A 48982-nucleotide genomic window follows, 5' to 3' on the forward strand; every position below is an offset into this window, starting at 1 on the left:
ACTGTCGCGGCCATCGGGGTCACCGCGTTCACCGTGGCCGTCGTCGCGGGCCAACTGCTCAGCAGCCTGATCGTCGACCGTCTCGGTCTCGGCCCGAGTGGACGCACGCCGGTCACCGCGGTGCGTCTGGCCGGTGCGGTACTCGGCATGGTCGCGGTGCTGGTCGCGGGATTCGGTCACGGCCGCACCGCAACCGGTGGTCTCTCCGTGCCCGAAGCACTGCGAGATGCGCCGACCGCGCTGCTGATCGCGCTCCCCGCGCTGGCCGGGATCGGCCTGGCCTGGCAGCAGGCGGTGAACGGCAAGGTCGGCGCCGTCGGTGGCCCCATCTCGGCGGCCCTGGTCAATTTCTGCGTCGGCCTGTTCGCGCTGCTTGTCCTCGCGGCTACCGTGATCGCGACCTCCGGTGGTCCGGCCGAGTTCCCTGCCGAGCCATGGCTCTATCTCGGCGGGTTCATCGGCGTGGCGTTCATTGCTCTGGCGGCCCTGACCGTCCGCTGGATCGGTGTGCTGCTGCTCGGCCTCACCTCGGTGGCAGGGCAACTGCTCTTCGCGCTGGTCCTCGACCTGTTCACCCCGACAACAGCGGGCCTGTCGGCGACCGCGATCGTCGGTTGCGTGCTCACCCTCGTCGCGGTCGGCGTCGCCACTCGATCTCGGTCCTGAAAAGCCCGGTCGAGCCATTCATGTTCGAAGCGCATAAGTGTGGCATGGTGCGCTCATGCTGATCGAATACGCGGTGTGGGTTTCGCGGCTCGCTCTGTGTGCCGTGTTCGGGTTGTCGGCGTGGGGCAAGCTGGCGGATCGGAGTGCGACACGGCAAGCTGTGGCGGACTTCGGGGTGCCGCTGCGCTGGGTGCCCGCCGTGGCATGGGGATTGCCGATCGGCGAGGTGGTGATCACTGTCGCTGCGCTGTTTCCGTGGGTCTCCGGTGTCGCCGCGGTGGCGGCACTGCTGTTGCTGGGCGTGTTCACGGTGGTGATCGCGCGCCTACTGCGGCGCGGTGAGCGGCCTTCGTGCTCGTGCTTCGGAACCGCGAGCGCGGCGCCGATCGGGCCGAAGACACTGGCACGCAACGGCGTTCTCCTGGTGCTCGCCGCTGCGGTCGGTGTGGGTGCGCTGACGCACCCGCGCGTGCCGATGGGCTTGCCCGCCGACGACGCGACCGGTTGTGCGGTGGTTGCCGCGTTGTCCGCGGTTCTGGTGTGGATGGCGGGGCAACTGGGTGTGCTGCGTCGCAGGGTCGATGAGCAGGCACTGTCCACGTTGGGCGCGGAGGGCCTGCCAGCGGGCTCGATCGCGCCGGAGTTCGAACTGCTCGACGCCAGAGGCGGGAAGACCACGTTGGAAGGACTGTTGGTCGGCCAGCGGTCGGTTCTGCTGGTATTCGTGCATCCGGGCTGTGAGCTGTGTGCCGCGCTGGCCAGGGAGCTGCCACGCTGGCATGCGCGCACCAGCGACGCTCTGGCTATCGTGGCGGTCGGAAATGGTGACGCGGCGGAGCAAGCCGCGTGGGGCGTCGAAAACGGGCTGGGCGATATTCCATCGCTTGTACAGCACAGCAACGAAGCGGCCTTGCGCTACCGGGTGCGTGGTACCCCGTCCGCCGTGCTGATCGACCCGGATGGCCGGGTCGCCGCGCCGGTGGCCAGGGGTGCGATCGCTATCCGGGAGCTGATCAGCAGCGTGAAAACCGTGCGCCGCAGTCCAACCCCGGCGCACAATGGGATCCCCGCGGGGGTCTCCCGCTGAGTTTCGGGCCTAGCCCTCTTTTCGCCGCACAGACTGCCCTCTGATCTCCCGCTGCGCTCTTGGCAAATTCATAGCAAATATCCGGACGTGGGCCGATAGGATCGAGTCGCACCGGTGCCGAGTTCGCCATCCATCGACAACACGACCCATCGACAAGAGGGGAAAGTCATGGCGCTCTTCGCATTCACCGACTACTCAGGCAAAGAATTCGTCATCGAGCTGACCAATGAGCAGCGGATCGCCGAGGCCCGTCGCATCCTGTCGGGCGAGGAAGCGATGTCCATCCACGTCATGGGGCGGATCCGGAAGCAGCCTGCGCCCTACAACCCGGGCTGGAGCTTCTTCCTGGACCCGGACACCATCACCTTCTTCACGGTGGCGATCGAGGTCTGCGACGCCAGCATCTCCTACGTCCAGGACCACCTGGACGAGGCATGCGGCGCGTTCCTGCCGGGCTGTATGTGGTGCCCGTGGTCGTCGAGGCTCACCCGCGAGATCAGCTAGTAGCTTCGGTCGCCAAACACCTCCGGCCGACGTGGAAAACGTCGGCTGGAGGTCCGGGGCTCAGCTCAGCTTGCGGGTACGCAGTTCGTGTCCCTTGGACGTCTTGCAGCGCCCGGACTCCAGATCCCACTGCCAGCCGTGCAGGTTGCAGGTGAGCGTGTTGCCGTCCACCACGCCGAACTTCGACAGGTCCGCCTTCAGGTGCGGACAGCGCCGCTGCACTTCCCAGCCGCCGAGTTCGGTGGAGGCGGAATCGTCGTGCGCCTCGGCGAACCAGCCGTCGGCGTAGGCGATCCGCTCGTCGGTGAGGCATTTGAAGAAGGTGTAAAGAAACTCGTTGTACCCGCCGATACGCCAGGCTTGGAAGCGGGTGGACAGGAAGATGGTGTTCACCCAGTCCGGCTCCTGATCGCGCAGCACCGTGCGCACCAGTTCCGGCGCGATGCGGAATCCGTAGCGGTAGCGGCCCTCGCCCTCGATGGGTTCGCGCACCGTGCGCTTGGGGAAGTCCAGCACCACGGTTTCCTCGCCGACCACCAGACCGACCGGGTACCCGATGCCGTCGCAGATCAGGTCGCTCTGCGCCATGATCGGCTCGAACAGCTTCTGCAGCGGTTCCAGCAGCGGGCCATCGCCGGTGGCCCAGGTCGCCTTCTCGGCTTCCAGCACGGGCGCGAGGCGCTGCGCCATCCGCTCGATGTACTCGGCCTTGTTGTCGTAGATCTCGGCGGGGTCGCTCGGATGGGTCAGGGTCAGCTCGGCGCCGCGTACGTCGGCGACCGAGCCAGGAATCATGAGGATCCCGCCCGCGTTGCCGTGGATCTCCATCTGCTCCAGGAACACCTTCTGGTCCGGGAAGATGTTGCCTTCGTCGCCGCGGTCGTCGTTGAGGTAGCGCAGCTCGTCGTCCAGGAACACCGGCGGACCCGCCGAAGGCACCACCCAGGTCGCGCCGACCTGTTCGATGTAGCTGCGGGCCCGGTCCATGCCGCGCTGACGCTTCTGCTTGCCGAAGTTCGACTTGGTGCGGGCCGGGATGTCGTAGACCATCGGGTACCAGATCGCGCCCGAGTATTGCAGCAGGTGGATGTCGACGTGGCCGAACGCGTCGTGCAGCACGTCCATGTCGACCGGGCGGGCGTCGTTCATGTTGAAGCAGGTGGTCTCGCCGTCGGAGACGACCAGCCCGGAGTCGCCGATCGGGCCGTCGGCCGGCGCGCGCAGCGCGATGATCATGATGTCCAGGTCGCCACCCGCGCCGGTCACCGTGTGCTTGACCGAGTCTTCCGTCTCGAAGAACTTGTGGAAGCCCAGGTGCTCCAGTTCTCGCTTCAGGTCCGGCACCGGGTAGTCCGGCAGCAGCACGGTCGCGTCCTTGTTGACGTGCTCGGCCAGCGTCTTCGCGTCGAAATGGTCGCGGTGCAGATGCGAGACATACAGGAAGTCGCATGCCCCCAGCTCATCCCAATCCAGCTGGGTGTTGTCGGGGAACGGGAACCACGAACCGAAGTACGCAGGGTTCACCCAGGGGTCGCAAAGGATCGACCCGGCCGCGGTGCGGATGTGGAATCCGGCGTGTCCGACGCTGGTGATCTGCACTAGCTGCTCCTCCTGCTGTTACCAGCCAACCAGGGTAGTAGTTACGGCGAGACGTTGCCGATGCAGTAGCCGTCCGGACCGGATCGCAGGGTGAAAGTGCGGGTCTGCGTCACACCCGCGGAGTTGGTCACCGGGACGAGCACCGCGACGTAGTCGGTGTTCACCTGCTCCGAGCGGATCTGCTGGTCGGCGAATTCGATGGTCCCGGTCAGCATGCCCTGGTTGCCGGCCAGCGGGGCGGGGATCGGGCGTCCGGTGGCCGTGGGGTCCCAGGTGGCTGGGGACGCCTTGCAGACCAGCGGGTGGGTCCCCTCCTTGTCGGCCGGGTCGAGCGGAGATCCGACGAAGCGGGACAGGTAGCGGCGAACGGTGTGCCTGGCGTCGGCGTCGTTGTAGGTGATGTCCGCGTCCGCCGCGGCGACGCGCGGACAGGCGTAGCCGGTGGCGACCTCGGCGCGGTCGACGGCGACCGTCGTGGTCCTGCTCTGCCAGACGACGGCGTCCGTGGTCGCCGTGCCCGGCTGGGCCAAGGCGGCCAGGATGGACTGCTGGTCGTCGTACATGTCGGCCACGTTCTTCGGCGCGATGGTCCAGCACTTCTCCTGCATCTCGGCGATGCTGTGCGTTGTCAGATCGGCGGCCCAGCGCTGCACCGCGGTCGCCGCGGCGGGCAGTTCCGCGACCGCGCCGACCGGGGGAGCGTCGGCGGACACCGGCGGCAGCGACGGGGTGCTCGGCGCCGCTGTCGCCGGGACGGCGGCGGGCGGCGTCGTGCGCGGGGCCGCCTGTGGTTCGCTCTCGTCCGGGATGCCGGCGACGGAATCGCAGCCGGTCAGCAGAACCGCCGCGAGTAGAGCGAAGCCGACTACGCCGGCCCGACGCTGGGGCGAGGAGGTCGAGCGGCCCCTGTTCGCTAATGCCCGAATCCGATCGCGTGCTGAGCTGTGGTCGTATTCCCGCGGTACCGGTCGGGCGCGTTCCACTTCGACGATCCTCTTCTCTAAGGGCGTGCGGTTGGGGCTGCTCAGGCGTCCTCGATCCGGTGCCGCATGCGACGGCGAGCACTGCCGGAGGGGACGATCAGCGACTACGCTAGCGGACTTGTGGAACCCGTCTATCGGACGATCATCGGGCTGGCCCGTACCGTCTTCTTTCTCGAAGGTCTGAAGTTCACCGTCAAGGGCGATGAACATATCCCCGCGCGGGGTGGCGCCGTGTTGGCGGTAAACCACACCGGCTACATGGACTTCACCTACGCGGGCCTGCCGGTGCGCACCCCGAAGCGGTACATCCGGTTCATGGCCAAGAAGGAGGTCTTCGACGATAAGATCTCCGGCCCGATCATGCGGGCGCTCGAGCACATTCCGGTGGACCGTTCAGCAGGCGCCGAGTCCTACCAGGCCGCGGTGGAATATCTGCGCCGCGGCGAGCTCGTCGGCGTGTATCCGGAGGCGACCATCAGCCGCAGCTTCGAGATCAAGGAATTCAAATCGGGCGCGGCACGCATGGCCATCGAAGCGGAGGTGCCGATCATCCCGATCGTCATCTGGGGTGCGCAGCGGGTGTGGACCAAGGGTTTCCCGAAGCGGCTCGGCCGCACCAACATGCCCATCTCGATCGCGGTCGGTGCACCGATCCAGCCGTTCGAGCCCGCCGCCGAACTCACCGCCGAGCTGCGCTCGACCATGCAGGAGATGCTGCTCGACCTGCAGCAGGACTACGTACACGAGCCCGGCGCGTATTGGGTGCCCGCCCGGCTCGGCGGCAGCGCTCCTACCCTGGAAGAGGCGGACGCGATGGACGCCGCCGAGGCGGAGGAGAAGGCCGCTCGCAAGAACGCGGCGGAGCAGTAGCGGGAGTTGCGATGGCGCGGGAACCGGTTTACGACATTCTCACCGGCCTGGCCCGCATCATTTTCCTGGCGCAGGGCCTGCGCATCGATATCGAAGGCCAAGAGCACATTCCCCGTTCCGGCGGCGGGGTGCTCGCCGTCAACCACACGGCCTATCTGGACTTCATGGAAGTCGGGCTGGTCGGGCGCAAGTCCGGCCGCAACGTCCGATTCATGATGAAGGCCGAACTCGAACACGGCATCATCGGTTTCCTCATGAAGCACTGCAAGGCGATCGGCGTCGATCGCACCGCGGGCGCGGAGTCGTACGCCCGCGCGGTGACAGCACTGCGGGACGGCGAACTGGTCGTGGTCTATCCCGAGGCAACGATCAGCCGCAGTTTCGAGCTGAAGGAATTCAAGTCCGGCGCGGCCCGCATGTCCATCGAAGCCGACGTCCCGATCATTCCGCTGATCATCTGGGGCGCGCACCGCATCTGGACCAAGGACATCCCGAAACAACTGGGCCGCCACAACTTCCCGATCCACATCCGCATCGGCGTCCCGATCCCGCCCGCCGAACCAGCGGACGCACTCACCGCCACCATGCGCACCCGCATGAACGAACTGCTGGAAGACGCCCAGCGTAACTACCCGATGCCCGAGGGCGCCCGCTGGGTCCCCGTGCGGCTCGGCGGCACCGCACCTACTCTCGAGCAGGCGCTTGTCCTGGAAAAGGAGGAAATGGCCAGGCGCCGAGCCAAGGCCGCCGGTCGTACTCCACCCCAGGCCTAGCTGTCCTCGTCGGTTCGACTGCCAGGCTTCTAGACGGAAGCAAGTCTCGGTCGCAGCAACCTTTCAGGTACGACTTTTCAGCAGATCATGAGTGCGCGCGAACGGTACATGAGCCATCATGAGGATGGTCGAATCATCGGCGCGTGGGACGGAGCAGTGAAGTGGAGCAAGCCACGGTATATCGCTGGAACATCCGCAACGGCACCGGTGTGCTGACTCGCCCGGCCGGTCCACCTGCGTGGTTCCATCTGTCCAGCGTCGTGGAGGGGGATGCGCTTGCCTTGCAAGAGGGGGACCGGGTCGACGCTGAAATCGAAGATGTACCACAGGGGGAATACGAATGCAGGGCAGTATCCGTGCGCAGGCACATCGAGTAGCCACTGTCTTTGCCGTACTCACGGCGATCGTCGTGGCCATGCTCGCTTCGGTGCCCAACGCCACAGCAGAACCCGCCGGTGTCTATCACTACTATCCGAATGACACTCGCTAACCGCTACGACGGAATACACGGCAGCTTCACCGGTGACGTGATCTACGCCAGCCAAAACCCTAACGGCGGAAACAGGCTGCTCTGGTCGCTGAAAGTCTCGACGTCAGTGCAGGCACTCGTGCAAGGCCCAATGACGTGCGGCGCCATCGTTGATGGCAAGCGCGGCTACAGCGACTTCCATCCCAGCGTCCCCGCAGACTACTGGTGGCACTCTGCTGTCACAGACCTTCAACTCGACGCCACCTATCGGCTTCGCGCGCGGTGCGAATTCACCGCCACAAACGGGCATACCACCGCGCCCGGCAACGTCCAATACAGCGTCGAGTTCATCCTGCATTCGACATAGGGCAGCGCGATGGCATCCGCCGCTCTATCTGATTACGGGATATCTTCCCGAACGCCAATCATTTACGCGGCGCCGGATGCTGTCGACCATCGCCAGCGACTCGACCTCGGTGAGGGTGAACCATGCAACTTCGTGGGACTCGTCCGAGACGCTGAGATTTCCGCCGACCGGCTTTCCGAGGAGGCAGATCGAGAATTCTTGCCTGACCTCCCCGCCATCGTATGCGAAGACATGGCGGGGGTTCGTGTATGTGCCGATGATACCGGTAATGTGGATATCTATACCGGTCTCTTCTTTGGTTTCACGGATGCCACACTCGGCGAGTGATTCCCCCATTCCATCTTGCCGCCCGGCAATGCCCACATGCCGTTATCGGTTCTGCGTTGTAGCAGGATTTGTCCGGCCTCATTCACGACCACCACGGATGCCGCTGGTACCAGGCTATTGGGCTGCGGTGCGTTCGGGTCGTTCTCGTAGTCACGTCGTCCCATGCTGCCCATACTCCCAGATGCTGACTCCCCGCGCAGGTTGACATGGCCTGTATCGAATCTTGCTTCTATATTGTCGATCCCTCGCAGGTTCTGTAGTTCGCATCCGTTCGCGGCTTTACGTCTAAGGGTATTTCCAAAATTCGCGTGTTCCAGCCAGAGGAAGTAATTGGTGTACCCGGAGAAAGTGAGTTCATGTCTGGCATTGGAAATCAGCATACGCCATAATGACGCCGGAGCTGCCGAGCGATAAGGGAATACTTGAACGATTTCACGGTCAGGTCCGGTTTTGAGTGTCAATCGTACTGCTGAAGGCCACAACCCAGCATCCTCTGCTCCTGGGGATTTGCATACCATCCATCGGTGACGTGCATGAGGTGTGCGCGTGGGGTTCGACACCCACCGATGAACTGTCTTGATATCGACTTCACATTTTTCGGCGAGTTTCTGTTCTGTCACACCGGCTTTCGCCATCGCTTGCCGCAGCGCTTCGTTCACCGTACTACCTGCCGATGGCAGGGAACAGACACGAACCTTAACGCGTGCAAACGTCCCAAACGTCCTGGAAACGTAGTTGGAATGGCCCCGCGCCTGGTCGACGCTGGGATCGCGCCCGGTAGGGGAGCTCAAAACCCTGCCCGTCCACTCCCGTCTTGGTGACGCTCTCTCCATCGGGGCCGGGTGCACTTCAACCGACTTGCGATGTGAGCGTGGGGGTTACGGATGGAAGCTTGTGGGGATACACCGGTGTCGCAGTGCCTGTTCTATCGGCAGGAGTGCGATCTGCCCGCGGTGGTCGACCCGCCCGAGAGCGGCCGGATCGTAGTGCGTGCCGGGTATGTGTGGGCGATGCCGATGCCTACTCGGCTGGGGCAGGCGGTGAAAGCGCACCTACAGAGTCGAGGAGGTCCGCTGGGACCTATTGTCGGACATCCGCGTTCGGGGCGGTGGACCTTCCTGATCAGGCCTGATCTGCCGGATGATGTGCGGCTGTTCGCCGAGTTATTCCGGCTGGACGTGTCGATCGCGCGGGCCGGAGCGACTATCGCGCTGCCGTCTCCCACCGCGTCGGTCGGCGCGATCCGCTGTTGGATAGTTCCGCCTCGCAATAGCTTTCGCCCATCGGGGCAAGTCGTGGTCGATGCGATTCGGGCGTGGGCAGACCAGATTCCACCCAATCGCCGGGCTCGAGGGTGATGCCGTATGCCGGATGACGAAATCTCCACGGTGGGATCGGGTGTGATGAGCGGCGATTCGTCCCCGAATCCGTCGGAGCCGGATGTGCGCCTGAGTGTGTTCTGGCATGGGCTTCGGCTGGAGTTCGCGGCGTGCTGCACAGCGGCGATGATGTTCGCGCAGGAGTGGCGGCGTGCTCATTACCCCGATGCGGTGGAGATCCTGCCCGATGGGGCTGAGGGTCTGCCTCGGCTGCCTTGTGAACGGTTGTATATGGAGCCTGTCGATCTTCCGGCCGTTACTGGGGCGGAGCGTCTCCGGAACGAACAGGGCCGCCGCAGGGGGTAGCGGCCGGTACTTCTCCCCGGAGGTAGAAGGTGGGTGGAACGCCCATCAGACTGCGGAAGTCGGCCGTCATGTGGGATTGGTCGTAGTAGCCGGTGGTGACCGCGATGTCGGCCCAGGGGGTGTCACTGGCCTGGGCCAGGACTTTGCGAACTCGGTTTATGCGTGCGAAATGCTTGGGCGAGACGCCGATTCCGCTGGTGAACAGGTTACGGAGTTGGCGTTCGCTCACTGCGAGTCGCGCGGCGAGCTCGGGGACGGGAACGGGGTCGTCGTCGGCGATGGCGGCTACCGCTGTGGCGAGCAGGCGGCGGTGGGCACGGTGGGCCGGATCGTCGGCGGCACGGCGTGGCAGCTGATCCTCGAGATAGGGAACAACTTCGTCGGGCGAGAGTTCGACCAGCTCGGTGGCGAGGTGGGCGGCGGGGCCGGGCAGGTCCTCCAAACGCACGATTCGATCGGTGAGGTCTACAGCCGGGACGCCGAGCAACGAGCGGATGGCCCCGGGTGCCAGGCGCAGGCGCACGCAGCCCGCCGGCTTGTTCGCCCGCGAGTAGATCGCTTTGGTCTGCGGCCCGACCACGAGCGCGTCGCGCGGACCGTTGTGCTCGGCGCGCAGCACGATCGTGGTCGAGGTCTGCGGAACGTGCGCGAACGGTTCGGACAGGTCGACGACGGTCGGGATCCGACCGAGTTCGGCCAGCCACGGTCGCAGCGACTCCGGCGCGGGCTCGGACGATTCGACCAGGTCGGCCGTCACGACGGGCGGCGGGCGCAGCATAGTGGTCACCGCATCCACTGTAGGCAGTGCACGCCCCGCCGGGTGTGCCGAAATTTCCTAGAAGACCTGCGCCGACACGCGGCACGGTGGTCCCATGATCGTGATCACCGGTGCCACGGGCACTATCGGGAGTGAAATCGTCCGTCAGCTTGCCGACCGGGACATGTCGGTTCGCGCCGTCACCAGGGAACCGAGTCGCGCCGAAGTGCCTGCGGGCGTCGAGGTAGTGCGGGGTGACTACACCGACCTCGCATCTATGCGGTCGGCCATGGACGGCGCGGAGGCCGCGTTCATCGTCGGCGTGCTCGGCCCGGAATATGTGGACGCCGACCGCGCCCTGATCACCACGGCGCGCGAGGCGGGGATCGGCCGCATCGTCAAGCTTTCGGCCATCGGTACCGGCGAGACGGTGCTCGGCCGTGTAGGCACTTGGCATTTGCCCGGTGAGCAGGCGGCACGAGAGAGCGGTGTCGACTGGACCATCCTGCGCCCCAGTTCCTTTGCCTCCAACACATTGAGCTGGGCCGGGGCCATTCGTGCCGGGAAGCCCGTGACCAACCTGACCGGTTCTGGCGCGCAGGGCGTCATCGATCCCCGCGACGTCTCCGCGGTCGCCGTCGAAGCGCTCGTTTCCACCGAGCATGCTGGCAAGATCTACACCCTTACCGGCCCGGAGCTGCGCACTACCCATGACCTGGCCGAAACCTTGGCCGATGTCGCCGGGCACTCGGTGGAGGTCGTCGACATCGCGGAATCCGAAGCGCGGGAGTACATGCTCGCGTCCGGCCTGTCCGCCGAATTCGCCGACGGGGCGCTGGCAGGCCAGGCCTACGTGCGTGCCGGACACAACGCGATCGTCACCGATGACGTGCGGCGCATCCTCGGTCGCGCCCGCACCTACGCCGAGTGGGCCGCCGATCATGCGAGCGCGTTCGTGGCGGACGCGAGCGTGGCAGCCCATTGACCTTCATGTGATTGGCGTCACATAGAATTGCCGAACGGTGGACGCTGGGCAAGGGTGGCATGACTGCCAGGGTGGCTACACGGAAAGGGATTCGGATGCGTCGTCGGGTCATGTCTGTCTTGGTCGCGCTGACGGCGGGAGGGTCGGCCGCGGCGTTCGGCGGCGCGAGCGCGTCCGCGGTGGCGCTGAACCCGTTCCCCGGCGGCACCGAGGTCTACTTCGACCACGCCGAGTCCACCGCGATCGCGAATCTGAACCTCGGACCTGCGCTGAGCCAGGTGGCGGTCGCCTGGTCGCCGCAAGCCAAAGCGACACTGGGAGCAGGGATCACCGAGCACGCCCAGTGGGCCAGCGAGTCTCCGACCGGCGCGGTTTCGATCGAGGTGTACGGCATGTTCATCCAACCCTCGCTCGTTACGGTCACCACGATCCGCGGCTGAGTTCCTCTTCCGTTTTCGGATTCGGCTGCGCGGGGGTAGTCTCGCCCATGGCGTTATGCGCATGCATTACCGGAACGTTCACCACTCGCGCGTAGGGCTCGGTGTGCGGCGGCGAGCACGCATACGGCGACGCACCGGGCTACCGCTCGTGCCGCCGGATGCCGCAGCACACGCGCCGTGCTGCCGCTGAACGTCGACATGAAGACCTCCTGGCGTATACCCGGACGGGACGGCACTGCGTGTGCCGTCCCGTCCGGTGTTTGCGTTTATCGTGCCGTTGAGCGGAAGCTGCGCAGCCGCAGGCTGTTGCTGACCACGAAGACCGAGGAGAACGCCATCGCGGCTCCGGCGAGCATCGGGTTCAGCAAGCCGGCCATGGCCAGTGGGATCGCGGCCACGTTGTAGGCGAACGCCCAGAACAGGTTGCCCTTGATGGTCGCGAGGGTCCGGCGTGAGAGGCGGATCGCGTCCGCCGCTGCCCGCAGGTCGCCGCGGACCAGGGTCAGATCGCTGGCTTCGATGGCCACGTCGGTGCCGGTGCCCATGGCCAGACCGAGGTCGGCTTGGGCCAGCGCCGCGGCGTCGTTCACGCCGTCGCCCACCATGGCGACCACCTTGCCCTCGGCTTGCAACCGCTTGACGGTGTCCACCTTGTCTCGCGGCAGCACGTCGGCGATCACCTCGTCGATGCCCACCTGCGCGGCGATCGCTTCCGCGGCGGCCTGGTTGTCGCCGGTCAGCATGATCGGGGTGAGGCCCAGGGCGCGCAGCTGGGAAATCGCTTCGGCGGAGGTCGGTTTCACCGCGTCGGCGACTACGAGAACACCGCGGGCGGTGCCGTCCCAGCCCACCGCGACAGCGGTCTTGCCCTCGGACTCGGCCGCGCGCATCGCCTCCGTCAGGTCGTCGTCCAGGTGCTGGGACCAGTCGGCGAGCAGCCGGGCCCGGCCGACCACCACGGCGTGACTGTCCACCACTCCCTGCACGCCCAGTCCCTCGACATTCGCGAAACCTTCGACGGGCTTCAGCTCGCCCACCCGCTCGCGGGCGCCCTTGGCGATCGCCTGCGCAATCGGGTGCTCGGACGAATCCTCCAGCGCTCCAGCCAGTTCCAGAATCCGCGAGACCTGCTCGCCCTCGGCGGGGATGACCTCGAGCAGGGTCATCCGGCCCGAGGTGACGGTGCCGGTCTTGTCCAGCACCACCGTGTCCACCCGCCGAGTCGATTCCAGCACCTCGGGGCCTTTGATCAGGATGCCCAGCTGTGCGCCGCGTCCGGTGCCGACCATCAGAGCGGTCGGTGTGGCCAGCCCGAGCGCGCACGGGCAAGCGATGATCAGCACGGCCACCGCGGCGGTGAACGCGGCCGCCACCGATCCGCCGGTGCCGAGCCAGAATCCGAGCGTCGCGACCGACAGCGCGATCACGATCGGCACGAAGATGCCGGAGATCCGATCGGCCAAGCGCTGGGCTCGGGCCTTGCCGGTCTGGGCGTCTTCGACCAGCTTCGCCATCTGCGCGAGCTGGGTATCGGATCCGATCCGGGTAGCGCGTACGACGATCCGGCCGCCGACGTTCACGGTCGCGCCGACCACGGCCTCGCCGGGACCGACTTCCACCGGCACCGACTCGCCGGTGAGCATCGAGGCGTCGACAGCCGAGGAACCCTCCACCACGATGCCGTCGGTGGCGATCTTCTCGCCGGGCCGCACCACGAACCGGTCACCGACCGTCAGCTGCTCCACCGGGATACGCTGCTCGGTTCCGCCGCGGAGAACCGAGACTTCCTTGGCCCCCAATTCGAGCAGGGCACGCAGCGCCGCGCCCGCCCGCCGCTTGGCGCGCGCCTCGAAGAAGCGCCCGGCCAGGATGAACGTGGTGACACCGGCCGCGGCCTCCAGGTAGATGCTGCCGGTGCCGTCGATGCGGGAGATGGTGAACTCGAACGGGTGGGTCATCCCCGGAGTTCCCGCGGTGCCCCAGAACAGCGCGTACACCGACCAGCCCAGCGCCGCAAGCGTCCCCATAGAGATCAGGGTGTCCATGGTCGCGGTGGCGTGGCGCAGGTTGGTCCACGCGGCACGGTGGAACGGCAGCGCGCCCCACACCACGACCGGCGCGGCGAGGGTCAGCGAGAGCCACTGCCAATTGGTGAACTGCAACGCCGGGATCATCGCCATGGCGATCACCGGCACCGACAGCACCAACGACACCAGCAAGCGGGTCCGCAGCGCGGCAGCCGGGTCTTCCTCGGCGGGCGCGGGTTCCTCCGGTTTCGGAGGGGCGGGCAGGGCCGCGGTGTAACCGGCCTGCTCGACGGTGGCGATCAGGTCGTCCGGCGAAATGTCACCGGTGACTTCGACGCGCGCCTTCTCGGTGGCGTAGTTCACCGTCGCGGTGACGCCGTCGAGCTTGTTCAGCTTCTTTTCGATGCGAGCGGCGCAGGACGCGCAGGTCATGCCACCGATCACCAGCTCGACCTGCCCGGAAGGCGGTGGTTGTGTCGCGGTGGTCATCGTGGGTGCTCCGTTCTGTGCGGGCGGTGGGTGGATCGACGGGTCAGTGGCTGTGGCCGCCCGGCACCAGCTGCTGATCAGTGTGTTCGGTGCGCGGGGTGGCGCTTGCGGCGGGGGTGCCCTGGGCGACGGTCAAGGTGAACTCGGCGGTGCGGACCACACCCTGGTGCTGGAAGTCGAGGAACAGGCGGTAGTCGCCCGCGCTCGGCGCGGTAAGGGCGAAGGTGATGCCCGGTCCGGCGGTGGTCACGCCGTCGCCGGGGTGGCCCTCCGGGTGGACGTGCAGGTAACCGAGGTCAGCGGCGCGCAGTGCCACCAAGTGGCCGTAGGCCCCGAGGTAGGGCTGGAGGTCGGTGACCGGCTTGCCGCCGCGGTGCACCGACAGGGTCACCGTCGACGGTCGGCCCGGGACGACGACGCCGTCCAGCGTGACGGTGTAATCGCCGACCGTGGCGGTGGTGGTCGCGGCCGGGAGTTGTTGCGGGTCGTACTTACCCGCCACCCGCAGATCCGCGCCAAGGGTCAGGTTCTCGCCACCCTGCGGGGTGAAGTCGGCGAACACCCGGTAGTCGCCCGCTCGGGTGAGATCGAGTGGGACGCTCCAGGTTCCGTCTGCACCCAGCACCGGGTGCACGTGCTGGAAGGCGACCATGTCGCGGCGCACGACGATCAGATGCAGATCTTTGTCGTGGCTGCGCACATAGCGAGTGACGGCCGCCCCGTTCTGGTCCAGGATGCGGAAGCGAAGCGGCACGTTCGGTGCCGGTGCGGCCTGTGTGGTGTCGAGCCGCAGGGTGTATCCGCGGTCGGTTGCCATCATTCCTCCGGGTAGTGCTTCTGCGTGGGCCTCGCCCTGTTCGGCGGGCTCGTCGTGTGTTCCCGAGTCGTGTGCGGCGGGCTCGGCCGGATCGGGCCCGATGACCGCGCCGGTTGCGAGAGCGATCCCGAAGACCGCCGCGAGGCCGAGTGCGAAACCGCCGAACTTGGTGGATGCGTTCATCGCCAGTGATCCGTTCCGTGCTCAGTCGGCGACCGCGTAGCCCGCGCGGGCCACGGCGGCGGAGAGTTCGGCGCGCTCGACCGGGCTCGCGCTCTCGACGGTGACCCGTCCGCTGGCGACATCGACGGCGACGGAACTGATGCCGGAGATGCGGCCGATCTCGTCCCGGACCGAGGCGGCGCAGCCGCCGCAGGTCATCCCGGTGACGGTCACGGTGGTGGCGGTGCTCATGGTCGATCTCCTCTTCGGGTTGCAGCTTGCTTCTGGGACTACCGTACCCCCCTAGGGTATGAATTCGTCAAGAGTTGTCCGGCACACATGACAAAGCCCGGTCCGCAAGCTCGCGCGGACCGGGCCTCGGGTTGGGGATCAGGATCGGGCCGGGTAGGTGACCACGGCGACCGCTGGGGCCGAAACGAGCTGAACCTCGGCCGAGTCCTGACATGCAGAAAGCCGCCCTCGATCGCGAGTGGGGCTCAGGCCGAGTGCAGGTTGCGGGCGGTAGGGGAGGTCTCGGCGGTGGCCGGGTCCGGGTAGGTGCCGAAGAGTCGGTCGGCGGTGCCGGAGGTGGTGACCGTGAACCAGTAGTGCTCGTTCTTGTAGTGGTGGTGGCGGTGGTTGCGCCAGACCGCGCGGTAGAGCGAGCCTTTCGGCTTGTAGTCGGTGTGGACCAAGTAGTGCGTCCACTCGTAACCGAGGCCGAGCAGCGTGATGGTGATCAAGAAGGTCAGGCCGAGGCCGAGACGCGGGAAGGCGAACGCGGCCAGGGCGGTCAGCACGACGATCAGCACGCCGAGCGTCTTCGTCGGGATGAAGATCAGCGGGATGTTGCGGGGATCGACATGGTGCTCGCGGTGTTTGCGGGCCAGCTCGCTGTCGAGCGCGATCGGGCCGAGCCGCCGCGGCCGCCAGTGCAACACGGTGACGTGCACGATCCACTCGAAGACCGGGAAGACCGCCAGCATCACCGCGGGCACGAGCAGGTCGGACGTTTGCCAGTCGCCGACGATGATCCGGCCGATCACCGCGCCCACCAGCGTGGTCGCGATCATCCACGGCGAGGGATGCCGGAGGAATTCGCGGAAGGCTTGGCCGAGGGTCAGCCCGCGGCGCAATGCCCGTTCGTCCCGGTGCACCTTCGCGCGCGCCTGCGCCTCGACCGTATCCGGTTCGGATGCTTTGGATTTCGTCATGGTTGTTCCTAGGTGATGCGTGATCAGGGTCCGTCGAGGACCTCGATCAAAGCGGTGGTCGCCGGTTCGAGCAGCGCCCGAGCGGTAGTGGCGGCCTTCTGCGGCCTGCCCGCCACGATGGCGGCGGCCAGTTCGCGGTATGCCTCGACGTTGCCCACCTCGGCGGACATGATCGGGGCCAGCGCCGCGAGCGCCGGTTCATAGGCGGCGCGCAACATGTTGAACATCAGCCGGAACACGATGGAATCGGCCGCGTCCACGACGTGATCCCAGAACTCCATCGCATGCCGCTGCTGCGAGATCGGATCCTGTTCGGCGGCAAGTGCTTCGACGGAGGCATGGAGCAACGCGCCGGCCTCGTCGGCGCCGGTCGCGCCGATCCGGCGTGCGGCCAGCTCCGCCACCTTCGGTCCGTTGTGCAGCCGTGCCTCCACAATGCTGCGCGCCACCGCAGGGTCCAGTTCCCCCGCTTGCACCAGCAACCTTGGCAGGACCTCGAGCCCGGCCCCACGCCGGTAGTCCAGCACGGTGGTCGCGTCCCCCTGGCGCACGGACACCAGCCCGGCTGCCGCAAGCCGCTGTAGCGCCTCCCGCACGGCGGGCCGCGAGACCCCCAGCGCCTCCGCCAACTGCCGCTCGCTGGGCAGGGTCGCCCCCGGCGCCAGCTCCCCACTGAGCACGTCCGTCGCTATCTGCTCGAACACATCCGCCGACACCGACCGCTTGACCACAGGTTGCAACGCCATGCGTCTACTGTGCGCTGAATTGGTCAGGAGGTCAAGTGGTCAGACCAGTTTCCCTCGGACTCCCGTAGCCATTGAGTGAGTCGCATTTATGCGGTACCGTACAAATGAACTATACGGTGCCGTATAAATGGAGAGGCGAACCGTGTCGCGACTCGCAACGATCACCTACACCGATCAACCGTGGCGGATCCACGAGTTCACGAAGGCCTTCTCGGTCGAGGACGTGTGGTCGTACCGCACTCCGGGAGCTGGGCCGGATGACTTCCCGACGATGCTCGCGGCGATGCGAGCCGCTGGCGGACCTGAGAAGCAGCCCTGGCCGGTGCGGTTCTTGTTCGCCGTTCGGTGGAAGCTCGGTGCACTCCTCGGCTGGGACGAACCATCGGCCGGCGTCGGTGAGCGGGTTGCCTCGCTCCGCGATCGCCTGCCCGCCGACCTCCGCGATGCTCCCCGCGGAGTGGACAACGAGAACATGCCGCTCAAAGCGGTTTACGAGCTCGATATGGAGTCCGCTCGCGAGCTGGCGAACAAGACCGTGCACACCGTCATGCATCTGGGCTGGGTTCGAGGAGCGGATGGCGACTATGAGCTGCGGATGGCTGTCCTGGTCAAGCCCAACGGTTTGTTCGGGCGGCTCTATATGGCCGCCATCAAGCCTTTTCGATATTTCATCGTCTACCCGGCGCTGACCCGGCGATGGGAAAACGCCTGGCGAGACCGCAACGATGCCTTATACGAAGAAGGAAGGTCACGATGAACTCCAGCGCGCGGTTGCTCCGCTGGGCGAGCGGGATCATGCTCATGCTGGGAACAGGGCACCTGATCTTGCTGGCGCTCGCCGCTTGGGATGAGATCACCGGCTGGGTGGATCTGGGAATATGGGCAGCCGTGCCCCTCACGCTTACCGACGCAGACGCCGTCCCGACGGTGGAGTCGCTGCAGAACAAGGTCACCTTCTGGGGCGGTCCGGGAAGCTTCGCCGTGCCGCTGATTCTCTTGGGTTTCCTGACCTGGCATCTCGCTGGGCGGGGGTTGGCATTGCCCGCCGGAATCGGCTGGGGCATCGCGGCGTGGTGCGCGCTGGGTGGAGTTCTTCTTGTGCCGTCCCCCTTCTTCGTCGGGATCATCCCCGGAGTGCTCATCGTCTTGGCAGCGCGGAAGCAAGACCGGTCGGAAGCAGCCCGAGACCGGCAGATGGACCTGGCGTAATCGGTGTTGGTGGGACCTCAGGTGGGGTCGGAGCCGCGGATCGCGGAGAGCCAGACGGTGGCAGCGGCGGCGATGGTGGTGGCGGCCAGGAAGGCGGGCAGGCCGCCGCCGTCGATGTAGACCCACAGAAGGGCCGCGAAGGGGGCGGCGACGCTGGATTGGGCGTCGAGCAGGAGGCGGCGGCGCGGCCGAGTGGCCGCCGCGGTATGGGTGGGTGCGTCGGGGTCGGGGCGGCTGGGGTTGTCGATCAAGCGGCCCGGTGGTTCGACGTCGCGGATGCGGCCGGAAGGGTAGAAGCGTTTTCCGGCAAGGTGAATCGTGCGGTCGGTCACCTCGGCCTCGGTTTCGGTGAGGGTAGTCAGCACCGGGTCGAAGTAGACCGGAAGCCAGCGCGGGCGGCCGGTTCCGCCGACCTGCAACCAGGAACGGCTGACCAGGCGGTGCTGCTGGCAGACGCGGGTGACCCGCACGGTCCGAGCGGAACCCGGACGCCAGAACGGAAGCAGGCCATGCGCGACCCCGAGCCGATACCCCGTGTACCCGAGAATGCCGAGCACGACCGCCGCGATCGCCGCCACTTGGTCCAGAGTGCCGAACGGCGCCCAAGCGGCACAGACCGCGAGGGCGCCGATCGTCACAGCGAGTGGATAGGCCAGCGGGTGGCCCGATCCGAAACTCACTTCAAGAAACCGATTTTCGTGTAGTCCAAGGACGCGAGTCCGGCGGCGCCGTAGTTCGCCAAGTCGGCGCGCACCCCGACATTGCCCGCCGACTGCATCAGCGGCAGCGAGTGACCCTCCTCGAATACCTTGCGATCCACCTGGTTGGCCAGCTCGATCGCCTTCTCCGGGTCGAGTTCGGACACCGTCTGCTCGATCAGCGCGTTCAGTTCCGGCGAGCCGATGCGACCGTAGTTGCCCTGCAGGTCGTTCGGATTGTAGCCGTAGATCTGGTTGAGGCTGCCGAGCGGGAACGGGTCACCCACCCAGGTCCACTGCGCGACGTCGAAATTGCCCGGCTGGATCACATCGGTGAAGAAGCCCTTGCCCGGCTTGGTTTCGATGTTCAGTTTGACGCCGATCGCGGCCAGGTTCTGCTGGATGATCTGCGCGATCTGCACCCAGGTGTCGTCCTGGTACATGACATCGCGGATCTCCAGTTTGCGGCCGTCCTTCTCGCGGACGTCGCCGACCAGCTTCCAGCCCAAGTCGTCGAGCTCCTTGGCCGCGGCGGCCGGGTCGAAGCCGAGGCTGTTGTCCTGGTAGCCCTTCTGCCCCTGGATGAAGATGTGGTTGTTCAGCGGTTTCGGGTTCTCCACCAGGCCGTTCTGGATGGCCGTTACGATGCCCTGCCGGTCGATCGCCTTCGAGATGGCCACGCGCAACTTCTGGTCGGCCAGGATGGAGCCGGGAGCGCCGTTGAAGGTGAAGTGGTTCCAGCTGTTGCCCGGCGCCCGGCGAATGGCGATGCCCGGCGTGTTCCGTGCGGTCCGCAGTTCGTCCCTGGTGCCGAGGCCCACCGCGTCGATCTCGTTGTTCTGCAACGCGGGCAATTGAGCCGACGAATCGAGCACGCTGAAGGTGATCGTGTCGAGCTTCGGGGTGTCGCCCCACCACTTGGGGTTGCGGCCGAGCACGATCCGCCCCTGCGCCCGGTCGGTGGACTGCACGAGGAACGGTCCCGCGGTCAGCACGATGCCGTCGACGAGGCTCTTGTTGAATGCCTCAGGGGTAGCGGTGACGGACTTGGGGAACAGGAAGGTGTTGCCCGCGAACTGCCCGCGCCATTCGGCGTAGTGCTGCTTGAACGTGATGATCGCCTGCCGGTCGTCGACGCCGCGCTCGACCTTCTCGACCCGATCGAACCCGCTGTTGTTGGCGATCAGGAACGCCTTGTCGGCGCCGCTGAGCGCGTTGGCCTGGGACTGGATGTCTTCCCAGGCGATCGGGGTGCCGTCGGACCAAACGGCCTTGGGATTGATCGTGTAGGTCACCTGCTGCGGATTGGTGTTCGTCAGTTGGACGTCGGTGAAGTAGTCGGTGTTGATCGAAAGCTCGCCCGCCGCGTTGGTCCGGAAGGCGCGCGGCATCATCGGCCGCTCGAGCGCGCCGGTCTCGGCGTCGTTCCCGTCGTTGGACAAGCTGTTCCAGTTCGCGGGGAACGACGAGATCGCCAAGCGCAGGTTGCCACCGTCGCGCAGCTCGCTGACATCGTGCGGGTTGATGTCGTTGGTGGTGCCGAGCTCGGCGGCGGAGCCGGCGGGCGCGCCCTCGTCGTCCGAACTACACCCGGAGGCCACCAATCCGATCGCGACAGCGGCAATCGCCAGTCGTGTCGTCAGTGAACGAATCCGCATGGTTCGCTCCTTCCCGCAGCGCTGCTGCGTGTCTACTTCAGGAAACCAATTCTGGTGTAGTCGTATGAGGCGAGCCCGGGGGACCCGTAGTTGGCGATGTCGGCGCGAATACCGAAGTTTCCTTCGGACTGAGTCAACGGCAGCGAGTGGCCCTCCTCGAAGACCGCGCGGTCGACTTGGTTGGCGAGTTCGATGGCCTTCGCCGGATCCAGCTCCGACAGGGTGCGGTCGATCAGGGCGTTCAGCTCCGGCGAGCCTATGCGTCCGTAGTTACCCTGCAGGTCGTCGGGGTGGTAGGCGTAGATCTGCGGGATGCTGCTGAGGGGGAACGCGTCGCCGGCGAAGATGAACTGGGCGGCGTCGAAATCACCGGGCTGGATCACGTCGGTGAAGTAGCCCGCACCCGGCTTGGTGTCGATCACCAGCCCGACGCCGATCGCGGCCAGGTTCTGCTGGATGATCTGCGCGATCTGCACCCAGGTGGGGTCGTTGTACATGACGTCGCGGATGACCAGCTTGCGGCCGTCCTTCTCGCGGACGTCGCCGACCCGCTTCCAGCCCAGATCGTCGAGTTCCTTCGCCGCGGCCGCGGGGTCGTAGCCGAGGCTGTTGTCCCGGTAGCCCTCCTGGCCTTGCAGGAAGATGTGGTTGTTCAGCGGTTTCGGGTTCTCCACCAGGCCATTCTGAGTGGCGGCGGCGATGCCATGGCGGTCGATGGCCTTGGAGATGGCCACGCGCAGCTTCGGATCGGCGAGGATGGAACCGGGCGCGCCGTTGAACGTGATGTGCCGCCAGCGATTGCCCGGCGCCCGGCGGACCACCAGCCCGGAGGTGTTGCGCACGGTCTTGACGTCATCGATCGTGCTCAGTTGCACCGCGTCGAGTTCGTTGTTCTGCAGCGCGCCCACCCAGGCCGCGCGGTCGAGCACGCTATAGGTGATGGTGTCCAGCTTCGGCTTGTCGCCCCACCAGTTCGGGTTGCGGGCCAGCACGATGCGGCCCTGGGTACGATCGGTGGACTGAACCAGGAACGGGCCCGCGGTGGGTCCTATGTGGTCGACCAGGCTGTGGTTGAACGAGTCGGGATCCGCGGTCACCGACTTGGGGAACAGCGCCATGTTCCCGGCGAACTGGCCGCGCCATTCGGCGTAGTGCTGCTTGAACGTGATGATCGCCTGCCGGTCGTCGACGCCGCGCTCGACCTTCTCCACTCGGTCGAAGCCGCTGGTGATGGCGATCAGGAAGCGTTTGTCGGCGCCGCTGAGCGCGTTGGCCTGGGAGCGGATGTCTTCCCAGGTGATCGCGGTGCCGTCGGACCAGACGGCCTTCGGATTGATGGTGTAGGTGACCTGCTGCGGGTCGGTACCGGTCAGCTGGACGTCGGTGAAGTAGTCCTTGTCGACGGTGAGCTGCCCCGCGGCGTCGGTGTCGAATGCGCGTGGCATCAAGGGGCGCTCGATGTCGCCGATCTCGCCTTCGTGCCCATCGTTGGACAGCGTGTTCCAGTTCGCCGGGAACGAGGTGGTGGCCAGGCGCAGGTTGCCGCCCTCGCGCAGCTCATCCGGATGTCGCGGATTGATGTCGCTGGTAGTGCCGAGCGCGTCGGACAGACCCTTCGCCGATTCGGCGTCGTCCGCGCCGCAGCCCGCGACCACGAGTCCGAGCGCGACGAGCGGAGCCGCCCAGCGCGCCGGGCGCGGCCTGGTGCGGCTTCGGGTCGATCGGATCCGCATCGCGCTGTCCTTCCTAGCGGCTGACCGCCGGTACCGGCACGGCATCGATCAGCGCACGCGTGTACTCGTGCGCCGGCGCCGCGAATATCTGGTCGGCGGAGCCATATTCGACGATCTTGCCGCGGTACATGACCGCGATGTCGTGGGCCAGATTCCGGACCACCGAGAGGTCGTGTGAGACGAACAGGTAGGACAGTCCGCGCTCGGTCTGCAGATCGCGCAGCAGATTCAGCACACCCGCTTGGATCGAGACGTCCAGCGAGGACACCGGCTCGTCCAGCACGAGCAACTCCGGATCCAGTGCGAGCGCGCGGGCGATGCTGATGCGCTGCTTCTGGCCGCCGGAGAAGTCGGCGGGGTAGCGGTCGGCGTGTTCCGGGCGCAGCCCGACCTGCTCGAGCAATTCCGGGACCCGGCGGGCGATCTCGGCCCGCGAACGCCCGTCGATCCGTAATGGCTCGGCGAGTGCGTCGAAGATCGGCAGGCGCGGGTCGAGCGAGGCGGTGGGGTCCTGGAAGACGATCTGCATCTTCCTGCGGATCTCCCGCCGCCGCGCCTTGCTCAGCGACGCGACGTCGCTGCCCATGATCTCGATGCTGCCCGCCTGGGGGCGAACCAGATCGAGAATCTGGGTGAGCGTGGTGGACTTCCCTGAGCCGGACTCGCCGACCAGCGCCAAGGTTCGTCCGGCCCGCACCTCGAAGCTGATGCCGTCGACCGCCCTGATCTCGCCCGTGCGGCGGCGCAGCACCACACCGGAGGTGATCGGGAAGACCTTGACCAGGTCGGAGACCCGCAGCACCACCTCGACCTCGACCTCGACCTCGACCTCGGCCTCGGCCTCCGGCTCGGAAATCTCGCTGCGGTATGCCTCGAACAGCGCGTCCGTGCCGACCTCGGTGGTCCGGATGCAGGCGGCGGAGTGCCCGGGGTCGGTCGGCTCCAGAGGCGGTTCGGCGGCCCTGCACTCATCGATCGCGACCGGGCAGCGCGGCGCGAACGTGCAGCCCGGCGGCAGCGCGTGCATGGCGGGCGGCGCACCGACGATCGGGATCAGCGGACGGCGCGGGGGACCGTCCATCCGCGGAATCGAGCCGAGCAGTCCCACGGTGTAGGGCATCCGCGGCGCGTTGAACAGCTCCGTGGTGGCGGCGGTCTCGACGATCCGGCCCGCGTACATCACGGCGACGCGGTCGGCCAGCGTGGCGGCGATGCCCATGTCGTGGGTGATCATGATGACGCCAGCACCGGTGATGTCCCGCGCTTTGCGCAACAGGTTGAGGATCTGCTTCTGCACCGTCACGTCGAGCGCCGTGGTGGGCTCGTCGCAGATGATCAGCGCCGGATCGTTGGCGATCGCCATCGCGATGACCACCCGCTGGCGCTGGCCGCCGGAGAATTCGTGTGGGAACGCCTTGGCCCGCACCTCCGGGTCGGGGATGCCGACCAGGTCGAGCAGTTCCACCGCCCGCTTCGCGGCCTCGGACTTGCTCATCTTGCCGTGCGCCAGCAGGGCTTCCGCGATCTGGTCGCCCACCCGGTAGACCGGCGTGAGCGCGGACAGCGGGTCCTGGAACACCATGCTGATGGAACTGCCGCGCAGCTGGGACAACTGCCGGTCGCCGAGCCCGATCAGCTCGCGGCCGCGGAACCGGATGGAGCCCGTGATCCGCGCCTGCTCCGGCAGCAACCCCATCACCGCCAGCGAGGACACCGACTTGCCCGAGCCGGATTCGCCGACGACGGCGAGCACTTCACCGTCGGACACCGTGTAGGTGACCCCGCGGACCGCGTCGATCCGGCCCTCCTCGCTGGGGAAGGAGACGCGCAGATCGGTGATCTCCAGCAGCGGTGCGGTCGAGTGGGTCATGCTTTCGCCTTCTTCTTCGACCGCGCTCGCTTGGCGCCGGGATCGAACGCGTCGCGCAGTCCGTCGCCGACCAGGTTCGCGCACAGCACGGTGAGGATCAACAGACCACCCGCGAACAGGAACAGCCACGGATAGGTCAGCGCCGACTTGGTGCCCGTCGCGATCAGCGAGCCGAGCGACACGTCCGGCGGCTGCACGCCGAATCCCAGGAAGCTCAGCCCCGTTTCGGCCATGATCGCCGAGCCGACGGTGAGCGTGGTGTCGATGATCAGGATCGAGGCGATGTTCGGGATGATGTGGCTGAGGATCACCGTGCGGGTGGGCGCGCCCATATACCGTGCGGCGCGGACGAATTCGCGATCGCGCAGGCTCAGTGTCAGGCCGCGCACGATCCGCGCGGAGATCATCCAGCCGAAGCAGGACAGCAGGATGATCAACAGCAGAATGGATCCGCTGCCCTTGGTGCGCGGCGCGAACAGCGCGATGATGATGAAGCTCGGGACCACGAGCAGCAGGTCGACCAGCCACATGATCGCGCGGTCGGTCCAGCCGCCGAGCAGCCCGGCCAGCGAACCGGCGGTCGCCGCGATCGCGGTGGAGAACAGCGCGACGCAGAGGCCGATGATCAAGGATTTCTGCAGGCCGCGCAGGGTTTGCGCGAGCACGTCCTGGCCGATCTGAGTCGTGCCGAACGGATGGTCCAGGCTCGGCGGCTGGAGCAGCGCGGTGTAGTCCAACTGCTGGTAGTCGTACGGCAGCACGGGCGGGAGCGCGAAGCTGGCGACGAACAGCAGGATCAGAACAATGCCGCCGGCGACGGCCGGTTTGTTGCGCAGGAAGCGTCGCAGGACCAGCTTGCGCCGTCCGGTCGCGGTGACTTCGGGAGCGCCTTGGACGATGATCTCGGCTTCGGTCATGCTGCCCCCATGGTGGGATTCGCGGGCCCTACGTGGTTACGCGGGCTGCCTGCTACGGGCCTGCTGCTCATCCCACACGCACCCTGGGGTCGAGAATCGCGTACACGATGTCGGAGAGCAGGCCGGAAACCAGCACGACCAAGCCCGCGAACGCGGTCACCGTCACCACCACGTACAGATCCTGGGCATTGATCGAATCGACCAGCCATTCGCCGACACCGTGCCAGCCGAAGATCTTCTCGGTGAACGTCGCGCCCGTGATCAGGCCGCCGAGGCTGTAGGCGAACAGCGTCGCCATCGGGATCAATGCGGTACGCAGGCCGTGTTTGTACAGCGCTCTGCTGCGGGTGAGGCCCTTGGCGCGGGCGGTGCGGATGAAATCGCTCTGCAGCACGTCGAGCATGGCGTTGCGCTGGTAGCGGCTGTAGCCTGCCATGGCGCCGAGCGCCAGGGCGGTCGTGGGCAGGATCAGGTGCTGGACACGGTCGAGCAGTTGTGCCCAGAAGCCCTCGATCCTGGTGGCCGACGTCTCGCCGGTGTAGAGGAAGATCTGCTCGCCACTGACCGAATTGACCTCCAGCGCACCGTATTTCAGCAGCGTCGCGAGCAGGAACACCGGCGTGCTCAAGACCAGCAGCGACACCACCGTGGTGAAGTAGTCGCTGAATTTGTACTGCCGGATCGCCCCCGCCGCGCCGATCAGAACCCCGAGCACGGTACCGACCAGCGAGCCGACGACCAGCAACCGCAGACTTACCGCCACCCGCCGCGGCAGTTCCGCGCTCACCGGCTGACCCGCCAACGTGGTGCCGAAATCGCCCTGCGGGATGCCCTTGACCCAGGTGAGGTACCGCTGTGGAATCGGATCGTTGAGGTGCAGTTCCTCGGCCTTGGCGTCGATCACTGCCTGCGGCGGTCGCGGGTTGCGTTGTTCGAGACTGTCCAGGGGCCGGAACGTCAGGGACGCCAGGCTGAACGTCAGGAACGAAGCCAGCAGCAACAGCACGACATAGTTGAGCGCGCGTCGTAGCAGGAAGCCGGTCATCAGTCCTCTGGTCTTTCGGCTGGACGAGCCAGCGTCGGTATTAGCCCCCGATCATAAGGACGTGCTTGCCTGCGCGCGTGCCACGCGACGTTCGGGCATGTCCGATCCCGATCCGGCGACGGGCCGGGCGGTGGCCAGGGGTTGTCCGGCAGGATGGAAGAGGTGAGGCCCTTGCACCTGCCCAAGCCGAAGATGGTCGCCACCGATGTGGACGGCACGCTCATCGATCACGACGAGCGGGTCACCGCGCGGACCAAGGCCGCGGTGGGGGCGCTGATCGCGGACGGTGTGCCGTTCGTGCTGGCCACGGGCCGTCCGCCGCGCTGGATCGCGCCGGTCGTCGAGGGCTTGGGCTATGCGCCGCTGTGCGTGTGCGGCAACGGCGCGGTGATCTACGACAGCGCCGCCGATCGGGTGCTGGCCAGCCAGACGTTGGACGTGGCGACGCTGGCCTGGCTCGCCGATGTCGCCGAGCGGGCGCTGCCCGGCTGCGGTCTCGCGGCGGAACGGGTGGGCGAGAGCGCGCACGACGCGGTGACGCCGCAATTCGTCAGCTCGCCGCAGTACGAGCACGCCTGGCTCAACCCGGACGACACCTCGGTCGCCCGCGAGGAGGTCATCGACGCACCGGCCATCAAGATGCTCATCCGGCTACCCGGCGCGCGCAGCTCGGATATGCGCACGGTGCTCGCTCCACTGATCGGGGAGCGCGCCGACATCACCTACTCGACCGAGCACGGCCTCATCGAACTGTCCGCGCCCGGCATCACCAAAGCCTCGGGTCTCGCGGTGGTCGCTCAGCGTCTCGGCGTGGACGCCGCCACCGTCGTCGCCTTCGGCGACATGCCCAACGACGTGCCCATGCTCACCATGGCCGGTCACGGGGTCGCGATGCGCAATGCCCACCCCGAAGCCATCGCGGCCGCCGACGAGATCGCCGAATCCAACACCGATGACGGAGTCGCCCGGGTCCTCGAACGCTGGTGGGTGTGAGCTGACTTGCGGCGCATGGTGACTCGGTGGATGCCGGGTCGGAACGTCATGGTTGGCCGAAGGCCCCCGGGTCTGCCGCGACCGGGCTGTTTCGGTTCAGTTCCGCCCGGTAGGTGTCGTCGTAGGTCTTCCACACGGTGGTGACGATGCCGGTGAGCTGGTTGAGGATCAGTGAGCCGTGCTGGAAGTCGGCGCGCAGGCCGTCGGGGACGGGGTAGGCGTTGTGCAGCGGGAGTCCGAGGATGCCTGCGTCGGCGCCGAGTTGCAGGAAGCGGTCCCGGATGGTGCCGAGCACCTCGACGACTCCGCCGTCCGGCACGGAGTAGACGTAGCCGTTGGTGAACTTCGCGTACTGCTGGCCTTGCGCGGCGGGCAGTACCTCCGACTGCGCGGCGCCGAGCGGTCCGTTCGGTCCGCCCGACAGCGACCAGTGCCTGGCGATGATGTTGTCGTGCACCATGTTCAGCAATTTGGTGGTCAGCTCGGCGAGGGCCGCCACATCGGTGCTCGGCGCGGTCGAACGGTGGTAGGCGCCGGGCGCACCGGCGGCGATGTCGCGGATCCGGTCCATCAACGCATACGCGGCTTCGCCGGGGCAGCTGGTGTTACCGACATCGCGATGCGCGAAGACGATCGGCAACCGCACGGCCGCACCGTGCGCGAACGGGGTGAACGACGTCCCCTCGGAGTACATCGTGGTGTAACCCTTGGGATCCAGCCCGGCGACCTTGGTGCGCCAGCCAACGAAAGCGCCGATCGCGTCGATCGATTCCTGCGTCGGTTGCGTGGATTCGTAGTCGCCCATCAGCGCGACACCGGAGGTGTTCTCGTTGAATCCGCCTGCGTGCGCGCCCTGCACCGGCCGGTCCAGGCCGCCGAAGCGTCCTTCGAAGACCTGGCCGTACTTGTCGACCAGCGCGTTGTATCCGATGTCGCACCAGCCCAACGTTTTCGCGTGGTAGGTGTAGATCGCGCGCATGATCCCGGCCGACTCGGACTTGCTGTAGTCGTTACGACCAGCGGTGTGGTGCACGGTGACGCCGCCGAGGCCGTCGTCGTAGGTCGGCTCGTCGCAGCGGATCGATTCGTCCGCGCCCCACTGGGCCCGTGTGATGACCGGCGGCCCGCCGCCGGGCAGTGCCGCGGCCACGTTGTACAGCGAATCGTCGATCGTGCCGCGGCCGGGATCGATGAGTACGGCGGTCAGGTCGGTGGTCTGCTGGGCGACATCGTCGGATGCGGGGTGCGCAGGTTCGCCGGGACTGGGATCGAGCGGTTGGGCGGGGTCGGCGGTGTGGGGGTCGGTCTGCTGGGCGGGGTCGTCCGCGATCGCAGCGGGCTGTGCCACCGGCTCAACCTGCGGCGCCGAGGCTTGGTTCCGTGTGACCAGCACCTGGACCGCGTTCGTGTTGCCGACGTAGATCGGCTCGGTGCCGTTCGTCGCGCCCGGGCCGGAGCGGTCGGTGCGATGGGTGTCGACCGGTTCGGTGTCGTACCAAGGCCCCCAGGTGCCGTCGGGTTGCCGGGCTCGGATCGTGGCCTTGGTGTTCGCCAGTTCCTTGGCGGTGAGCGCGACCATGCTGAAGGGGGTGTCGCGGGAAAGTTCTTTCACCTGCGCCCCCACTTGGCTCATCAGTTCGGGGGTCACGGCGCCGGGCGATAGCGCCGGAGTGTCGGGAGTGGTGCCGGGCTCGAGCCGGTCGGGGTCTGCGATGAAGCGCACGCTGCCCGGTGCGCGTTCGGCATTCACCGGAGCGGGCGAATTCGGGCTGTTGGACGTCTGACCTGGGATTATCTCTGGAACGGAAGTTTGACCGGGAGCTATTCCGGGTATCGGTATTCGTTCGGGTAGCTGCACGCCGGGTGGTAGCGGTAGTCCGTCCGGCACCGGAATGGATTCCGGAATCGGCAGCATGCGCAGGTCGGAAAGGCGCAGATCAGGCAGGTCCAATCCGGTGAGTTCGCGGAGCGGCAGCACGATGTCGGGTGCTTTGGTGAGCGCGACCTCGGCGAGCCGGGCCGGTACGGCGGCCGGTCCGCTGTCGTTGGTTGCCTGGTAGTCGGTCGAATCGCTGAGTGTGAGCGTGACGAGCGGCGCCGCGACCGCGAGGGTGGTGACAACCGGGAGCACGTAAGAACGTTTCGGTTTGCGGTACCGCACGAGCGTCTCCAATCAGGTCGAACCGGTGAACATGAGCAATTCGGCGTTACTACCTGATGTATCAATGATCACAATAGCCACAATTGTCACAGTCTAAACCTATACTTGAGAATTATGTTTGCTTGAATGTAGCTCTCGGATTGTGACCGGCGGGGGAACGACATGCCGACCGGTATCGAATCGCCGGTCCTGGAAAGCGTGGGAGTGAAGCGATGCACCGGAATACAGGAGTGCGGAGGTCGGCGAAAGGCGTGGTGCGAACCATCCGCGGTGCCGAATCCCGCGCAGTGCGGGGTCGGGGGACGCTCGTGTGGTCGACGCCGCGCCGGGTGTCGGTCGGTGGAGCCGCGCTGCTCACCGGCGCCGTGTTCGTGCTGTCCGGCTGGCCGGGTGACGCGCCATATCGAACGGTGGCCGGCCCGGGACATGGGCGCGGCATGAGCCAGGTCGGCGCGTTCGAGAGCGCACGGAACGGGTGGGTGGCCGAACGCATTCTCACGCACTATTACCCCGGCGCGGTGCTCGCCACCGTCGCGCCCACCGCGCTCCGGGTTCGCCTCATGACGCGGGACGGCTTGTCCCTGGACGCCTTTGCCGCCGCTGGTTTGCGGGTGGCGGGCCGCGAGGTGGCACCCGGTCACGTGGTGCATCTGACGCCGTTGCCCGGCGGCGGCGCGAACGTCGTCGTGACGGCCGGCTGCGACGGGGAGGTGCTGTGGCAGGCGGCGACCGACGACCCGTGGATCCGCCCGCTCGATCCCCGGCCGAATCGTCCTGCGGCCGAACATCTCACGCTGTGCGGGGGACCTGCGTATCGCGGCGCGCTCGGTGTCAGCGCCGAGGACGGCGTGCCCCGCACGGTCAACCAGGTGGACGTCGAGGACTATCTGCTCGGCGTGGTCCCGGCCGAGGTGCAGGCCAACTGGGCGGACAAAGGCGCGGCCGAGGCACTGCGGGCGCAGGCGATCGCGGCACGCTCGTACGCACTGGCCGAGCAGCGTTATCCGTACGCGCAGACCTGTGACACCACCGACTGCCAGGAGTACCCCGGCACGGCGAGGGAGGATCCGCGGGCGGCCGCGGCTGTCGCCGCCACCGCGGGCCGGGTGTTGCTGCGGGATGGCCGGATCCTGCGCACGGAGTACTCCGCAGCGCCCGACGGTGGAGAACCCGCGGATATCTACACCTTCGACGTCGGCTCCGCACCGCGCGAGTTGCTCGCCGCCACGCCGCCCGAGGATTCGTCCGGGCAGACCTCCGGCGCGGAATCCGTGATCGCTGCGGAGTACCGCCGGATCGGCGGCGCGACCAGCGCGGTCGGCACGCCGATCGGCCCGGAGATGCTCCTGCCGCAACAGGCGGGCACCTACCGGCTCTACACCAACGGCGTCATCATCGCGACGCCGACGCTCGGTGCCCAGGTGGTGGACTTCACGACGCTGTTGCAGTTGGTGCCGGATGCTCCTGGTGCACAGGCGATTCCGTCCACCGCACAGGCTGCCGATGCGCCCAGCGCTGACGCTTCGCATTCATCTGGCGGTGTGCCCCCTGCTGCGGGTGCACCTCCGTCTGGTGCTGCGCCTCCGTCTGGTGGCGCGGTTTCGCCTGGTGCTGCGCCTCCGTCTGGTGGTGCGGTTTCGCCTGGTGCTGCTGCGCACCCGGCGACAGCCCCGACTTCGCCTGCTGCATCAGTGCCGCCCGTGAATGCCGTTCCACACGCTGTGTCCACACCCTCCGCCCGTGCGGTTCCGCCTGGTGATACCGCGCCTGCTGCCTCCGTTCCGTCTGGAGATGCGGCGCCTGGCGGTTCGATTCCGTCTGTCGCCTTGCCAGCTGCCGAGTAGCAGTCCGGCCCTCGACTCTGCCCAGCCGATGGCAAGGCAAGGCCGCCGCGAGAGGCTCGTTCGGGGCTTCGCTCGCGGATGTGTTGCTCCTCCACGGACGCGGGTGTGGCCGCACCCTGCCGGAGTCGTGGCCGTACGATACCCACCGCCTGGGAGAAGGAGCGGTTCGGCGACGCGTCACCGATCGCGGCACGCGGCCCGTCTTCGACCGAACGGCTGCGCTGCGTGAGATCGGCGGAATCACTCCGGCGGTGTGTCACCCAGTGACTCGGCGAGGGCGCGCAGCAGGTCCGCCAGCTGCTCGCGGGACGAAATATCCAGTGCAGCGAGCAAACGCTGTTCGTTCGCCATGTGCCGGGGCAGCAAATCATCGATCAGTGCCCGGCCCTGCTCGGTGAGCCGGACCCGGATTGCCCTGCGGTCTTCCGGGCAGGGCTTGCGCTCGACGAGGCCCTTGGCCGCCAGCCGGTCGATGCGGTTGGTGATCGCACCGGAGGTCACCATGGCGACCTTGATCAGCGCTCCCGCGGTGAGTCCGTCGGCGCCGCCGGACCGGCGCAGCGTGGCCAGCACGTCGAATTCCCAGAATTCCAGGCCGAATTCGCCGAAGAAGCGTTTGAGGTCCTGTTCGACCAGCCGTGCCAGCCGCTGAATCCGGCCCAGCACGAGCATCGGCGAGACGTCGACCTCGGGCCGCTCCCGGTGCCAGTGCGCCACGAACAGGTCCACCGCGTCCGACATCGAACTCCTCTCTACGCAAAGAATCTCAATGTTCATCTACTTGACGCTGAGGCAACAGGTGGAGTAGATATCTCAATGTTGAGATTATCAATGAGGAGTCAGACATGACGACACGCACCGCCGGGCCGGCCGACGCCTCGGTCGCGGGCACTTTGGCGCTCACCGCGCTCACCCCGATCGTCTGGGGTTCCACCTACGCCGTCACCACTGAATTCCTGCCGCCGGACCGTCCGCTGTTCACCGCACTCATGCGCGCGTTGCCCGCGGGGCTCGCGCTGCTCGCCCTGACCCGGGTCCTGCCCCGCGGAAGGTGGATCGGCCGCGCGGCGGTGCTCGGCATCCTCAATATCGGAGCGTTCTTCCCGCTGCTGTTCCTGGCCGCCTACCGGCTGCCCGGTGGTGTCGCGGGCGTGCTCGGCGCCGTCGCGCCGGTCTTCGCGCTCGTCATCGCGACCGTCGCGCTGAGCGAAAAGCCCGGCGGCCGCAGGCTGCTCGCCGGCGTGGTCGGCGTGGTCGGCGTCGCGCTCGTCGTGCTGCGTGCCAACGCGCAACTCGACACCGTGGGTGTGCTCGCCGGTCTCGCGGGCGCGGCTTCCATGGCCGCGGGCACCGTGCTGACGAAGAAGTGGGGGCGCCCCGATGACGTCGGCCCGCTGGCCATGACCGGCTGGCAGCTCACCGCGGGCGGCGTGTTCATCGCGCCGTTGGCGCTGCTCGTGGAGGGCGCTCCTCCGGCGCTGGACGCCGAAGCCGTCGGCGGTTACCTCTACCTCGGCGTGGTCGGGACGGCGGTGGCCTACTGGCTCTGGTTCCGCGGCATCGCGCGGGTGCCGGCCACTTCGGTGGCCTTCCTCGGCTTGCTCAGCCCGGTGTCCGCCGCGATGATCGGGTGGGTCGCGCTCGGGCAGGCGCTCACCGCGCTACAGGTGCTCGGCATGGTGATCGCGCTGGGCGGGACCCTGCTCGGCCAGGCGGTAGGTGCTCCGAAGGTCGCGGTCCGCCCCGTCGAACCCCCCGTCTCGGCCGAGTCCGGCTCGGGCGCCGCGCTGACTGCCGGAATCGCGGCGAATAGGCCTTGACCTTGACGTAACGTCAACTTGCATGCTGGTTGCACCGACGAGACAAGAAGGGAGAACGCGGTCATGACCATGGTCACCGGGGAATGGTCCATCCAGGATCTGGCGAAGGCGGCCGGTACCACCAGTCGCACGCTGCGCCACTACGGGCAGCTCGGGCTGTTGCCGCCCAGCCGGATCGGCGCCAACGGGTATCGCTACTACGACCAGGACTCCCTCGTGCGGCTGCAACGCATCCTGCTGCTGCGGGAACTCGGCCTCGGCCTGCCGGTCATCGCCGAAGTTCTTGCCGGAGAACAGGACACCGCCGCCGCGCTGCGCACGCACCTGGACTTGCTCCGGCAGGAACAGGATCGGATCCGGCGCCAGATCGAGTCGGTGCAAACCACGCTGCACAAGACGGAAAGAGGTGAACAACTCGTGGCAGCAGAAGTTTTCGACGGCTTCGACCACACGAAGTACAAGGACGAGGTGATCGAACGCTGGGGCAAGGAGGCCTACGAGAGCGGCGACCGCTGGTGGCGCTCGATGTCCGACGCGGACAAGAAGGCCTTCCAGCAGACCCATCTCGATATCGCCGCGGACTACGGCCGTGCGCACGCGGCCGGGGTCGCGGTGGACAGCGACGAGGTGCAGGCCATCGTCCAGCGCCACTACGACTGGATCGGCGTCGGCTGGCAGGGACGGCCGGTGGTGAAGGAAGCCTTCATCGGCCTGGGCGAGATGTACGTCGCTGACCCGCGTTTCGCGGTGAACTACGACGTGCACGGCGCGGGCACCGCGGAATTCGTGCGCGACGGGATGGAGGTCTACGCCGAGCGGAACCTGTAGATCGCACCTGACCGACGGCTGGTACGCGGAGAATGCGTACCGGCCGTCGCCGTTGGACGCTATGGATTTCCCTGTGCGGGACGGACTTCGCCTGGACCGGGGCGGCGCAGTCGCCACCGCGCCTGGATCGTCGCCGGAGTGCCATGGGGGGAGCGCGAACGCCGTCAGGATCGATCGTCGCTGGAGGACGCACGTCCGAGGGCGCTCATCAGTTGGTCTTCGGTGATCGGGGGAACCGGGAGCGGATGGGCCGCCTCCGCGCGCAAGCCGTCGAGCACCAAGGCGAGGTGGCGGCGCCAGGCTTCGGGGGCGACGTGGCTGGTCGCCTCCACGATCCTGGTGTGCGACCAGGTGATGAAAGCGATGTCCTCGAGCACCCAGTCGGGGCGCAGTACCCCGGCCTCCTGTGCCCGAGCGATGATCCGCCGCATCAGGCCGTGGCCGTACTCCTGGGCTTGCGCGATGGCGCGGCTGGGAGCCGCGCGGACGGCGAGCTCGCTGAGCAGGCGGTCGGCGGCTTGCAGCGCGCAGACCTGTTCCACCAAGTAGACGAACGACTCCCACGGGTCATCGATGGCCAGCGCGTCTTCGGCGATGCGACTACCCGCCTCGATCCGGTCTTCGACGGCGGCTGCGATGAGGTCGTCGCGGGTGGCGAAGCGGTTGTAGAGCGTGCCGATGGCGACCCCGGCCCGTGCGGCGATTTCCTTCAGCGGCGCGTCGAGGCCGCGTTCCTCGAAGAGGGCGCGGGCGGCGGTCACGAGAGCGTCCCGGTTGCGTTGGGCGTCGCTCCGTAACGGTTTGTCCACGGCCCGATCCTACAAATCGGGCGACCGAAATAAATTGAGCATAGGTTCAAGTTAGTGCGATCGTCGGGTCGAACTTGAACCACCCCTCAACTTAACCAGGAGCGGAAATGTCCAAGACCATCGCGATCTTCGGGTACGGACCCGGTCTCGGCGTCGGAACCGGACGCCGATTCGGACGCGAAGGATTCCGGGTGGCCGTGATCGGGCGCGATCCGGGCAAAGCGCGGCGGCATGCGGACGAGCTGACCGCCGAGAGCATCGAAGCCGCCGCCTTCCCCGCGGACGTCACCGACGCGGCGCAGGTCACGGGCGTGATCGAGAAGATCGAGGCGACCTTCGGCCCGATCGACGTGGCGATGCACGGCGCGGCAGGCGACATCGCCACCCGGACTCCGTCCACCCTGGAGGTGGATGTCCAGGCGCTGGATATTCCGATCGCGCTGAAGCTGCACTCGCCGATCCTGGTGACGCGGGCGCTGGCGCCCGGCATGGTGGAACGAGGCGACGGCGCGCTGCTGTTCTCTTCGGGTTCCTCCGAGCGCCACCCGTTGCCGTATCTGGCCAACTTCGGCGTCGTCCTCGCCGCGCAGCGCGGGTACCTGCGCCAGCTCGCGGTCGAACTCCAGGGCACCGGCGTCTACGTCGGGCTGCTCAATATCGGTGCGCTGATCGACGGAAGTAAGGCCGCGCAGCTCGTCGACGAGCACCCGGAGCTGGTTCCCGACGGAGTCGAGATCATGCGGATCGGCAGTGACGAGCTCGGGGACCACTACTGGCGGCTCTACACCGAGCGGGACGAGGCCGAGCTCGACGTGGGTTTTCCCGCCTGATCTCGCTCGGTTGCGGCAAGGCCCCTTGATCAGGCCGGAATCGGCGCAGGAGGTGACGCGGGAACCGGCGGCACGCAGCCCGACCGTGCAGCGAACATCAGCTCGGTTGCCGTAGCGACCCCTTTCGGCAAACATCCGGCGAAATTCGGTGGTCCCCGGCGTGAAACCAGGCCGGGCAGCAGTGCTGCCCAGCACAGGTTCCGACTCCGCCGGGACACGGCTGGGACTTCCGATACTCTGGGCTCCCGTGACCGTCGCATCGTCCCCGGGTAACTCCGTCAATTCCGCCTCACAGTTCGATCTGATCGTCGTCGGCTCCGGATTCTTCGGGCTGACCGTTGCCGAACGCGCCGCCACCGTGCTGGGTAAACGGGTTCTGGTGATCGAGCGCCGCCACCACATCGGTGGCAACGCCTACTCCGAGCCGGATCCGGAAACCGGGATCGAGATCCACAAGTACGGCGCGCACCTGTTCCACACGTCGAACAAGCGGGTCTGGGACTACGTCACGCAGTTCACCGAGTTCACCGGCTACCAGCACCGCGTGTTCGCGATGCACAAGGGGCAGGCCTACCAGTTCCCGATGGGCCTGGGTCTGGTCTCCCAGTTCTTCGGCCGCTACTTCTCGCCGGAAGAAGCGCGCAAGCTGATCGCGGAGCAGGCGTCGGAGATCGAGACCAAGGACGCGCAGAACCTCGAGGAGAAGGCCATCTCGCTGATCGGCCGCCCGCTCTACGAGGCGTTCGTGCGCGACTACACCGCCAAGCAGTGGCAGACCGACCCGAAGGAACTGCCCGCGGGCAACATCACCCGCCTGCCGGTCCGCTACACCTTCGACAACCGCTACTTCAACGACGCCTACGAGGGCCTGCCCCGCGAGGGCTACACGAAGTGGCTGGAGAACATGGCCGCCTCCGACCTGATCGAGGTCCGGCTGAACACCGACTGGTTCGAGGTCCGTGACCAGTTGCGCGCCGAGAACCCGGACGCGCCGGTCATCTACACCGGCCCGCTGGACCGCTACTTCGACTACAGCGAGGGCGAGCTGGGCTGGCGCACCATCGATTTCGAAACCGAGGTGCTGCCGGTCGGCGACTTCCAGGGCACCTCGGTGATGAACTACAACGACGCGGACGTGCCTTACACCCGCATCATCGAGCCGCGCCACTTCCACCCGGAGCGCGACTACCCAGGCGACAAGACCGTGATCATGCGGGAGTACTCCCGGTTCGCGCAGACCGGCGACGAGCCGTACTACCCGATCAACACCCCGGAAGACCGGGCGAAGCTGCTGGCCTACCGTGAGCTGGCCAAGAACGAGACCGCGACCGCGAAAGTCGTCTTCGGCGGCCGGCTGGGCACCTACCGGTACCTGGACATGCACATGGCGATCGGCAGCGCGCTGAGCATGTTCGACAACGTGCTGCGCCCGCACCTGGAAGACGGCGCGGCGCTCGTGACCGACCAGGAGGCATAGGAGCAGAATGACCTCCCAATCCATCTTGGCAGAGCAAACCACCGAGACCCGCGCGAAGTCGTTGCTACAGCGCATCATCCTGCCCCGCCCCGGCGAACCGCTGGACGTGCGCACCCTCTACGTCGAGGAGTCGGCCACCAACGCCAGGCGCGCGCATGCCACCACCCGCACTTCGCTGTCGATCGGCGCGGAGTCCGAGGTCTCGTTCTGCACCTACTTCAACGCGCTGCCCGCGAGCTACTGGCGGCGCTGGAGCATCCTGTCGTCGGTGGTGCTCCGGCTGGAACTGGCCGGCCATGGCCGGGTCGACGTGTACCGGTCCAAGGCCGACGGCTCGCGCATCCACGTGCAGGGCAAGGAGTTCGCGGTCGCGAGCGGCGCCGACTCGGTGGTCGTGGAATTCGAGACCGACCTCGGCCCGTTCGAGGACGGCGGCTGGATCTGGTTCGACATCACCACCGACACGGCGGTCACGCTGCAGTCCGGCGGCTGGTACGCGCCGGTCGAGGCGCCCGGCGAAGGCAGCATCGCGGTCGGCATGCCCACCTTCAACCGGCCCACCGATGCGGTGAAGACCCTGGCCGCACTCGGCTCGGACCCGCTGGTGCTGGAGAAGATCAAGGCCGTCATCATCCCCGACCAGGGCACGAAGAAGGTGGTCGACGAGCCCGGTTTCGCGGAATCGGCCGCGGCGCTCGATGGCAGGCTGGCCATCCACGACCAGCCCAATCTCGGGGGTTCCGGCGGCTACAGCCGGGTCATGTACGAGGCGCTGAAGACCACCGACGCCGAGTACATCGTCTACATGGACGACGACATCGAGATCGAGCCGGACTCGATCCTGCGCGCGCTGGCCTTCGCCCGGTTCGCCAAGTCGCCGGTGCTGGTCGGCGGCCAGATGCTCAATCTGCAGGAGCGCTCACACCTGCACGTCATGGGCGAGGTGGTCGACCGCGGCATCTTCATGTGGACCGCGGCGCCGAACGTCGAATACGACCACGACTTCTCCAAGTACCCGCTCAAGGACCGGGACAACTCGAAGCTGCTGCACCGGCGCATCGACGTCGATTTCAACGGCTGGTGGACCTGCGTCATCCCGCGCCGCGTCGCCGAGGAACTCGGCCAGCCGCTGCCGCTGTTCCTGAAATGGGACGACGCGGAGTACGGTCTGCGCGCCCGTGCCGCCGGGTATCCCACCGTCACGCTGCCCGGCGCGGCCGTGTGGCACATGGCCTGGAGCGACAAAGACGACGCCATCGACTGGCAGGCGTACTTCCATCTGCGCAACCGCTTGGTGGTCGCCTCGTTGCACCTGCCGGGCAACGGCCGCGGCATGGTCGTCAACACGGTCAAAGCGACCCTGAAACACCTGCTCTGCCTGGAGTATTCGACGGTCGCGATCCAGAACCTGGCCATCCGCGACTTCCTCGCCGGGCCGGAGCGTTTGTTCCAGCTGCTGCCCAGCGCTTTGGGCGCGGTGCACGAACTGCGCAAGCAGTACCCGGACGCGGTGATCCTGCCGTCGTCCACCGAACTGCCGCTGGCCAGTCACATCGGCGTCGGCGCGGTGGCCGAGCCCGCCAACCCGATCGCCAAGGTGGCCCGGCTGGCCAAGGGCGTGGTGCACAACTTCCGCCCCGCCCGCACCGAGCACCATGAGACTCCGCAGCTGAACGTGCCGACGCTGGACGCCAGGTGGTTCTTGCTCTCCCAGGTCGATGGTGTCACCGTCACTACGGCCGACGGCAGGGGCGTCGTCTACCGCAAGCGCGATCCGCGCCAGGCGCTCGGCTTGTTCAAGGAGGCGATGCGCCTGCGCAAGGAGCTGGCGGCCCGCTTCCCGGAGATGCAGCAGCGCTACCGCGCCGCCCACCCGCAGCTGACCAGCACCGCGGCGTGGGAGAAGGTCTTCGGCATCGACACGAAGGATGGACAGCAGTGAGTCTCGGAGCGAGCGCGGCCGACGACGCGGCGGTGCACCTGCCGCCGCAGAGCGCGAACGGCCACGGCGGCCCGGTGTACGCGGAACCAGCGCAGACGTCGGCGGCGCCGCCCGAGGTCGCGATAATCAATGCCGTGCAGTCCGCCCTGGGGAGCAAGCCGGCGGTGGTGTCCGCGGCGCGCGGCATGTCGCACTTCGGCGAGCACGCGCTCGGCTGGGTCGGCATCGCGGCAGCGGGCTGGTTGCTGGACAAGCCGCGGCGGCGCAAGTGGGCCGGTGTCGCGGTCGGCGCGGTCGGCGCGCACGCGGCCTCGATCGTCATCAAGCGCGTGGTCCGGCGGCCGCGCCCGAACGATCCGTCGGTGCAGGTCAACGTCGGAACGCCGAGCAAACTGAGTTTCCCGTCCTCGCATGCGACCTCGACTACGGCGGCGGCCGTGTTGCTCGGCAGATTGACCGGGCTACCCTTGCCTGCGGTGCTCGTTCCCCCGATGCTGCTTTCCCGAGTGGTCCTGGGGGTGCACTATCCCTCCGACGTGCTCGCCGGTTCCGCGCTCGGTGCCGCGTCCGCCGCTGCCCTGCTTGCCGCCGAAAAGAGACTTGATAGTGACCGGACAAGAAAGAGCCTTGGTTGACATGAGTGAAGAGCCGACCGGCGCCGACCTAGCCGAGGCCGTTGTCAAGGGCCCGCCCAAGACGCTGGCCGGTGGTCTGTTCAAGGCGGTCCGTCCGCGGCAGTGGGTCAAGAACGTCCTGGTGCTGGCCGCGCCGCTGGCCGCGGGCACGGCTGCCGACGTGGACGTGCTCGCGCCTGTGGGTGTCGCCTTCGTGGTGTTCTGCATGGCCGCCTCGGGCATCTACCTGGTCAACGACGCGCTCGACGTGGAGGCCGACCGGGCCCACCCGACCAAACGGTTCCGGCCGATCGCCGCGGGCGTCGTCCCGGTGAACCTGGCCTACCTGCTCTCGACGCTGCTGTTGGCCGGGTCGGTCGCGGGCTCGTTCCTCGCGTCGTGGCAGCTGGCCGTGGTGATGACGATCTACATCGGCATCCAGCTGGGTTACTGCTTCGGCCTCAAGCACCAAGCGGTGCTGGACATCTGCATCGTGTCCTCCGGCTTCCTGCTGCGCGCGGTGGCGGGCGGCGCGGCGGCGAGTATCCCGCTGTCGCAGTGGTTCCTGCTGATCATGGCCTTCGGTTCGCTGTTCATGGCCGCGGGCAAGCGTTACGCCGAACTGCAGATCGCGCTGGGCACCGGGGCCAAGATCCGCAAGTCGCTCGAGTACTACACCCCCACCTACCTGCGCTTCATCTGGACGCTCGCCGCGACAGCGGTAGTGGTGTTCTACGGGCTGTGGGCGTTCGAGCAGGACGGCAAGAACGACACCGAGTGGTTCGCGATCTCGATGATCCCGTTTACCATCGCAATCCTGCGTTACGCGGTCGACGTCGATGGTGGCGAGGCCGGTGAACCCGAAGAGATCGCGCTGGGGGACCGCGTCCTGCAGTTCCTCGCAATTGCCTGGATCGGAGCGGTAGGTGTCGCTGTCTATCTCACCTGACGAGATGCTGGTAGCGGGGCGAACGGAATACGCGGGGGAGCGGCCGGCCGATGAGGCGGCGCGCTCTGTGTCGCGCTTCGCGCGCCTATCCAAAGCCACTTTCGTCGGTGGGATCGCGCTCACCGTCGTCCTTTTCGCGGTCGGAGGCTGGCAGCGGCGCTGGATCGCCGACGACGGTCTCATCGTGTTGCGTACCGTGCGCAACTTGCTGGCGGGCAACGGCCCCGTCTTCAACAAGGGTGAGCGCGTCGAAGCGAATACCAGCACGGCGTGGACGTATCTGGTGTGGTTCTTCAGCTGGCTGACCCAGGCGCGGCTCGAGTACGTGGTGCTCGGTGTCGCGCTCACGGTGTCGCTGGCCGCGGTCGTGTTCGCCATGCTCGGCTCGGCGCGGCTGTGGGGCGGGACCGGCGCCGGGCTGCTGCTGCCCGCGGGCGTGCTGGTCTACATCGCGCTGCCCCCGGCCCGTGATTACGTCACCTCCGGACTGGAGAGCGGTCTGGTGATCTGCTGGATCGGCCTGCTGTGGTGGCAACTGATGCGATGGAGCCAGGCGAAATCGGTTCGGCTGCCCGGTCTGCTCGGCCTGGTTTTCCTCGCCGGCCTCGGCCCGCTGATTCGTCCCGAGATGACGCTGGTCGGCGCCTTCGCACTGTTGATGATCTTCCTGGCACCGATGCCGGAAAGCGGGCTGCGCCCCATCGTGCTGCGTGCGGCGATCGTCGCCGTGGCCGGGCTGGTCCCGATGGGCTATCAGATCTGGCGCATGGGGTACTACGGCCTGCCCTACCCGAACACCGCTGTCGCGAAGGATGCGGGCGGCGCCAAATGGGGCCAGGGCTTCACTTACCTCTGGGATCTGGTCGGCCCGTACTTCCTGTGGGTTCCGCTGCTGGTGCTGCTGACCGCCGGTGTGGTCGCCGCCCGCGCGCGAGCGGGCCGGACTGCGCAGGCCGACCGCGACGAGGCGGGTGGCTGGTCGGTCGGCCGCGCCAGGAGTTGGCTGCGGTCGCCGGGCGCGGTGGTCACCATGGTCCTGGTCAGCGGGTTCCTGCTGACGTTGTACGCGCTGCGGGTCGGCGGCGACTTCATGCACGGCCGGATGCTGCTTCCGCAGCTGTTCCTGTTCCTGCTCCCGGTCGCGGTGCTGCCGGTCCGGGTGCCTGTGGGCGGTGTGCGCGCGACCACGGCCGATTGGTCCTTCGCGGTGCTCGCGGTCGCGCTCGTCGGCACCGCGGGCTGGGCGCTGTTCGCGGCGAGCACCACCGCCATCAAGACCGGTACCAAGATCACCTCGACCGGCATCGTGGACGAGCGCGTCTACTACGTGCTCAACACCGGTCACGACCATCCGGTCCTGGCCGAGGACTACCTGGACTACCCGCGCGTCCGCGCGATGGTCAACGACATCGCGGCCAGCCCGAACGGTGGTCTGCTGCTCAACTCGCCGTCGTTCATGTTCTGGTACATCGCTCCGCCGCCGCAGCCGATTCCCGTCGGCGGCGTCGGGCACACGGTGTACTTCCTCAATCTGGGGATGACCAGCATGAACGTTCCGCTGGACGTGCACGTGATCGACCCGATGGGCCTGGCCTACCCACTGGCCGCGCACACCGACCGGCTCGCCGACGGCCGGATCGGGCACGACAAGAGCCTGTACCCGGACTGGGTCGTCGTGGACACCGGCATGGTCGACAAGAAGCCGTGGATGCCCTGGTACCTGGACGAGAAGTGGGTCACCCAAGCACGTACCGCGATGTCCTGCCCGGACACCCGGGCGCTGCTGATCTCCTCTCGCGATCCGCTCACCTTCGAGCGCTTCCGGCACAACCTGCGCAACGCGCTGCGGTTCGCGAAGTACCGCATCGACCGGGTGCCGAAGTACGAGATCCAGCGCTGCGGACTGGCCGATCCGTTCCCGCAACCGGTCGCGCCGCGCTGAATTGCTGAAGCGGATGGGCCCGGCCAGCACGCTGCGCCGGGCACCGACGTGCGAGTTCGGTAAAGTGGCGTACGCCGCTTTATCTCTTTTTGATAACGCCCGCGCATCGATACCGATATAGGCTACGACCGTAGGCCCGGCCGTGGCGTCCACCGGTCGTGGGCATCGGCGAGGGCAACCGTGTGGACGGCTTGCCGCTGTCGCTGTGGAACGAAAGGTTGAAACTGATGCGAGGCGTGATCGGGCGTCGTCTGAATACTCGAAGAGCAGGCTCCTGGCTCAAGCGGTCCATGCTGGTATCGCTGGCTGTTCTGCTACCGCTCGGGGTGTCGGTGGCAGGCCCTGCCGCCCCGGCGTCCGCCGCGTTCAATCCGGACGGCTTCGACTTCTGGGTCGATTCCGAAATGGGGCCGATCAAGTCGCGCATCTTCCGTGCGGCCGACGGCAACACCGGGCGCGTGGTGTACGCGCTGGACGGCATGCGCGCGCGTAACGACCTGAGCGGCTGGGAGATCGACACCGAGGTCGCGCGCGAGCTGACCAAGTGGAACATCAACGTGGTCATGCCGGTCGGCGGTCAATCGAGCTTCTACGCCGACTGGAACGGTCCCAGCGACTTCTTCGGTCTCGGCAGCGCCGGCTCCTCCACCAGCGGGTCGGCGAACTCGGGCTCCGGCCTGCTGACCGGTTCCGCGGGTGGCCCGGGCAAGACCAGCACCTACAAGTGGGAGACCTTCCTCACCAACAACCTGCGCTGGGCCCTGCGCGACCGGCTCGGCTTCAACCCGAACGGCAACGGCGTGTTCGGCCTGTCCATGGGCGGCAGTGCCGCGCTCACCCTGGCGGCCTACCACCCCGATCAGTTCCGTTACGCCGGTTCGTACTCCGGGTACCTGAACGTCTCCGCGCCGGGCATGCGCGAGGCGCTGCGCGTCGCCATGCTGGATGCGGGCGGCTACAACATCGACGCCATGGCGCCGCCGTGGGGCCCGCAGTGGCTGCGGATGGACCCGTTCGTCTTCGCACCGCGGCTGAAGGCCAACAACACCCGTCTGTGGGTCTCCGCGGGCAGTGGCCTGCCGAGCGCGGCGGACGGCCTGAGCTTCAGCACGGTCAACGCGATGGGGCTGGAGGCGCTGGCGCTGGCCAACACCCGTGCGTTCCAGGTCCGCATGCTGACCCTCGGCGCGGGCAATGTCACTTACGACTTCCCGGCCGTGGGTGTGCACAACTGGAACTACTGGGCCGACGAGGTCTACCGGATGATCCCGGACCTGTCCGCGAACATCGGGTAAGCAGCAAGTAGCGAACCACCGACCGCCCTGCGCCTCTAGTGCAGGGCGGTCGGTCGGTTTCTGGGGTCGTCCCGGATTTCCTCGGCAACGAATACGAAGACGAAACGCTTCGGTGGTTGTGCACTGGATCACTATCCAGCAACATGAAGGCATTCGTTCCCGATTGATACGTGAACAACATGCATCGAGGTAAATTCGTCCGCTTCATGACTGACATCGGGGTCGGTGTTCGGTGAGAGGGCCGGTGAAGGTCGCTAGATGTTTGCCGAGTAGGTCGCCCGAGGGAAAGGTCGAGTGTGATGGGAAGTGCGCGCTGGAAACGCGGTCCCGGTAGGTATCGATCAACCGGTTCGTGGTTGCGGCGGTTCGTTCTCGGTGTCGCCGTGGCAATGCTGTTACCGCTCGGAACGACCATCGCGGGTATCGGCGCCCCGGCGTCGGCGGCGTTCAACCCCGCCGCCTTCGACTTCTGGGTCGAATCCCCCATGGGGCCGATCAAGTCCCGGATTCTGCGCGCCGGGGACGGCAACACCAATCGGGTCGCCTATGTGCTCGACGGCATGCGGGCCCCGGAGCACCTGAACGGCTGGGAGATCGAGACCAACATCCCGGAAGTGCTGGCCCGGCACAACATCAACGTGGTCATGCCGGTCGGCGGCATGTCGAGCTTCTACGCCGACTGGAACGCGCCGAGCGAATTCTTCGGCGTCCCGGCGGGCGCCGGCTCGAGCACCGGCTCCGGAATACTCGACGGGTTCGCCGGCGGACCGGGCAAGAGCTACCGGTACCAATGGGAGACGTTCCTGACCAACAACCTGCGCTGGGCGCTGCGCGACCGGCTCGGGTTCAACCCCTACCGCAATGGCGCATTCGGTCTGTCCATGGGCGGCAGCGCCGCACTGACCCTGGCGGCCTACCATCCCGATCAGTTCAGCTATGCCGGTTCGTTCTCCGGTTACTTGAACATCTCCGCGCCCGGCATGCGGGAGGCGATTCGCACGGCGATGATGGACGCGGGCGGCTACAACGTCGACTCGATGGCGCCGCCGTGGGGTCCGCAGTGGCTGCGGATGGACCCGTTCGTCTTCGCGCCCAACCTGGTTCGCAACGGCACGCGCGTGTGGATCGCGGCGGCCAGTGGCTTGCCCGCGGCGACCGACCCTGCGTCGTTCAACACGCTCAACGGCATGGGCCTGGAGTCGCTGGCATTGGCGAACACCCGCGCGTTCCAGGTCCGAATGGCGACGCTGGGCGGCGGCAACGCCGTCTACTCTTTCCCGCCCTTCGGCATTCACGCCTGGAACAACTGGGCCGATGAGGCCATGCGGATGATTCCGGACATGTCGGCGAACATCGGCTGAGCTGTGTTCAATTTGCGGCGCCTGCGGGCCCGCGTGTTCATGGCCCCCCTTGTGGCTCGCGCCCGAGCGACCGCCGCTTGCGACTTCGTCGCGTACGCGTCGGCCGCTCAGGCGCGAGCCGGGCCACGAACGGGCAATGCTTACTGTCGGTGCGCTCGCAAATGCAAGCCGGGCCGACTGCTTTCGTTGGGTGGCAGCCGCATGGCTGGCTAGTAGCTGAGTGGGACCGGTCGGTATGAGTCGTCGGTCGCGCGCATCCGTTGCTGCGGCTATCACGGCAGATCTCGGGCCTGATCACGTTTTGGTCTCCAGAGCGATATGACCGGAGGGCTGAGAAGTATGCATGCCTGGAGCCCGGCTCGGAGCGCATGCCGCTCCGGGGAAGATCTCGGCTCGGTGACAGTTCCCGCCAGGAACGGAAATATCTTGGCTTCCAGCACGACATCACCCTCCGAACGCGATAAGGTCACCGCACCATTACCTTGTGCAAACGGAGGGATTTCGACCACCGGAAAGGCCCCGACCTTGCTAAAGCGGGGGGCGTCGAATATCGTCCAGCGAGCGCAAGTGTGACCAGATCGTTGTAGCGCCGCCACAGGACCGGATAGTCGGGACCGTCCCGTGACGCGCGTCTCGTTGGCAACACGGGTGCCGCTTCGCCCTACGGGCGGCGAGTGGCACCACAACAGCAGAAAGAGAGCAGGATTCATGCGTTTCGGCAGGGCGGCCGCGCCGAAGAGAACACAGTCGGGACGGCGAGGCGCGCCTCGCGGTTGGCGTAATCGAATTCTGGCTGTCGGTGCCGCCGTACTGGCGCTACCGACCGCCGCCGGACTGGCGACCCCGACCCTCGCCACCGCGGCCCCGTCGGCGCACGCGCCGGTGTTGCGGGCGCCTGCGGGTGGCTTCGAGGACCTCATGGTTCCCTCCAGCATGGGACCGATCAAGGTGCAGGTGCAGTGGGCCTCGCGCGGTGGTAGCGCGGCGCTCTACCTGCTCGACGGTCTGCGTGCCCGCGACGACCGCAACGCCTGGTCGTTCGAGACCAACGCGTTGCAGCAGTTCGGTGGCGACAACATCACCTTGGTGATGCCGGTCGGCGGCCAGTCCAGCTTCTACACCGACTGGTACGCGCCGTCGAACCTGAACGGCCAGAAGACCACCTACAAGTGGGAGACCTTCCTCACCAAGGAGCTCCCCGCCTTCCTGGAGGGCTACGGCGTTTCGCGCACCAACAACGCGGTCGTCGGCCTGTCCATGGGCGGTAGCGCGGCGCTGGCGCTGGCGGCCTACCACCGCGACCAGTTCAAGTTCGCCGCCTCCTACTCGGGCTACCTGAACATCTCCGCCCCGGGCATGCGCGAGGCGATCCGCATCGCGATGCTCGACGCGGGCCGCTACAACGTCGACTCGATGGCGGCTCCGTGGAGCCCGCAGTGGCTGCGGATGGACCCGTTCGTCTTCGCGCCGCAGCTGCGCGGCCTGCCGATGTACATCTCGGCGGCCAGCGGCCTGCCGGGCCAGTACGACCAGCCGAACTCGGCGGTCGGCGTGTTCAACACCGGCAACGCGATGGCGCTGGAAGCCCTCTCGCTGGTGAACACCCGCGCGTTCCAGGCCCGCCTGAACTCGCTGGGCATCCCCGCCCGGTACGACTTCCCGGCCGCGGGCACCCACGCCTGGAAGTACTGGGAGGGTCAGCTGTTCGCCTCGCGCAACATGATCCTGGACGCCACCGGCGCCTGGTGATCTGATTCACTCCTGACGCGTTCAGGCCGCACCGATCTCGGTGCGGCCTGAATTGCGTTCGGGGTGGCCCGACTGGAGCGAACAGAGTTTGCTGTGCAGCGCGTGTCTCGCATGAACCCCGCCATAACCGGAGTACAAAGCTCATGTGACAGGGATAACGCGCGGTAGCTGGGGCAAATTCGGGCGCCTCGTCGCTCGTTCGGCACGCGGGCGGCTCATGCTGCTCGCCACCGCTTTGGTGGTTTCGCTATCCGCGAGCCTGCCGGTTGCCGCTCCCGTCGTCGCGCAGCCCGCCGCGGTATCGGCCGCGCCGGTCGTGCAGAAGGTCCACTGGCTCGGCGACCGTCGCGTCGCGCTGTGGGTGACCTCGCCGTCCATGGGCGCGCCGATCCAAGTGCAGCTGCTGCTGGCCAGGGACTGGAACGCCCGGCCGGAGGCCCGATTCCCCTTGCTGTTCCTGCTCGACGGCCTGCGCGCCACCGAGGACGAGAGCGGCTGGACCAAGGAGGCGGGGGCGGTCGAGTTCTTCGCCGACAAGAACGTCACCGTCGTGCTTCCGGTCGGCGGTCAGTCCAGCTTCTACTCCGACTGGCTGGAGCCGAACAACGGCCGCAACTACAAGTGGGAGACCTTCCTGACCGAGGAGCTTCCGCCACTGCTGGAGAGCCAGTGGCGAGCATCGGATGTGCGGGGCATGGAAGGCCTGTCGATGGGCGGCACGGCCGCGATGTTCCTCGCCGCGCGCAATCCCGGGTTCGTGCGGCACGCCGCGTCCTATTCCGGTTTCCTGACCACGACGACGCTGGGCATGCCGCAGGCCATCCAGTTCGCCATGCGTGACGCGGGCGGTTTCGACTCGGCCGCCATGTGGGGCCCGCCGACGAGCGCGGAATGGGAAGGACACGACCCGTACGCGCTGGCCGACAAACTGAGGGGCGTCAGCCTCTACGTTTCCAGCGGCAGCGGTGCGATCGGTCCTTTCGACCAGGCCTCGGCCATTCCGGGGGTGAGCACCAACTTCGCGGGCATGGGCCTGGAGATCCTGTCCCGGCTGACGTCGCAGAACTTTGTCACCAAACTGGCGAAGCTGGCCATTCCGGCGCAGGTGAACTACCGCCCGTCCGGCACCCACTCCTGGCCGTACTGGGATTTCGAGATGCGCCAGTCCTGGCAGCAGGCCGCGACCGCGCTCGGCGTCGAGCTCGACAAGCCCGCCTGCCAGACGAGCGGGGCGATCGGCGCGGTGGCCGCGGCGACCAGCTGGCTCGGCGAGTGCCTCACCGGCGAGTACCCGGTGGCGGGCGGCATGGCCCAGGATTTCAAGGGCGGCCGGGTGTTCTTCGTGCCGGGCAGCGGCGCGTATCCGGTCGGCGGCATGATCGCCGCCGGTTACCAGGCCGCTATGGGCCCCGGCGGGCCGCTGGGGCTGCCGACGGGCGACGAGCGCGCGCTCGAGGACGGACGGGGCAGGTTCCAGACCTTCCAGCACGGTTCGCTGTACTGGACACCGCAGACCGGCGCCCAAGTGGTCCGCGGCGCGATCCTAGAGGAGTGGGGCAAGCAAGGGTTCGAGCGTGGTCCCGCGGGCTATCCGGCCGCGCCGGAAATCAAGACGCCGCACCGGGACGGTGCCGTGCAGGCGTTCGAGAACGGCCCGTTCTACTACGGTCCGGCCACCGGCGTGCACCGCGTCCAGGGTTTGATCCTGGGCAAGTACGCCCATCTCGGCTACGAGAACAGCCCGCTCGGTTTCCCGGTTGCCGAGGAGCAACCGCTGAAGGATCTCGGCCGGTTCAGCCGATTCGAGGGCGGCAACATCTATTGGAGCCCGCTGTCGGGAGCCTGGGCGGTCCGCAACGGTCCGGTACTGGATGCCTGGCGCGAGATCGGTTACGAGACCGGCAAACTCGGCTATCCGATCAGCGACGAGTTTCCCATTCCTGGTGGCATCCAGCAGAACTTCCAAGCCGGATTCATCACGGTGCGCAACGGCAAACCGGAAGTTCACGGGATCTGAAGCCCGCGGCCGCACCACCCCGGTGGTGAGCGAAGCGAGGCCGCGCATCTCGGTTCGCGGCCCGGCTGGTATCCAAGGGGGCGAAGCGCGGATGCGGTTGAGTCCGTACTCTTCAAGGCTGAGCCACCAACCGCTCGATTCCAAGACGTGTCAACCCCGTCGGGTGCGAGTCTTACGAGCACCGTTCGCGGCCCGGTTCGGGTCCGAGCGGGCGAAGCACATGCGCCGTAGGCGCGAGCCTCGCCCGCTCGGAC

The 48982-nt window shown here is 67.1% G+C and carries 42 protein-coding genes and 1 pseudogene (1 of these 43 only partly in view); 25 read left to right on the forward strand and 18 right to left on the reverse strand.

What is annotated here, in order from left to right:
• The 3 genes from AB0M45_RS05000 to AB0M45_RS05010 all read left to right on the forward strand — a co-directional run.
• On the forward strand, positions 1-666 hold the 3' portion of the coding sequence (locus AB0M45_RS05000) for a DMT family transporter (RefSeq protein WP_364322963.1). The gene continues 291 nt to the left of window position 1, outside the view; the window shows 666 of its 957 coding nt (coding positions 292-957); its start codon lies off the left edge, out of view; the stop codon is at positions 664-666.
• A 55-nt stretch (positions 667-721) separates the two neighbouring features.
• On the forward strand, positions 722-1753 hold the full coding sequence (locus AB0M45_RS05005) for a MauE/DoxX family redox-associated membrane protein (RefSeq protein WP_364322965.1): 1032 nt from the start codon (positions 722-724) through the stop codon (positions 1751-1753).
• Between the two features lie 168 nt (positions 1754-1921).
• Positions 1922-2257 carry a calmodulin gene (locus AB0M45_RS05010; protein ID WP_364322967.1) on the forward strand — a complete coding sequence of 112 codons (336 nt, stop codon included), beginning with the start codon at positions 1922-1924 and terminating at the stop codon, positions 2255-2257.
• A gap of 60 nt (positions 2258-2317) precedes the next feature.
• Here AB0M45_RS05010 and AB0M45_RS05015 read toward each other — a convergent pair whose 3' ends face one another.
• Complete coding sequence (locus tag AB0M45_RS05015) at positions 2318-3856, reverse strand: Rieske 2Fe-2S domain-containing protein (protein ID WP_364322969.1); 1539 nt, start codon at positions 3854-3856, stop codon at positions 2318-2320.
• Positions 3857-3897: 41 nt separating this feature from the next.
• Positions 3898-4839 carry a hypothetical protein gene (locus AB0M45_RS05020; RefSeq protein WP_364322971.1) on the reverse strand — a complete coding sequence of 314 codons (942 nt, stop codon included), beginning with the start codon at positions 4837-4839 and terminating at the stop codon, positions 3898-3900.
• A 120-nt stretch (positions 4840-4959) separates the two neighbouring features.
• Here AB0M45_RS05020 and AB0M45_RS05025 point away from each other — a divergent pair, with 120 nt between their 5' ends.
• The 4 genes from AB0M45_RS05025 (at position 4960) to AB0M45_RS05040 (ending at position 7318) form a co-directional block, all read left to right on the forward strand.
• Positions 4960-5709 carry a lysophospholipid acyltransferase family protein gene (locus AB0M45_RS05025; RefSeq protein WP_364322973.1) on the forward strand — a complete coding sequence of 250 codons (750 nt, stop codon included), beginning with the start codon at positions 4960-4962 and terminating at the stop codon, positions 5707-5709.
• Positions 5710-5720: 11 nt separating this feature from the next.
• The gene (locus AB0M45_RS05030; RefSeq protein ID WP_364322975.1) at positions 5721-6482 is read left to right on the forward strand and encodes a lysophospholipid acyltransferase family protein; all 762 of its coding nucleotides are present in this window, start codon (positions 5721-5723) and stop codon (positions 6480-6482) included.
• A gap of 143 nt (positions 6483-6625) precedes the next feature.
• Entirely contained in the window at positions 6626-6859 is a 234-nt protein-coding gene (locus tag AB0M45_RS05035; protein WP_364322977.1) for a hypothetical protein, read from the forward strand.
• A gap of 99 nt (positions 6860-6958) precedes the next feature.
• Positions 6959-7318 (forward strand): hypothetical protein, encoded by a 360-nt coding sequence (locus tag AB0M45_RS05040; RefSeq protein ID WP_364322979.1) that lies wholly within the window; start codon positions 6959-6961, stop codon positions 7316-7318.
• A gap of 24 nt (positions 7319-7342) precedes the next feature.
• Here the strand turns inward: AB0M45_RS05040 and AB0M45_RS05045 are convergent.
• Positions 7343-8478 (reverse strand): annotated as a pseudogene (locus AB0M45_RS05045) (NUDIX domain-containing protein).
• An 802-nt stretch (positions 8479-9280) separates the two neighbouring features.
• Positions 9281-10108: a helix-turn-helix domain-containing protein gene (locus tag AB0M45_RS05050; protein ID WP_364323098.1), complete on the reverse strand. Its 828-nt coding sequence runs from the start codon at positions 10106-10108 to the stop codon at positions 9281-9283.
• A 94-nt stretch (positions 10109-10202) separates the two neighbouring features.
• On the opposite strand from AB0M45_RS05050, the gene AB0M45_RS05055 reads away from it, so the two are divergent.
• Positions 10203-11072: an NAD(P)H-binding protein gene (locus AB0M45_RS05055; protein ID WP_364322981.1), complete on the forward strand. Its 870-nt coding sequence runs from the start codon at positions 10203-10205 to the stop codon at positions 11070-11072.
• Between the two features lie 110 nt (positions 11073-11182).
• Positions 11183-11512 (forward strand): hypothetical protein, encoded by a 330-nt coding sequence (locus tag AB0M45_RS05060; protein ID WP_364322983.1) that lies wholly within the window; start codon positions 11183-11185, stop codon positions 11510-11512.
• Between the two features lie 266 nt (positions 11513-11778).
• Here the strand turns inward: AB0M45_RS05060 and AB0M45_RS05065 are convergent, their stop codons facing one another.
• The 5 genes from AB0M45_RS05065 to AB0M45_RS05085 form a co-directional block, all read right to left on the reverse strand.
• The gene (locus AB0M45_RS05065; RefSeq protein ID WP_364322985.1) at positions 11779-14028 is read right to left on the reverse strand and encodes a heavy metal translocating P-type ATPase; all 2250 of its coding nucleotides are present in this window, start codon (positions 14026-14028) and stop codon (positions 11779-11781) included.
• Positions 14029-14071: 43 nt separating this feature from the next.
• On the reverse strand, positions 14072-15028 hold the full coding sequence (locus AB0M45_RS05070; protein WP_364322988.1) for a hypothetical protein: 957 nt from the start codon (positions 15026-15028) through the stop codon (positions 14072-14074).
• A gap of 21 nt (positions 15029-15049) precedes the next feature.
• Positions 15050-15259, reverse strand: a complete 210-nt coding sequence (locus tag AB0M45_RS05075; protein WP_364322990.1) for a heavy metal-associated domain-containing protein — start codon at positions 15257-15259, stop codon at positions 15050-15052.
• A gap of 245 nt (positions 15260-15504) precedes the next feature.
• Positions 15505-16221 (reverse strand): sterol desaturase family protein, encoded by a 717-nt coding sequence (locus tag AB0M45_RS05080; RefSeq protein WP_364322992.1) that lies wholly within the window; start codon positions 16219-16221, stop codon positions 15505-15507.
• Positions 16222-16244: 23 nt separating this feature from the next.
• Positions 16245-16967 (reverse strand): GntR family transcriptional regulator, encoded by a 723-nt coding sequence (locus AB0M45_RS05085; RefSeq protein WP_364322995.1) that lies wholly within the window; start codon positions 16965-16967, stop codon positions 16245-16247.
• Between the two features lie 142 nt (positions 16968-17109).
• Here AB0M45_RS05085 and AB0M45_RS05090 point away from each other — a divergent pair, with 142 nt between their 5' ends.
• Positions 17110-17724 carry a DUF2867 domain-containing protein gene (locus tag AB0M45_RS05090; protein ID WP_364322998.1) on the forward strand — a complete coding sequence of 205 codons (615 nt, stop codon included), beginning with the start codon at positions 17110-17112 and terminating at the stop codon, positions 17722-17724.
• Entirely contained in the window at positions 17721-18176 is a 456-nt protein-coding gene (locus AB0M45_RS05095) for a DUF6463 family protein (protein ID WP_364323001.1), read from the forward strand. The genes AB0M45_RS05090 and AB0M45_RS05095 overlap by 4 nt, the downstream gene beginning before the upstream one ends.
• Before the next feature lie 17 nt (positions 18177-18193).
• Here the strand turns inward: AB0M45_RS05095 and AB0M45_RS05100 are convergent, their stop codons facing one another.
• The 6 genes from AB0M45_RS05100 to AB0M45_RS05125 form a co-directional block, all read right to left on the reverse strand.
• Positions 18194-18856, reverse strand: a complete 663-nt coding sequence (locus AB0M45_RS05100; protein ID WP_364323004.1) for a hypothetical protein — start codon at positions 18854-18856, stop codon at positions 18194-18196.
• The gene (locus AB0M45_RS05105; protein WP_364323006.1) at positions 18853-20532 is read right to left on the reverse strand and encodes an ABC transporter family substrate-binding protein; all 1680 of its coding nucleotides are present in this window, start codon (positions 20530-20532) and stop codon (positions 18853-18855) included. The genes AB0M45_RS05100 and AB0M45_RS05105 overlap by 4 nt, the downstream gene beginning before the upstream one ends.
• 32 nt (positions 20533-20564) lie before the next feature.
• On the reverse strand, positions 20565-22265 hold the full coding sequence (locus AB0M45_RS05110; protein WP_364323009.1) for an ABC transporter family substrate-binding protein: 1701 nt from the start codon (positions 22263-22265) through the stop codon (positions 20565-20567).
• A 13-nt stretch (positions 22266-22278) separates the two neighbouring features.
• Positions 22279-24135: an ABC transporter ATP-binding protein gene (locus tag AB0M45_RS05115; protein WP_364323011.1), complete on the reverse strand. Its 1857-nt coding sequence runs from the start codon at positions 24133-24135 to the stop codon at positions 22279-22281.
• Positions 24132-25052, reverse strand: coding sequence for an ABC transporter permease (locus tag AB0M45_RS05120; RefSeq protein WP_364323013.1), 921 nt, complete (start codon positions 25050-25052; stop codon positions 24132-24134). The genes AB0M45_RS05115 and AB0M45_RS05120 overlap by 4 nt, the downstream gene beginning before the upstream one ends.
• A gap of 67 nt (positions 25053-25119) precedes the next feature.
• Positions 25120-26097, reverse strand: a complete 978-nt coding sequence (locus AB0M45_RS05125) for an ABC transporter permease (protein ID WP_364323016.1) — start codon at positions 26095-26097, stop codon at positions 25120-25122.
• A gap of 153 nt (positions 26098-26250) precedes the next feature.
• On the opposite strand from AB0M45_RS05125, the gene AB0M45_RS05130 reads away from it, so the two are divergent.
• The gene (locus AB0M45_RS05130) at positions 26251-27090 is read left to right on the forward strand and encodes an HAD family hydrolase (protein ID WP_364323019.1); all 840 of its coding nucleotides are present in this window, start codon (positions 26251-26253) and stop codon (positions 27088-27090) included.
• A gap of 46 nt (positions 27091-27136) precedes the next feature.
• Here AB0M45_RS05130 and AB0M45_RS05135 read toward each other — a convergent pair whose 3' ends face one another.
• Positions 27137-29221, reverse strand: coding sequence for an N-acetylmuramoyl-L-alanine amidase (locus AB0M45_RS05135; RefSeq protein ID WP_364323022.1), 2085 nt, complete (start codon positions 29219-29221; stop codon positions 27137-27139).
• Positions 29222-29580: 359 nt separating this feature from the next.
• Between AB0M45_RS05135 and AB0M45_RS05140 the strand changes: the two genes are divergently transcribed.
• Entirely contained in the window at positions 29581-31095 is a 1515-nt protein-coding gene (locus AB0M45_RS05140) for a SpoIID/LytB domain-containing protein (protein WP_364323024.1), read from the forward strand.
• Positions 31096-31335: 240 nt separating this feature from the next.
• Here AB0M45_RS05140 and AB0M45_RS05145 read toward each other — a convergent pair whose 3' ends face one another.
• Positions 31336-31836 (reverse strand): MarR family transcriptional regulator, encoded by a 501-nt coding sequence (locus AB0M45_RS05145; RefSeq protein ID WP_364323026.1) that lies wholly within the window; start codon positions 31834-31836, stop codon positions 31336-31338.
• Between the two features lie 104 nt (positions 31837-31940).
• On the opposite strand from AB0M45_RS05145, the gene AB0M45_RS05150 reads away from it, so the two are divergent.
• Positions 31941-32915 (forward strand): EamA family transporter, encoded by a 975-nt coding sequence (locus AB0M45_RS05150; RefSeq protein WP_364323029.1) that lies wholly within the window; start codon positions 31941-31943, stop codon positions 32913-32915.
• 69 nt (positions 32916-32984) lie between these two features.
• A complete protein-coding gene (locus tag AB0M45_RS05155) occupies positions 32985-33743 on the forward strand; it encodes a MerR family transcriptional regulator (RefSeq protein WP_364323100.1) in 759 nt (252 codons plus the stop codon).
• Between the two features lie 164 nt (positions 33744-33907).
• Here AB0M45_RS05155 and AB0M45_RS05160 read toward each other — a convergent pair whose 3' ends face one another.
• The gene (locus AB0M45_RS05160; RefSeq protein WP_364323032.1) at positions 33908-34552 is read right to left on the reverse strand and encodes a helix-turn-helix domain-containing protein; all 645 of its coding nucleotides are present in this window, start codon (positions 34550-34552) and stop codon (positions 33908-33910) included.
• A gap of 107 nt (positions 34553-34659) precedes the next feature.
• On the opposite strand from AB0M45_RS05160, the gene AB0M45_RS05165 reads away from it, so the two are divergent.
• The 10 genes from AB0M45_RS05165 (at position 34660) to AB0M45_RS05210 (ending at position 48728) form a co-directional block, all read left to right on the forward strand.
• Complete coding sequence (locus AB0M45_RS05165; protein ID WP_364323035.1) at positions 34660-35382, forward strand: SDR family oxidoreductase; 723 nt, start codon at positions 34660-34662, stop codon at positions 35380-35382.
• Positions 35383-35629: 247 nt separating this feature from the next.
• The gene (gene glf / locus AB0M45_RS05170; RefSeq protein WP_364323037.1) at positions 35630-36859 is read left to right on the forward strand and encodes a UDP-galactopyranose mutase; all 1230 of its coding nucleotides are present in this window, start codon (positions 35630-35632) and stop codon (positions 36857-36859) included.
• A gap of 7 nt (positions 36860-36866) precedes the next feature.
• The gene (locus AB0M45_RS05175) at positions 36867-38801 is read left to right on the forward strand and encodes a glycosyltransferase (RefSeq protein ID WP_364323039.1); all 1935 of its coding nucleotides are present in this window, start codon (positions 36867-36869) and stop codon (positions 38799-38801) included.
• Positions 38802-38875: 74 nt separating this feature from the next.
• The gene (locus AB0M45_RS05180; RefSeq protein ID WP_364323103.1) at positions 38876-39436 is read left to right on the forward strand and encodes a phosphatase PAP2 family protein; all 561 of its coding nucleotides are present in this window, start codon (positions 38876-38878) and stop codon (positions 39434-39436) included.
• A 1-nt stretch (position 39437) separates the two neighbouring features.
• A complete protein-coding gene (locus AB0M45_RS05185; RefSeq protein WP_364323041.1) occupies positions 39438-40364 on the forward strand; it encodes a decaprenyl-phosphate phosphoribosyltransferase in 927 nt (308 codons plus the stop codon).
• A 4-nt stretch (positions 40365-40368) separates the two neighbouring features.
• Complete coding sequence (gene zomB / locus AB0M45_RS05190; RefSeq protein WP_364323105.1) at positions 40369-42306, forward strand: flagellar motor control protein ZomB; 1938 nt, start codon at positions 40369-40371, stop codon at positions 42304-42306.
• 227 nt (positions 42307-42533) lie between these two features.
• The gene (locus AB0M45_RS05195) at positions 42534-43601 is read left to right on the forward strand and encodes an alpha/beta hydrolase family protein (protein WP_364323044.1); all 1068 of its coding nucleotides are present in this window, start codon (positions 42534-42536) and stop codon (positions 43599-43601) included.
• 299 nt (positions 43602-43900) lie between these two features.
• Positions 43901-44962: an alpha/beta hydrolase family protein gene (locus tag AB0M45_RS05200; RefSeq protein WP_364323046.1), complete on the forward strand. Its 1062-nt coding sequence runs from the start codon at positions 43901-43903 to the stop codon at positions 44960-44962.
• 708 nt (positions 44963-45670) lie between these two features.
• Positions 45671-46711 (forward strand): alpha/beta hydrolase family protein, encoded by a 1041-nt coding sequence (locus AB0M45_RS05205; RefSeq protein WP_364323048.1) that lies wholly within the window; start codon positions 45671-45673, stop codon positions 46709-46711.
• Between the two features lie 217 nt (positions 46712-46928).
• The gene (locus tag AB0M45_RS05210; RefSeq protein WP_364323108.1) at positions 46929-48728 is read left to right on the forward strand and encodes an alpha/beta hydrolase-fold protein; all 1800 of its coding nucleotides are present in this window, start codon (positions 46929-46931) and stop codon (positions 48726-48728) included.
• Positions 48729-48982: the final 254 nt, after the last annotated feature.

The organism is Nocardia sp. NPDC051787 (assembly GCF_040681325.1).
Taxonomy (GTDB): domain Bacteria; phylum Actinomycetota; class Actinomycetes; order Mycobacteriales; family Mycobacteriaceae; genus Nocardia.

What these genes read in the sequence shown, in the direction of transcription:
- AB0M45_RS05200 (WP_364323046.1), top strand. Translation starts at nt 43,901, where the DNA reads ATGGGAAGTGCGCGCTGGAAACGCGGTCCCGGTAGGTATCGATCAACC.
- AB0M45_RS05005 (WP_364322965.1), top strand. Translation starts at nt 722, where the DNA reads ATGCTGATCGAATACGCGGTGTGGGTTTCGCGGCTCGCTCTGTGTGCC.
- AB0M45_RS05155 (WP_364323100.1), top strand. Translation starts at nt 32,985, where the DNA reads ATGGTCACCGGGGAATGGTCCATCCAGGATCTGGCGAAGGCGGCCGGT.
- zomB (WP_364323105.1), top strand. Translation starts at nt 40,369, where the DNA reads ATGCTGGTAGCGGGGCGAACGGAATACGCGGGGGAGCGGCCGGCCGAT.
- AB0M45_RS05095 (WP_364323001.1), top strand. Translation starts at nt 17,721, where the DNA reads ATGAACTCCAGCGCGCGGTTGCTCCGCTGGGCGAGCGGGATCATGCTC.
- AB0M45_RS05065 (WP_364322985.1), bottom strand. Translation starts at nt 14,028, where the DNA reads ATGACCACCGCGACACAACCACCGCCTTCCGGGCAGGTCGAGCTGGTG.
- AB0M45_RS05185 (WP_364323041.1), top strand. Translation starts at nt 39,438, where the DNA reads ATGAGTGAAGAGCCGACCGGCGCCGACCTAGCCGAGGCCGTTGTCAAG.
- AB0M45_RS05080 (WP_364322992.1), bottom strand. Translation starts at nt 16,221, where the DNA reads ATGACGAAATCCAAAGCATCCGAACCGGATACGGTCGAGGCGCAGGCG.
- AB0M45_RS05130 (WP_364323019.1), top strand. Translation starts at nt 26,251, where the DNA reads ATGGAAGAGGTGAGGCCCTTGCACCTGCCCAAGCCGAAGATGGTCGCC.
- AB0M45_RS05010 (WP_364322967.1), top strand. Translation starts at nt 1,922, where the DNA reads ATGGCGCTCTTCGCATTCACCGACTACTCAGGCAAAGAATTCGTCATC.
- AB0M45_RS05195 (WP_364323044.1), top strand. Translation starts at nt 42,534, where the DNA reads ATGCGAGGCGTGATCGGGCGTCGTCTGAATACTCGAAGAGCAGGCTCC.
- AB0M45_RS05105 (WP_364323006.1), bottom strand. Translation starts at nt 20,532, where the DNA reads ATGCGGATTCGTTCACTGACGACACGACTGGCGATTGCCGCTGTCGCG.
- AB0M45_RS05070 (WP_364322988.1), bottom strand. Translation starts at nt 15,028, where the DNA reads ATGAACGCATCCACCAAGTTCGGCGGTTTCGCACTCGGCCTCGCGGCG.
- AB0M45_RS05085 (WP_364322995.1), bottom strand. Translation starts at nt 16,967, where the DNA reads ATGGCGTTGCAACCTGTGGTCAAGCGGTCGGTGTCGGCGGATGTGTTC.
- AB0M45_RS05120 (WP_364323013.1), bottom strand. Translation starts at nt 25,052, where the DNA reads ATGACCGAAGCCGAGATCATCGTCCAAGGCGCTCCCGAAGTCACCGCG.
- AB0M45_RS05055 (WP_364322981.1), top strand. Translation starts at nt 10,203, where the DNA reads ATGATCGTGATCACCGGTGCCACGGGCACTATCGGGAGTGAAATCGTC.
- AB0M45_RS05205 (WP_364323048.1), top strand. Translation starts at nt 45,671, where the DNA reads ATGCGTTTCGGCAGGGCGGCCGCGCCGAAGAGAACACAGTCGGGACGG.
- AB0M45_RS05110 (WP_364323009.1), bottom strand. Translation starts at nt 22,265, where the DNA reads ATGCGGATCCGATCGACCCGAAGCCGCACCAGGCCGCGCCCGGCGCGC.
- AB0M45_RS05115 (WP_364323011.1), bottom strand. Translation starts at nt 24,135, where the DNA reads ATGACCCACTCGACCGCACCGCTGCTGGAGATCACCGATCTGCGCGTC.
- AB0M45_RS05125 (WP_364323016.1), bottom strand. Translation starts at nt 26,097, where the DNA reads ATGACCGGCTTCCTGCTACGACGCGCGCTCAACTATGTCGTGCTGTTG.
- AB0M45_RS05150 (WP_364323029.1), top strand. Translation starts at nt 31,941, where the DNA reads ATGACGACACGCACCGCCGGGCCGGCCGACGCCTCGGTCGCGGGCACT.
- AB0M45_RS05165 (WP_364323035.1), top strand. Translation starts at nt 34,660, where the DNA reads ATGTCCAAGACCATCGCGATCTTCGGGTACGGACCCGGTCTCGGCGTC.
- AB0M45_RS05060 (WP_364322983.1), top strand. Translation starts at nt 11,183, where the DNA reads ATGTCTGTCTTGGTCGCGCTGACGGCGGGAGGGTCGGCCGCGGCGTTC.
- AB0M45_RS05145 (WP_364323026.1), bottom strand. Translation starts at nt 31,836, where the DNA reads ATGTCGGACGCGGTGGACCTGTTCGTGGCGCACTGGCACCGGGAGCGG.
- AB0M45_RS05075 (WP_364322990.1), bottom strand. Translation starts at nt 15,259, where the DNA reads ATGAGCACCGCCACCACCGTGACCGTCACCGGGATGACCTGCGGCGGC.
- AB0M45_RS05210 (WP_364323108.1), top strand. Translation starts at nt 46,929, where the DNA reads ATGCTGCTCGCCACCGCTTTGGTGGTTTCGCTATCCGCGAGCCTGCCG.
- AB0M45_RS05040 (WP_364322979.1), top strand. Translation starts at nt 6,959, where the DNA reads ATGACACTCGCTAACCGCTACGACGGAATACACGGCAGCTTCACCGGT.
- AB0M45_RS05050 (WP_364323098.1), bottom strand. Translation starts at nt 10,108, where the DNA reads ATGCTGCGCCCGCCGCCCGTCGTGACGGCCGACCTGGTCGAATCGTCC.
- AB0M45_RS05175 (WP_364323039.1), top strand. Translation starts at nt 36,867, where the DNA reads ATGACCTCCCAATCCATCTTGGCAGAGCAAACCACCGAGACCCGCGCG.
- AB0M45_RS05030 (WP_364322975.1), top strand. Translation starts at nt 5,721, where the DNA reads ATGGCGCGGGAACCGGTTTACGACATTCTCACCGGCCTGGCCCGCATC.